The 57671-nt window shown below is 64.3% G+C and carries 48 protein-coding genes and 1 tRNA gene (2 of these 49 running past the window's edge); 26 read left to right on the top strand and 23 right to left on the bottom strand.

All coding sequences use genetic code 11. The features are described from left to right. Together GGD61_RS23610 and GGD61_RS23605 are read right to left on the bottom strand one after the other, a co-directional pair. Nucleotides 1–425, bottom strand: the 5' end (the start) of a protein-coding gene (locus GGD61_RS23610; protein WP_092254192.1) for a lysozyme inhibitor LprI family protein. It extends 688 nt beyond the left edge of the window; only the first 425 of its 1113 coding nucleotides appear in the window; its start codon is at nucleotides 423–425; its stop codon lies beyond the left edge, outside the window. Between the two features lie 168 nt (nucleotides 426–593). Continuing rightward, nucleotides 594–1325, bottom strand: coding sequence for a transglutaminase-like cysteine peptidase (locus GGD61_RS23605; RefSeq protein ID WP_183231205.1), 732 nt, complete (start codon nucleotides 1323–1325; stop codon nucleotides 594–596). 622 nt (nucleotides 1326–1947) lie between these two features. Between GGD61_RS23605 and GGD61_RS23600 the strand changes: the two genes are divergently transcribed. Both GGD61_RS23600 and GGD61_RS23595 read left to right on the top strand, forming a co-directional pair. Further along, nucleotides 1948–7269 carry a VCBS domain-containing protein gene (locus GGD61_RS23600; RefSeq protein WP_183231204.1) on the top strand — a complete coding sequence of 1774 codons (5322 nt, stop codon included), beginning with the start codon at nucleotides 1948–1950 and terminating at the stop codon, nucleotides 7267–7269. A 77-nt stretch (nucleotides 7270–7346) separates the two neighbouring features. Beyond that, nucleotides 7347–9578: a CHASE2 domain-containing protein gene (locus GGD61_RS23595; protein WP_092254197.1), complete on the top strand. Its 2232-nt coding sequence runs from the start codon at nucleotides 7347–7349 to the stop codon at nucleotides 9576–9578. Nucleotides 9579–9892: 314 nt separating this feature from the next. Here GGD61_RS23595 and GGD61_RS23590 read toward each other — a convergent pair whose 3' ends face one another. After that, nucleotides 9893–11488, bottom strand: a complete 1596-nt coding sequence (locus GGD61_RS23590; RefSeq protein ID WP_183231203.1) for an ABC transporter substrate-binding protein — start codon at nucleotides 11486–11488, stop codon at nucleotides 9893–9895. A gap of 199 nt (nucleotides 11489–11687) precedes the next feature. Here GGD61_RS23590 and GGD61_RS23585 point away from each other — a divergent pair, with 199 nt between their 5' ends. The 13 genes from GGD61_RS23585 to GGD61_RS23525 all read left to right on the top strand — a co-directional run bounded on the left by GGD61_RS23585 (nucleotide 11688) and on the right by GGD61_RS23525 (nucleotide 26011). Continuing rightward, complete coding sequence (locus GGD61_RS23585; RefSeq protein ID WP_183231202.1) at nucleotides 11688–13346, top strand: ABC transporter substrate-binding protein; 1659 nt, start codon at nucleotides 11688–11690, stop codon at nucleotides 13344–13346. A 247-nt stretch (nucleotides 13347–13593) separates the two neighbouring features. Further along, nucleotides 13594–14547 (top strand): ABC transporter permease, encoded by a 954-nt coding sequence (locus GGD61_RS23580; RefSeq protein ID WP_092254203.1) that lies wholly within the window; start codon nucleotides 13594–13596, stop codon nucleotides 14545–14547. A 229-nt stretch (nucleotides 14548–14776) separates the two neighbouring features. Beyond that, nucleotides 14777–15679, top strand: a complete 903-nt coding sequence (locus GGD61_RS23575; RefSeq protein ID WP_092254205.1) for an ABC transporter permease — start codon at nucleotides 14777–14779, stop codon at nucleotides 15677–15679. A gap of 3 nt (nucleotides 15680–15682) precedes the next feature. Continuing rightward, complete coding sequence (locus GGD61_RS23570) at nucleotides 15683–16744, top strand: ABC transporter ATP-binding protein (protein WP_177237025.1); 1062 nt, start codon at nucleotides 15683–15685, stop codon at nucleotides 16742–16744. Then, nucleotides 16741–16938, top strand: coding sequence for a hypothetical protein (locus GGD61_RS23565; RefSeq protein ID WP_018321359.1), 198 nt, complete (start codon nucleotides 16741–16743; stop codon nucleotides 16936–16938). The genes GGD61_RS23570 and GGD61_RS23565 overlap by 4 nt, the downstream gene beginning before the upstream one ends. Beyond that, entirely contained in the window at nucleotides 16935–18350 is a 1416-nt protein-coding gene (locus GGD61_RS23560; protein ID WP_092254207.1) for an amidase, read from the top strand. Before GGD61_RS23565 ends, GGD61_RS23560 begins: the two co-directional genes overlap by 4 nt. After that, on the top strand, nucleotides 18347–19324 hold the full coding sequence (locus tag GGD61_RS23555) for an ABC transporter ATP-binding protein (RefSeq protein WP_018321361.1): 978 nt from the start codon (nucleotides 18347–18349) through the stop codon (nucleotides 19322–19324). The genes GGD61_RS23560 and GGD61_RS23555 overlap by 4 nt, the downstream gene beginning before the upstream one ends. 216 nt (nucleotides 19325–19540) lie before the next feature. Continuing rightward, nucleotides 19541–19810, top strand: coding sequence for a GlsB/YeaQ/YmgE family stress response membrane protein (locus GGD61_RS23550; RefSeq protein WP_018321362.1), 270 nt, complete (start codon nucleotides 19541–19543; stop codon nucleotides 19808–19810). Between the two features lie 262 nt (nucleotides 19811–20072). Then, a complete protein-coding gene (locus GGD61_RS23545; RefSeq protein WP_092254209.1) occupies nucleotides 20073–21821 on the top strand; it encodes a type I secretion system permease/ATPase in 1749 nt (582 codons plus the stop codon). Next, the gene (locus tag GGD61_RS23540) at nucleotides 21818–23152 is read left to right on the top strand and encodes an HlyD family type I secretion periplasmic adaptor subunit (protein WP_018321364.1); all 1335 of its coding nucleotides are present in this window, start codon (nucleotides 21818–21820) and stop codon (nucleotides 23150–23152) included. Before GGD61_RS23545 ends, GGD61_RS23540 begins: the two co-directional genes overlap by 4 nt. Before the next feature lie 247 nt (nucleotides 23153–23399). Next, nucleotides 23400–24869, top strand: a complete 1470-nt coding sequence (locus GGD61_RS23535) for an AMP nucleosidase (protein ID WP_092254211.1) — start codon at nucleotides 23400–23402, stop codon at nucleotides 24867–24869. A gap of 118 nt (nucleotides 24870–24987) precedes the next feature. Then, nucleotides 24988–25602 (top strand): lipopolysaccharide assembly protein LapB, encoded by a 615-nt coding sequence (locus tag GGD61_RS23530; RefSeq protein WP_092254213.1) that lies wholly within the window; start codon nucleotides 24988–24990, stop codon nucleotides 25600–25602. Between the two features lie 133 nt (nucleotides 25603–25735). Further along, complete coding sequence (locus GGD61_RS23525) at nucleotides 25736–26011, top strand: DUF1488 family protein (RefSeq protein WP_020508771.1); 276 nt, start codon at nucleotides 25736–25738, stop codon at nucleotides 26009–26011. A 161-nt stretch (nucleotides 26012–26172) separates the two neighbouring features. Here the strand turns inward: GGD61_RS23525 and GGD61_RS23520 are convergent, their stop codons facing one another. Further along, nucleotides 26173–26655: a CinA family protein gene (locus GGD61_RS23520; protein WP_092254217.1), complete on the bottom strand. Its 483-nt coding sequence runs from the start codon at nucleotides 26653–26655 to the stop codon at nucleotides 26173–26175. 145 nt (nucleotides 26656–26800) lie between these two features. On the opposite strand from GGD61_RS23520, the gene GGD61_RS23515 reads away from it, so the two are divergent. Genes GGD61_RS23515 through GGD61_RS23505 form a run of 3 tightly spaced genes read left to right on the top strand, consistent with a single transcriptional unit; the run spans nucleotide 26801 to nucleotide 29407 of the window. Next, the gene (locus GGD61_RS23515) at nucleotides 26801–27859 is read left to right on the top strand and encodes an amidohydrolase family protein (protein ID WP_092254219.1); all 1059 of its coding nucleotides are present in this window, start codon (nucleotides 26801–26803) and stop codon (nucleotides 27857–27859) included. 25 nt (nucleotides 27860–27884) lie between these two features. After that, nucleotides 27885–28994 carry an amidohydrolase family protein gene (locus tag GGD61_RS23510; RefSeq protein ID WP_092254221.1) on the top strand — a complete coding sequence of 370 codons (1110 nt, stop codon included), beginning with the start codon at nucleotides 27885–27887 and terminating at the stop codon, nucleotides 28992–28994. Further along, a complete protein-coding gene (locus GGD61_RS23505; protein ID WP_018321371.1) occupies nucleotides 28994–29407 on the top strand; it encodes a Rieske (2Fe-2S) protein in 414 nt (137 codons plus the stop codon). Before GGD61_RS23510 ends, GGD61_RS23505 begins: the two co-directional genes overlap by 1 nt. Before the next feature lie 199 nt (nucleotides 29408–29606). Here the strand turns inward: GGD61_RS23505 and GGD61_RS23500 are convergent, their stop codons facing one another. Together GGD61_RS23500 and GGD61_RS23495 are read right to left on the bottom strand one after the other, a co-directional pair. Then, complete coding sequence (locus GGD61_RS23500; protein ID WP_018321372.1) at nucleotides 29607–30938, bottom strand: MFS transporter; 1332 nt, start codon at nucleotides 30936–30938, stop codon at nucleotides 29607–29609. A 142-nt stretch (nucleotides 30939–31080) separates the two neighbouring features. Beyond that, complete coding sequence (locus GGD61_RS23495; protein ID WP_183231201.1) at nucleotides 31081–31980, bottom strand: transcriptional regulator GcvA; 900 nt, start codon at nucleotides 31978–31980, stop codon at nucleotides 31081–31083. A 110-nt stretch (nucleotides 31981–32090) separates the two neighbouring features. Between GGD61_RS23495 and GGD61_RS23490 the strand changes: the two genes are divergently transcribed. Together GGD61_RS23490 and GGD61_RS23485 are read left to right on the top strand one after the other, a co-directional pair. Further along, nucleotides 32091–32294, top strand: a complete 204-nt coding sequence (locus GGD61_RS23490; RefSeq protein WP_092254223.1) for a DUF1127 domain-containing protein — start codon at nucleotides 32091–32093, stop codon at nucleotides 32292–32294. 68 nt (nucleotides 32295–32362) lie between these two features. After that, entirely contained in the window at nucleotides 32363–32986 is a 624-nt protein-coding gene (locus GGD61_RS23485) for a GNAT family N-acetyltransferase (protein WP_092254225.1), read from the top strand. A gap of 238 nt (nucleotides 32987–33224) precedes the next feature. Here GGD61_RS23485 and GGD61_RS23480 read toward each other — a convergent pair whose 3' ends face one another. The 3 genes from GGD61_RS23480 to GGD61_RS23470 form a co-directional block, all read right to left on the bottom strand. Next, the gene (locus GGD61_RS23480; RefSeq protein WP_018321376.1) at nucleotides 33225–34055 is read right to left on the bottom strand and encodes an enoyl-CoA hydratase; all 831 of its coding nucleotides are present in this window, start codon (nucleotides 34053–34055) and stop codon (nucleotides 33225–33227) included. Nucleotides 34056–34170: 115 nt separating this feature from the next. Continuing rightward, nucleotides 34171–34872, bottom strand: a complete 702-nt coding sequence (locus tag GGD61_RS23475; RefSeq protein WP_092254227.1) for an SDR family NAD(P)-dependent oxidoreductase — start codon at nucleotides 34870–34872, stop codon at nucleotides 34171–34173. Nucleotides 34873–34941: 69 nt separating this feature from the next. After that, nucleotides 34942–35112 (bottom strand): hypothetical protein, encoded by a 171-nt coding sequence (locus tag GGD61_RS23470; protein WP_177237026.1) that lies wholly within the window; start codon nucleotides 35110–35112, stop codon nucleotides 34942–34944. Between GGD61_RS23470 and GGD61_RS23465 the strand changes: the two genes are divergently transcribed. Continuing rightward, the gene (locus tag GGD61_RS23465) at nucleotides 35105–36889 is read left to right on the top strand and encodes an acyl-CoA dehydrogenase family protein (protein WP_092254229.1); all 1785 of its coding nucleotides are present in this window, start codon (nucleotides 35105–35107) and stop codon (nucleotides 36887–36889) included. The two genes, GGD61_RS23470 and GGD61_RS23465, sit on opposite strands and share 8 nt — an antisense overlap. Before the next feature lie 45 nt (nucleotides 36890–36934). Then, nucleotides 36935–38023: a Zn-dependent alcohol dehydrogenase gene (locus GGD61_RS23460; protein WP_028140641.1), complete on the top strand. Its 1089-nt coding sequence runs from the start codon at nucleotides 36935–36937 to the stop codon at nucleotides 38021–38023. A gap of 33 nt (nucleotides 38024–38056) precedes the next feature. On the opposite strand, the gene GGD61_RS23455 is transcribed toward GGD61_RS23460, so the two are convergent. The 9 genes from GGD61_RS23455 to GGD61_RS23415 all read right to left on the bottom strand — a co-directional run bounded on the left by GGD61_RS23455 (nucleotide 38057) and on the right by GGD61_RS23415 (nucleotide 47790). Next, complete coding sequence (locus tag GGD61_RS23455; RefSeq protein WP_244550634.1) at nucleotides 38057–39307, bottom strand: hypothetical protein; 1251 nt, start codon at nucleotides 39305–39307, stop codon at nucleotides 38057–38059. A 347-nt stretch (nucleotides 39308–39654) separates the two neighbouring features. Then, complete coding sequence (locus tag GGD61_RS23450; RefSeq protein WP_092254233.1) at nucleotides 39655–40008, bottom strand: nuclear transport factor 2 family protein; 354 nt, start codon at nucleotides 40006–40008, stop codon at nucleotides 39655–39657. A 190-nt stretch (nucleotides 40009–40198) separates the two neighbouring features. Continuing rightward, nucleotides 40199–41671, bottom strand: coding sequence for an amidase (locus GGD61_RS23445; protein ID WP_092254235.1), 1473 nt, complete (start codon nucleotides 41669–41671; stop codon nucleotides 40199–40201). Between the two features lie 118 nt (nucleotides 41672–41789). After that, the gene (gene mbfA, locus GGD61_RS23440; protein ID WP_092254237.1) at nucleotides 41790–42761 is read right to left on the bottom strand and encodes an iron exporter MbfA; all 972 of its coding nucleotides are present in this window, start codon (nucleotides 42759–42761) and stop codon (nucleotides 41790–41792) included. Nucleotides 42762–42828: 67 nt separating this feature from the next. After that, entirely contained in the window at nucleotides 42829–43977 is a 1149-nt protein-coding gene (locus GGD61_RS23435; protein WP_183231200.1) for an alpha/beta fold hydrolase, read from the bottom strand. A 115-nt stretch (nucleotides 43978–44092) separates the two neighbouring features. Further along, nucleotides 44093–44962, bottom strand: coding sequence for an MBL fold metallo-hydrolase (locus GGD61_RS23430; RefSeq protein WP_183231199.1), 870 nt, complete (start codon nucleotides 44960–44962; stop codon nucleotides 44093–44095). Nucleotides 44963–45066: 104 nt separating this feature from the next. Further along, nucleotides 45067–45678, bottom strand: a complete 612-nt coding sequence (locus GGD61_RS23425) for a glutathione S-transferase family protein (RefSeq protein WP_092254243.1) — start codon at nucleotides 45676–45678, stop codon at nucleotides 45067–45069. 184 nt (nucleotides 45679–45862) lie between these two features. Next, nucleotides 45863–46705, bottom strand: coding sequence for a fumarylacetoacetate hydrolase family protein (locus GGD61_RS23420; protein ID WP_018321387.1), 843 nt, complete (start codon nucleotides 46703–46705; stop codon nucleotides 45863–45865). A 233-nt stretch (nucleotides 46706–46938) separates the two neighbouring features. Then, the gene (locus GGD61_RS23415) at nucleotides 46939–47790 is read right to left on the bottom strand and encodes an MBL fold metallo-hydrolase (RefSeq protein ID WP_177237027.1); all 852 of its coding nucleotides are present in this window, start codon (nucleotides 47788–47790) and stop codon (nucleotides 46939–46941) included. A 127-nt stretch (nucleotides 47791–47917) separates the two neighbouring features. Between GGD61_RS23415 and GGD61_RS23410 the strand changes: the two genes are divergently transcribed. After that, entirely contained in the window at nucleotides 47918–48394 is a 477-nt protein-coding gene (locus GGD61_RS23410; protein WP_026202540.1) for a DUF3775 domain-containing protein, read from the top strand. 151 nt (nucleotides 48395–48545) lie between these two features. Here GGD61_RS23410 and GGD61_RS23405 read toward each other — a convergent pair whose 3' ends face one another. After that, on the bottom strand, nucleotides 48546–49328 hold the full coding sequence (locus GGD61_RS23405; protein ID WP_018321389.1) for an SDR family oxidoreductase: 783 nt from the start codon (nucleotides 49326–49328) through the stop codon (nucleotides 48546–48548). 202 nt (nucleotides 49329–49530) lie between these two features. After that, nucleotides 49531–50043: a CvpA family protein gene (locus GGD61_RS23400; RefSeq protein WP_092254887.1), complete on the bottom strand. Its 513-nt coding sequence runs from the start codon at nucleotides 50041–50043 to the stop codon at nucleotides 49531–49533. A gap of 107 nt (nucleotides 50044–50150) precedes the next feature. Between GGD61_RS23400 and GGD61_RS23395 the strand changes: the two genes are divergently transcribed. Beyond that, nucleotides 50151–50912 carry an SDR family oxidoreductase gene (locus GGD61_RS23395; protein ID WP_028140629.1) on the top strand — a complete coding sequence of 254 codons (762 nt, stop codon included), beginning with the start codon at nucleotides 50151–50153 and terminating at the stop codon, nucleotides 50910–50912. Nucleotides 50913–50983: 71 nt separating this feature from the next. Here the strand turns inward: GGD61_RS23395 and GGD61_RS23390 are convergent, their stop codons facing one another. Together GGD61_RS23390 and GGD61_RS23385 are read right to left on the bottom strand one after the other, a co-directional pair. Continuing rightward, on the bottom strand, nucleotides 50984–52570 hold the full coding sequence (locus GGD61_RS23390; protein ID WP_092254247.1) for a GMC family oxidoreductase: 1587 nt from the start codon (nucleotides 52568–52570) through the stop codon (nucleotides 50984–50986). A gap of 56 nt (nucleotides 52571–52626) precedes the next feature. After that, the gene (locus tag GGD61_RS23385) at nucleotides 52627–54003 is read right to left on the bottom strand and encodes a coniferyl aldehyde dehydrogenase (protein ID WP_246785988.1); all 1377 of its coding nucleotides are present in this window, start codon (nucleotides 54001–54003) and stop codon (nucleotides 52627–52629) included. A gap of 367 nt (nucleotides 54004–54370) precedes the next feature. On the opposite strand from GGD61_RS23385, the gene GGD61_RS23380 reads away from it, so the two are divergent. Continuing rightward, nucleotides 54371–54447: transfer RNA gene (locus GGD61_RS23380), tRNA-Met, on the top strand. A 130-nt stretch (nucleotides 54448–54577) separates the two neighbouring features. Here GGD61_RS23380 and GGD61_RS23375 read toward each other — a convergent pair. After that, complete coding sequence (locus tag GGD61_RS23375; RefSeq protein ID WP_177237028.1) at nucleotides 54578–55534, bottom strand: AraC family transcriptional regulator; 957 nt, start codon at nucleotides 55532–55534, stop codon at nucleotides 54578–54580. A gap of 475 nt (nucleotides 55535–56009) precedes the next feature. On the opposite strand from GGD61_RS23375, the gene GGD61_RS41270 reads away from it, so the two are divergent. After that, on the top strand, nucleotides 56010–57671 hold the 5' portion of the coding sequence (locus tag GGD61_RS41270) for an autotransporter outer membrane beta-barrel domain-containing protein (protein ID WP_143109034.1). 1443 nt of this gene lie beyond the right edge of the window; only the first 1662 of its 3105 coding nucleotides appear in the window; its start codon is at nucleotides 56010–56012; the stop codon falls past the right edge of the window.

The following is a 57671-nucleotide window of genomic DNA, read 5'->3' as shown; positions in this document are numbered from 1 at the left end:
ACCGCGCCCGCCGCGGTGTTGGCGGCAAGGCAGTCGAAATCCGGATCGCGCAGGATCGCGGCGCGCTCCTCTGTCACCTTGAGCAGGCACGCCTTTACCCGCTCGAAATCGTCGGGGCGGATCGCGGTCTGGCCGACGATGCCGCAGCCGAGATTGCGCTGGCGGATCCAGATCGCATTCTCCTCGATCGCGGGAAGGCGATCGGGCAGGCGGGCGAGCCGCGCCTCGATCGCGGTGTTCAGCTTCTCGGCGGCGGCGGCAAGCGTGGCATCACCGCAGAACAATTGATTGCCGGGGTCGCGAATCTGCTGGCAGTTGTTCTTGGCGAACAGCGGCAGCCGATCGGCGATGGAGCGGTCGGACTGCGCTGACGCGGGTGAGGCGAGCGCCAGCAACGCAATCACAGTCAGCACGATGAACCGCATTCCCGTCGCCCCCGCAAAGCCGTGGCTATGCTAGCCGTCCGGATCGCGTGGTGGAATGGGTTTTTGGTGAACCGAGATTCGTAGCCCGGCTGAAGCGTAATCCGGGATTCGAGCGATAAGCGACCGCGCCCCGGATTTCGCTGCGCTCCATCCGGACTACAAGATGGCTCAGCGCGCCTCGACGGCCATCATCGAGACCTGCATCGGTTCGTCGACATATTTCATCACGGCCGACCGATGAAGCGCGAACAGCGGCTGGTAGCTCCGCGCAGCGTCGTCCTCGACCATCGCCATGCGGCGGTTGTCGAGCATCAGCCAGCGGCCATCGAGGCGCGCGGCGACAACCGCATGCTCCTCGCCGGCCCTGACGTCGCGCACCACGACGATGCGGAGATCCTCGGCGGCCACGCCCGCCAGCCGCAGCGCGGCCAGCTTGGCGATGGCATAGTCCTCGCAATCTCCGGCGCCGCGCGCGAAGGTCGCCAGCGGCGAGCTCCAGACGTCGTCGATGCCGTCATTGGCGGGCCGGATGGCAAGGTTGATGGCGCGGTTGGTCTCACCAAGCCGGGCGCGGCCATCGCGGGCGCGGGCCTGGTCGACGATGGCAAGCAGCTTCAGGACCGCGGGCGAAGCGCAATTGTCGCGGTCACCGTCGCATAGCGCGAGCTGCACCATGTCGCCGTCGAGCTTGTCCTTCAGCAGGAGCCATTTCTGTTGCAGGCTGCCGGCGGAGATGGCGAAGGCGAACACGCCGAACGGCTCGGCGGATTTGCGCACGAGTAGGCCTGCGCCCGGCGACAGCAGCGTGCCGGCGCGAAGCTCGGCGGCCGACCCACACAGGACCAATCCGCACAGGACAAGGATTGCGCGCCAGGCGCGCGAGCGAGCAGCGGTCTCCATCTGACATCCCCTTCCGGCTTCGGTCCAAGTCCCCCTCGACCTGAACGCGCCGGGCTTTGTTGCTTTCGCGGAGATAGTGCGAGACAGGCTGTTTTGTTCTGCTTAACGCGCCCGGCTGGGGTTCCAAATCCGGGGAACAGGCTGAAACAGGCCCGTCCAAATTGCGTAAAATTTTACGATTCGCCGGCTAGGAGGTGTCAGTCTGCCGCGAAATCGAGCCAATTGCAGACACAGGTTGTGGCAGTGCCGAATCTGGGTCCTATGGCTAACGACCCCCCTATTTCATGGGGTTCTGTTAGTTAGGTCACAGATTTAAGTGCGTATTTGCCGCAGGATGCTGCGGGACCTCGCGAAGGTAAGATGACGCAAGTATCTGCTCTTTGACTATACGGCAGGTTACTTTGGATGACTGGAAATGCGCGGAAACAGGCCGAATTCGACTTCCGAATATTTAAAAGGTTACTTTCGCTTCTCTGGAGCGACGCCAAGACGTGGGGTTTCCTGGGGCCAAGTGATGCGAAATCACACAAGCAATAGATGGTATCGCTAAGGACTTGCTAATGCTATGCAAGCTTAGGCGGTCGATACTTACTTAAATTTTAACCCTTTTTACGGTGCCCGGTTGAACTACGCTGGCCAATTTGACGCCGCGATTGCTTTGGATGGCCAGGGTTCCCGCTCGCCCGGCGGTGCCCATGTCGATTCCTTTACGGCGAAGGCGCACGGTTACGTGCCTGAGGGCGCGTTCGTTGTTCCCGACCCCAACCTGATCTTCAACGGCGAATTCAAGCGTGCCGGTCTCGATCTCGTGCTGTCCCACGAGGGGCACGAATTCGTCGTTCACGATTATTTCAGGGGCGAAAAGCGTGCCGCGCTCGCCTCGCCCGACGGCGCCCATCTCACTGGCGAAATCGTCAACGCGCTTACGGGTCATGTCCAGGTTGCTCAGGCCGCGCCCGGCGGCGCGGCCGCAGCCCAGGTCATCGGCCACGTCACCAAGCTCGTGGGCAGCGCGACCGCGATCCGCAACGGCGTCTCGGTCATCCTGAACAACGGCGACAACGTCGAGCAGGGTGACGTGGTCTCGACCGGCGCGGATTCCACGCTCGGCATCACCTTCATCGACGGCACCGTGTTCGGCCTGTCCTCGAATGCGCGGATGGTGTTGAACGAGATGGTCTACGACCCCAACGGGTCGAGCAATTCCTCGCTGCTGAGCCTCGTCGCCGGCACCATCACCTTCGTCGCCGGCGAGACCGCCAAGCACGGTGACATGAAGATCGACACGCCGGTTGCCACCATGGGCATCCGCGGCACCGCCGTGCTGACCCAGATCAACTTCGTCGTTCCCGCCGGTGGCGGCGATCCGCAGCCGCAGGCGAGCTTCCAGGTGCTGGTCGAACCGAACGGCACGACGGGCTCCTACATCCTGTTCGACAAGGTCACGCTGCTGCCGATCGCGACGGTCAACCAGGCCGGCCAGATGATCCAGATCAGCGGCGGCAACGTCTCGATCTCCAATGCGCTGATGTCGCCGGATGTTCAGAAGCTGATCACGGACGTGTTCACGCTGAAGTTCACCGACAACAACACCAACACCAAGCTGACCACGAACTTCACCGACACGCTCACGCCGATGAGCCTGGACGTGGTGTTCAAGTCGGGGGGCGGCGCCGTCGCGACCGCGACATTCGTCAATCTCAATCCGCAGGGATCGGAGGCGCCCAGCACGTCCACGCCGCCCATCGTGCGTATCCCCGGCCAGCCGATTGTGCAGAGCTTCGACGCCGGCGGCAATGTGAAGTCGGCGTTCGCGCTGACCGAGCGTGCTGACACCACCGGCGACACGCATTCCGATACGATTTCCGGCCTGATCAGATTCGTCGATCAAAACCTCGGCGACCGGCCGACGGTGAGCATCAGCCTCGCCGAAGCGCCGAACTATGTCTACAAGGACGTCGGCCAGCACGACGTCACCGGCTCGCTCTCGGCGCTCCAGAAGCAGGACATCGCGGCGACCCAGATCCAGATCAACGTCGCCCCCGACGCCGGCAACAATAACAACGGCTCGGCGGTCTGGACGTACACGATCCCGGACAAAGTCTTCGACTTCCTCGCGGCCGGCGAAACGCTGACGCTGACCTATATGGTCCGCGTCGACACTAATTTCGCAGTCAATCCCGAGTCCAAGTTCATCCCGATCACCATCACGGTCACGGGAACGAACGACAAGCCCACCGTCGCGACGTTGGGCGGAACCGTCATCGAGAAGGTCGGGACCGGCAACGAGACTCTGGATACCATCACGGGCACTGTCACCTTCACCGACGTCGATCTGACCGACCGCCCGATCGTGAGCGCGGCGCTCTCGTCGACCCAGCCGTTCAAATATCTCGATGCGCAAGGCCACGACATCACGTCGACGCTGACGCCGCAGCAGCTCGCGGCGATCGCCGCCGTCGAGGTGCCGCTGACCGTGGTACAGGGCGCGGGAAACAGCAATAACGGTTCGGCCACCTGGACCTACAGCGTTCCCGACCATCTGTTCGATTTCCTCGCCAAAGGCGAGAAGCTGACCCTCAACTACGTGGTGCAAGTCGATGACGGGCACGGCGGTGTCGTCAGCACGCCGGTTACCGTGTCCATCGACGGTGCGGACGTCAATGTCGAGGGCACCAACGACGTGCCGACGATCGTCGAAGATCTGACCACGCCGACCGGTGCGGTGACCGAGGATACGGCGGCCACGCTCGCCGCCAACGGCACCATCACATTCAACGACCCTGATCTCACGGACACCCACACCGCGAGTTTTTCGCTGAAGTCGACGATTTCGAGCGCGCATCTGCCGGGCTTCAGCGACGGCACCTCGCATATCGGCACGTTCAGCCTCGGCTCAGTGAATGAAAGCCCGGGCGCCAGCTCCCGCGGGTCAGTGGGCTGGACCTTCACGCTCGACGACAACGACCCGGTGCTGCAGTCGCTGGCGGAAGGGCAGACCATCACGCAGGTCTATACTCTCAGGATCGACGACCATCACGGTGGGACCGTCACGCGGGACGTCACGGTCGTCATCACCGGCAAGAACGACGCGCCGACCGTGACCAGCGGTGCCGCGGCGGCGACAGGTCATGTCGTCGAGGACGCGGGCCTGACGCTGTCGATCGACGGCACGCTGGCGATTCAAGACCTCGATCTGATCGACACCCATGCGGCGCAGGCGGTGTTCAAGTCGTCGTCCATCAGCTCGGCTCTGCCGGGCTTCGATGCCGACAGCACGCACATCGGCACGTTCACGATCGATCAGTCGGTGCTGGAGTACAATACCGACACGAGCAATGGCGCGACGCTGGGTTGGCATTTCAGCCTCGACAACAGCAATGCAATGCTGCAGTCGCTGGCGCAGGGCCAGACCATCACGCAGGTCTATACCGTTACGTTCGACGATCATCATGGCGGTATCGTCAGCCAAGACGTCACCGTCACGATCACGGGCGTCAATGATGCACCGACGATCACGAGCGATGCCGCCGCAGCGACGGGCGCGGTGACCGAGGATGAGTGCGCCTCGCTCACGGCGGACGGCACGCTGGCGATCCAGGATCTGGACCTGACCGACACCCACACGGCGGCATGGTCGTTCAAATCTTCGTCCGTCAGCTCGGACCTGCCGGGCTTCGGAGCCAGCTCGCATATCGGCACCTTCACGATCGATGCGGTGTCCGAATCCGGCAGCGACAACGACGACGGCGCGACACTGGGCTGGCATTTCACGCTCGACAACAGCGACCCCGTGCTGCAGTCGCTGGCGGAAGGGCAGACCATCACCCAGGTCTACACCGTTACGCTCGACGACCAGCATGGCGGCAAGATCAGCCAGGACGTGACCGTCACCATCACCGGCACCAACGATGCGCCGGCGGTGTCCTATGTCACGTCGGACTACATGAACTTCGACGGCCAGACCATCGCGGTCGGCGAGGTGCCGACCGTCGCGTCCGATGGGGTTACGCTGGATGGCTGGGTAAACTGGAACGGAGGCGCTGCGCCCGACGGCCAGGTCCTGTTCTACAACGGCAATACCTCGACAGCCGGCTTCGGTCTTATCGGTACCGTCGTCAGCGGCAATCTGGAGATCGAAATTCTCGAGGGAGGCGTCGATATCCTGGATACCGGCTTCGCGCTCACTGCAGGGCAATGGCATAACCTCGCCTTGACGCGCGATCAGGGTACCTTCACGCTTTTTGTCGATGGGAACGCCGTCTACTCCCACAGTGGAGGCGTGAACGCGGTCGGCAGCGGCCAGGATCCGTCCTACATGATGATCGGGGCCGCAAGCGACAGGTACGCCCCCGGCTTCGGGGCGCAGGGCTTCACCGGCTCGATCGCCGATGTCAGCGTCTGGACCACCGCGCTGACGCAAGCTCAGATCCAGTCGATCGACTTCACCGCGCTCACCGGCAACGAGGCCAATCTGGCCGCGTATTACCAGCTCGCCGACGGCGGTGGGACCACGGCCTCCAATGCGGTCAACCCCGCCAAGAGCCTCGCCATCGCGGGCGATGCAGACTGGGCAAGCAGCACCTCCGGGCCGGGCGGCGCCGTTGCCGATTTGGTGGAAACCAATGCCGGCCAGCTTGCGCATGGCGTGCTGGTGGTCTCCGACGTCGATGCGACCGATCACGTCACGGTGGCGGTCAGCGAGGTACAGGTTACGCTCGACGGCGTGCTGCAAACGGGCAGCGTCGGCGGGTTGTCGAATGCCGACCTCCTCGCGGATCTCACTGTCCCCTCGGGTGATATCCTCGACGGCACCGCGACTCATACGCAGTTCACCTGGACCTTCAATTCGCACGGGCAGGCGTTCGATTTCCTCGCCGCCGGCCAGACGCTGTCGCTGCAATACACGATCGTTCCGTCGGATGCCGAGGGCGCTGGCACGAGCGCAGTCGTTACCGTCAACATCGCCGGCAGCAACGACGCGCCGACGCTGGCCGATCGCCACATCGGACCGCTCGAGGATACGACGGCCGACGACACCTTCTGCGATCTGACCGGGACGTTGGCGGGCAACGATGTCGATGCCGGCGAGACGGCGACGCTGACCTATGCCGTCATCAACGCGGATCACCACGCGGCGACGACAGCTGGCGGACTCTACGGGACGCTGACGGTCAATCCCGATGGCAGCTACAGCTACGTTCCGAACGCCGCCGTGATCAACGCGCTGGCCGACGGCTCCTACGCGGATATTTTCACGGTCCAGACCACAGATGCGCACGGTGCAACCGGCACGGCCACGCTCACCGTGGACGTGACCGGCGCGGACGAAAGCGACGCTCCGGTGATCGACGTCGACCAGATTTACGTCACGCAGGAAGGCGACATGGTGTTCGTCCATGGCATCACCGTCGCCGACGCCGACGCTGCTCCCGATGAAACCTTCACACTCACTGCGGCGGCGGATTCGGGCGCATATGTGGAGCCAGCATCGACGTCCGATACCTTGGCGAGCGTCAATTCGGCCCTTCAATATCTGACATACGCCGAGCCGAGCCCAGGTGGGACTGCGACGGATAAGCTGGCGATCACCGTCACCGACAGCCACGGTGCGAGCGATACGGTCAACCTGATCTTCAATCTGGCCGAACAAGGCCCGGTGACCCTCGCCAGCACAGATGGCAAGGATGTGTTGTTCGGGACGGGCTATCAGGATCAATTCGTGTTCGCGGCCAATTCGAATCGCGACATCATTCTGGATTTCACGCACAATCAGGACCACATCGACCTGTCGGCCGTCGTGACCACCGCCAGCGTGTCCGACTGGATGGCTCAGCACGTGGCTGCGTCTGGAACGGATACTTTGATCACGCTCGATGCGGCGAACACCATCCTCGTCAAGGGTGTCAGTCTTCAGGCGAGCGACTTCATAGTGCATTCCTGACACCCCTGGGCGAAGCCGATCGTTGGCACACCAGGTCGGAGCTGCCGCTCGTCGTCAAAGCGTGATATTCCACCAGCATGAAACGTCTCAAGATCCTGCGACGGTGGTTTGCGCGAAAGTTCGGCTTTGCGCGGCTGATGTGCCTTGCGCTGCTGGTCGTGTTCGCCGGCGCGCGGCTGTGGGACCCGCCGCCGATCCAGGAATTGCGGCTGCGCACCTTCGACATGTTCCAGCTGATCGATCCTCGCCATAAGACGGCGCGGCCGGTTACCATCGTCGACATCGACGACAAGAGCCTCGCCAGGCTCGGACAATGGCCGTGGCCGCGCACGCGCATCGCCGACCTGATCCAGAACCTCACCAACAATGGCGCGGTGGCGATCGGCTTCGACGTCGTGTTCTCGGAACCCGACCGGCTCAACCCGGACCTGGTCGCGAGCCACATGCGCTATCTGGACGATGCCACCCGCGCCAAGCTGCGCGAGCTACCGAGCAACGACCAGATTCTCTCCGATGCGATCAAGCGCTCGCGCGTGGTGCTGGGCGAGACGGGGCTTCCCGAGGTTTTGACCGAGCTTGATAAATCACTTCCGCTCACGGGGGTGGCGACCGTCGGCGAGGAGGGCGCCGAACGCTTCCTGTTCGAATTTCCAGGCTTGCTGCGCAACGTGCCGATCATCGAGAGGGTTGCTGCCGGCCGCGGCCTGTTTTCGATCAGGAAAGAGCGGGACGGGTTCATCCGCCGCGTGCCGATGATCATGCGCGCCCAGGGCAACATCATGCCCTCGCTCAGCCTCGAGATCCTGCGGGTCGTCACGGGCACGCCGACGCTGCTGGTCAGGACCGACAAGACCGGCGTGCGGGCCGTGCGCCTCAAGGGCGTCGAGATCCCCACTGACAAGAACGGCCAGTTCTGGGTGCACTACGCCCGCCGGGATCCCTCGATCTACGTCTCCGCGGCCGACGTGCTCGACAACAGCGCGTCGCCGAGCAAATTCGCCGGCAAGCTGGTACTAGTCGGGACCTCCGCGGCCGGGCTCAACGACATCAAGACCACGCCGGTATCCTCGACCATGCCGGGCGTGGAGATCCACGCCCAGGTGCTGGAGAGCGTGCTGAGCGGCGCGGCGATCTCGCAGCCAAATTACGCACTCGGCGTCGAGCTGCTCGCCGCGCTCATCATCGGCCTGCTGGTGATCATATTCACGCCGAATCTCGGACCGGTGCGCCTGGTGCTTGCGGGTGGGGCCTTCGCCGCGATCCTGGTCGGCGTATCCTGGTTCTTCTACGCACAATACCGCTATCTCATCGACTTCACCTACCCGTTGCTGTCGACCACCGCAGTCTACCTGACGCTGATCTTTGCGAGCTTCGTGCGCGAACAGCGGCAGCGCGTGCAGATTCGCGGGCAATTTGCGCAATACATGTCGCCGGTGCTGGTCGAGCAACTCGTGCAATCGCCGGAGAAGCTCGTGCTCGGCGGCGAGGAGCGCGAGATGACGATCATGTTCTCCGATGTGCGCGGCTTCACGACGATCTCGGAGAGCTACAAGCACGATCCACAAGGGCTCATCGAGCTGATGAACCGCTTCCTGACGCCGCTGACCGACGTCATCATCGAGCGGAAGGGCTACATCGACAAATATATGGGCGACGCCATCATGGCGTTCTGGAACGCGCCACTCGACGATGCCGAGCACCAGATCAACGCCTGTGAGGCCGCGATCCAGATGCTGGAGCAGATCGACACGGTCAACAAGGAGCGCGAGCAGGAAGCCGCCGAGGGCGGCCGCGTCTACATCCCGCTCAATGTCGGCATCGGCCTCAACACCGGCATCGGCGTGGTCGGCAACATGGGCTCCGACCTGAAGAAGAACTACTCGGTGCTCGGCGACAGCGTGAACCTGGCATCGCGCCTCGAAGGGCAAACCAAGGAATACGGCTTTCCCATCATCGTCGGCTCTCGCACCGCGCTCGCCGCCAAGGACAGGTTCGCGATCCTCGAGCTCGACTTCATCATGGTCAAGGGCAAGACCGAGCCGGAGGTGATCTACGCCATCGCCGGGCGCGAGGACGTCATGCATTCCGGCGCCTTCCAGCGCCTGCGCAACATCACCATCGAGATGCTCGGCTGCTACCGCGGCCGCGACTGGCAGGGCGCACTCGATGCGATCGAACGCGGCCGTCACAGCGAAGACGCCGATACGCTGGAGAAGCTGTTCAGGCTCTACGAGGCGAGGATCAAGGATTTCCAGCTCAACCCGCCGCCGGAAGGCTGGACCGGGGCCTATGCGCTGCTGACGAAGTAGTGGGTGCGGGGCTCCGCTGGGGCCTCAACGATGGTGTCGTCCCTGCGAACGCAGGGACCCATAGCCACGGGGAGCGGTTACGGCGCGAACCGGCAACTCCGAGTCGTCGACAAACTACTCCCTGTGGTTATGGGTCCCGAGTCTGCGCTGCGCTTGCCCGGGACGACAGCCGTGTTGGACGCGGCGGTGTGCCCGAAGCAAAAACTCTCGTAGGGTGGACAAAGGCGCGCAGCGCCGTGCCTAGGATCTTGCTGGCAAATGGAGAAATGGTGGGCACGCTACGCTTTGCCCACCCTGCGACACCTGTGTTCCCCTCACTCCATCCCGATGGTCGTCAGATCCTGAAACCAGTGCTGGGCCTGCACGAACTGCTTGATCTTCGGCGACAGCGCGTGCGGGTTGGTATCGTGCACGACCCAGACCAGCGCGGCGTCGTCCACGATCAGCGCGTGCGCCTGCGCCAGCAGCTCGTCCTGCTTGGCGCTGTCGAACGTCTGCTTGGCCTCGTCGATCAGAGCATCCACCTTCGGGTTCTTGTAGCCGCCCCAGTTGACGCCGACCGGCGCGATCTGGCCCGAATGGAAGAAGCGAACGATAGCGTAAAGCGGGTCTGACGTGACGTAGGCGATGTTGTTGGCGGTGATGCCGGCATTGATCTCGTCGGCCGCGCCCTTGCGCCAGTGCGTGTAGAGCGTCTCGAGCTCGACCACCTTGAAGTCGATGTCGATGCCGATCTCTTTAAAACTCTGCTGCAGGAATTCGTTCATCGGCAGCGACAGCATCTGGCCGGTGCCTCCTTGCGCGATGATGAAGGTGGCCTTCAGTGGCTTGGCCTTGGAGTAGCCGGCCTCCTCGACCAGCTTCTTCGCTGCAGCCAGATCGTATTTCAGCTCGAAGCCCGGCTTGCCGAACCACGGGCTCGACGGGTCGACCTGGCCCTTGGCAGGCTTGGCAAGGCCATTCATCAGCCCGACCACGGCGTCACGGTCGATCGCGAGGTTCAGCGCCTTGCGCAGGCGGATGTCGGTCCAGGGCGAGCCCGGCAGCACGCTGAGATGATAATTCCAGACATGCGGTGTGACGTTGTCGACGAGCTTCATGCCGGCCGCTTTCAGTTGCGGCACGGCATCCGGCGCCGGCGTCTCGATCAGATCGACCTGTCCCGCAAGCAGCGCGTTGGTGCGGGTCAGTGCTTCCGGCATCGGCACCAGCACGATCTTGTCGGCCTTCGGGATGCGCTTCTTATTCCAGTAGTCCGGGTTCTTGCTGAGTTCTGCGAGCTCGCGCGGCACCAGCTTGGTCAGCTTGAACGGGCCGGTGCCGGAGGGCTGGCTGGCGAACTTGTCCCAATCCTTGCCGAGCTTGTCGTACTGCGCAGGGCTCGACACCAGAAACCACAGCATCTGATAGGGGAAGAAGGAGTCGACCGTCTTCGTGGTGATCTCCACGGTGAAATCGTCGACCTTGGCGTAGCTTGCAACGGAGGGAAGGCGGGTCTTCACCTGCGCGCTCTGCCGTTTGTCGAATTGCGGCGCCTTGTCGTTGAGCACCTTGTCCAGATTCCAGATCACGGCGTCGGCGTTGAACTCGCTGCCGTCGTGAAACTTGACGCCCTTGCGAAGCGTGAAGCGCCATTTGGTCTTGTCTGCATCATCCACCTTCCACTCGGTGGCGAGCCCCGGCACCAGCTTGCCAGGCCGGTCGGCGACATCCATCTCCCAGGCGACCAAGGGATCGTAGATCGTGTAAGCCGTGAACTGATAGGCGCCGGCGCCGCGATCGGGCTGACCCGTGGTGAGCGGAATGTCGGCCATCGAGATGCCGTAGCGCACCACCGTTTCGGCGCGCGCCGAGATTGCGGACAACGCCAGCGCAAGCACGGCGAGACAAATCGATAGACGAACACGCATGGCCCAAAGCTCCCAGGGGATTTCGGGACCGAACTTGCAATCTTGATGCCAGAATAGGCAGCGCGGCGCGTGCACCCGCCTGCGGCCTACAAGGACTTGTCGTCGCAGGGCCAAATCGCAGAATAAGTTTCTCTTTGGCATAGCCATTGCATACGATTGCATCAAAAATAGTCATCGAAGCCGGAAAAGGATTGAGGCGATGCTTACTAAGAAGAAGAACATGCGCGCGGCATTGATCGCGGTGCTCGCTCTAACGACGGCGGCCGCATGGCCGCGTGAGGCCAGTGCCGAAACCGTGCTGCGCATCGGCATGACCGCTGCCGATATTCCGCGCACGTTGGGCCAGCCGGATCAGGGTTTCGAAGGCAACCGCTTCACCGGCCTCACCATGTACGACGCGCTGACCGGCTGGGACCTGTCCTCCGCGGAGAAGGCGAGCGTGGTGATTCCCGGCCTTGCCACCGAGTGGAAGGTCGACGATGCCGACAAGACCAAGTGGGTTTTCAAGCTGCGCCCTGGCGTGACCTTCCATGATGGCTCCCCGTTCAATGCGGATGCGGTGGTGTGGAACGTCGAGAAGGTGCTGAAGCAGGACGCGCCGCAATTCGACGCCAGCCAGGTCGGCGTCACGGCCTCGCGCATGCCGACGCTGGCCTCTGCGAAGAAGATCGACGACATGACCGTCGAGCTCACCACCAAGGAGCCCGACAGCTTCCTGCCGATCAACCTGACCAATCTCTTCATGGCGAGCCCGGCGAAGTGGCAGCATTTCTACGACAAGGCCGAAGGCGCCGACGCCAAGGCCAAATCGCAGGCGGCGTGGACAGCCTTCGCCAAGGACGCCGCAGGCACCGGCCCGTGGAAAATGGCGAGCTTCACGCCGCGCGAGCGGCTCGAGCTCGTGAAGAACGCGAGCTATTGGGACAAGGCGCGCGTGCCCAAGGTCGACAAGATGGTGCTGCTGCCGATGCCGGAGGCCAACGCACGCACCGCGGCGCTGCTCTCCGGGCAGGTCGACTGGGTCGAGGCGCCGGCTCCGGACGCGCTGCCCGAGCTGAAGCAGCGCGGCTTCAAGCTCTACGCCAACGAGCAGCCGCATGTCTGGCCGTGGCAGTTCTCCCGCGTCGAGGGGTCGCCCTGGAACGACATCCGCGTGCGCAAGGCCGCCAACCTTTGCGTCGATCGCGAAGGCCTCAAGGACGGCCTGCTCGCCGGCCTGATGGTGCCGGCGACCGGCACCTTCGAGCCCGGCCATCCCTGGCGCGGCAAGCCGAGCTTCGAGATCAAGTATGACAAGGCGGCTGCACAAAAGCTGATGCAGGAGGCCGGCTTCGGCCCCAACAAGAAGCTGACGGTGAAGACGCAGACCTCCGCCTCGGGTTCGGGCCAGATGCAGCCCTTGCCGATGAACGAGTATCTCCAGCAGGCCCTTGCCGAATGCTATTTCGATGTGCAGCTCGACGTCATCGAATGGAATACGCTGTTCACCAACTGGCGCCGCGGCGCCAAGGATCCGTCGGCCAACGGTTCGCACGCGACCAACGTGACCTATGCGGCGATGGATCCGTTCTTCGCGCTGGTGCGCTTCCTGCAATCGGGCATGGCGCCGCCGGTCTCGAACAATTGGGGTTTCATCAACAATCCCAAGTTCGACGAGCTGGTGAAGAAGGCCCGCCAGACCTTCGATCCCGCCGCGCGTGACGCCGCGCTCGCCGAGCTGCACGCGGCCTCCGTCGACGATGCCGCCTTCCTGTACGTCGCCCACGACGTCGGCCCCCGCGCGATGAGCCCGAAGGTGACCGGCGTCGTGCAGCCGAAGAGCTGGTTCATCGACTTCTCGCTGGTGTCGATGAAGTAGTTCGCACCACACGAACAGTGCACCCTCTCCCCTTGTGGGAAAGGGTGGCTTCGCGACAGCGAAGCCGGGTGAGGGATCTCTCTCCGCGAGTGGCCCTTTCCCTCATCCGATAACGCTGTATCCGCGGGTAGAACCCCTCATCCGGCGCCGTAGCCGAAGCTTCGCTTCGGCGTCGACTTAAAAACGGCCGCCGGAGGCGGCCTATGCCACCTTCTCCCACAAGGGGAGAAGGAAGAAAGAACCAAACGTGCTCGCCTATATCGCCAGACGCATCGTCTACGTCGTTCCGATCGTCATCAGCGTCGCGCTGGTGTGTTTTCTGCTCGTGCACATCACGCCGGGTGATCCGCTGGTCGCGGTGCTGCCGGCCGATGCCTCGCAGGAGCTCGCCGCGCAGCTCCGTTCCGCCTATGGTTTTGATCGCCCGCTGCCGGTGCAGTTCGGCTTGTGGCTGATGCGCGCGCTGCACGGCGATCTCGGCAATTCCATCGCGACGGGGCGCCCCGTGCTCGCCGAAGTCATGCGCGCCGTCAGCAATACCGTCACGCTGGCGATTGCCGCCGCCATCATCGGCTTCACCATGGGCATCCTGCTCGGCCTGATCGCCGGCTACTTCCGCGAGACCTGGATCGACAAGGTCGCGACGTCCTTTGCCATTGCGGGCGTCTCCGTGCCGCACTACTGGCTCGGCATGGTGATGGTCATCATCTTCTCGGTGCAGCTGAACTGGCTGCCCGCGGTCGGCGCCGGGCCCGGCGGCTCCGCCACCTGGGCCTGGGACTGGGCACACCTGCAATACCTCGTGCTGCCCGCGATCACGACATCGGTAATTCCCATGGGCATCGTCACCCGCACCGTGCGCGCGCTGACCGGCGACATCCTGAGCCAGGATTTCGTCGAGGCCTTGCGCGCCAAAGGTCTGCACGAGCGCGGCGTGTTCCGCCACGTCATCAAGAACGCCGCGCCCACCGCGCTCGCGGTAATGGGGCTGCAATTGGGTTACATGCTCGGCGGCTCGATTCTGATCGAGACCGTGTTCTCCTGGCCGGGCTCGGGCTTCCTGCTCAACTCGGCGATCTTCCAGCGCGATCTGCCGCTGCTGCAGGGCACGATCCTGATCCTGGCGCTGTTCTTCGTCTTCCTCAATCTCATGGTCGACATCGCGCAAGCCGCGATCGATCCGCGCATCAAGCGGGGCTGATAATGAGTTCAGCTGTCGCCACGCAAAAGGTGCTCCTCCTCTCCCGCTTGCGGGGGAGGGGCGGGGTGGGGGTGTCTCCGCAATCGAGGACCCCCAAGAGGAGAGAACCCTCACCCGGCGCGCGGGACGATGCTTCGCATCGCCCGGAGCGCCGACCTCTCCCGCAAGCGGGAGAGGTGCACCACCTCCTTGGCTCGCATCGATCGTACCAACGACTGGGAGCCAGCCAATGAGCGAGCTTCCGTTGTCCGCCACCGCCGATGCCGCGCTGCAGGCCGCGCCCGCGACCAAGGCGCGGGGTTATTGGGCGACCGTCGGCCGCCGCATCCGGCGCGACAAGGTCAGCATGGCCTGCGCGCTGGTGTTGCTGCTGATCTTCCTGTCGGCGATCCTCGCGCCCTGGCTGGGTCTGGAAGATCCCTACAAGGGCTCCATGATCCGCCGCCTGCGCCACATCGGCACCGTTAGCTACCCGCTCGGCACCGACGAGCTCGGCCGCGACATGCTGGCGCGGCTGATCTATGGCGGGCGGCTGTCGCTGGTCATCGGCATTCTGCCCGTGATCCTTGCCTTCTGCATCGGCACCTCGCTCGGCCTCGTCGCCGGCTATGTCGGCGGCAGGCTCAACACCGCGATCATGCGCACGATCGACGTGTTCTACGCCTTTCCTTCGGTGCTGCTGGCGATTGCGATCTCCGGCGCGCTGGGGGCCGGCATCCTCAATTCCATCGTGTCGTTGACCGTCGTGTTCGTGCCGCAGATCACCCGCGTCGCCGAAAGCGTCACCACAGGCGTGCGCAACATGGACTTCGTCGAGGCCGCGCGTGCCTCGGGCGCCGGACCCATCACCATCATGCGCGTGCACATCCTCGGCAACGTGCTTGGCGCGATCTTCGTCTATGCCACCAGCCTGATCTCGGTCTCGATGATCCTCGCCGCCGGTCTCTCCTTCCTCGGTCTCGGCACAAAACCGCCGGAGCCGGAATGGGGCCTGATGCTCAACACATTACGCACCGCGATCTACGTCAATCCCTGGGTCGCCGCATTGCCGGGCGCTATGATCTTCGCGGTCTCGATCTGCTTCAACCTGCTCTCGGACGGCCTGCGCAGCGCCATGGACATCAGGAACTAGGCCATGAGCGAAACCAACACATCCGTCGAAATGTTGGAGCCGGTCGAAGACCGCGGCGGCGTCGCGCAGCCGCTGCTGCAGGTCAACGGGCTGACCAAGCACTTCCCTGTACGCGGCGGCCTGTTCGCCGCCAAACGCACCGTGCGCGCCGTTGACAACGTCTCCTTCGCCGTTGCCAAGGGCGAGACCGTCGGCATCGTCGGTGAATCCGGCTGCGGCAAGTCCACCACCGCGCGCCTGCTGATGCATCTGATGCCGCGCGACACCGGCGACATCATCTATGACGGCATGACCGTCGGTCAGTCGCTGTCGCTGCGTGAATTGCGCCGCGGCATGCAGATGGTGTTCCAGGACTCCTACGCTTCTCTCAACCCGCGCCTGACGATCGAGGAATCGATCACCTTCGGCCCGAAGGTGCACGGCATGGCCGATGGCGCGGCACGCGCATTGGCGCGCGAGCTGCTCGGCAAGGTGGGCTTGCGCCCGGAGAACTTCGCCAACCGCTATCCGCACGAGATCTCCGGCGGCCAGCGCCAGCGCGTGAATATCGCACGCGCGCTGGCGCTGTCGCCGCGACTTGTGATTTTGGACGAAGCGGTCTCCGCGCTCGACAAATCGGTCGAGGCGCAGGTGCTCAACCTGCTTGCCGATCTCAAGCACGAGTTCGGCCTCACCTATCTGTTCATCAGCCACGACCTCAACGTCGTGCGCTACATCTCGGATCGCGTGCTGGTGATGTATCTCGGCGAAGTCGTCGAGCTCGGCCCGGTCGACCAGGTCTGGGACAGTCCTGCGCATCCCTACACGCGCGCGCTCCTTGCGGCGATGCCGTCGTCCGACCCCGACCGGCGCACCGAGCAGCCGCCGATCACCGGCGATCCGCCCAATCCGATCGACCCGCCCCCGGGCTGCCGCTTCCACACCCGTTGCCCGTTTGCGGAGCCGCTCTGCGCAAATGCGACACCAAAGCTCACCGCGCTCGATAATATGGGCCACGAGACCGCGTGCTACATGGCGATTCCGGGTTCAGGCCATAGCCGCGCGCCCAGGGAGAAGACCGCATGACGAGACCGACACCGAAAGAGATCAAGCCCATCGCGCAAATCGCCGGCGTCCCCGTGGACGACGAGATCGCGACGCGTATCTCCAATTCCATCGGGCCTGCCTTCGAAGGCTTCGCAGCCATTGCCGGCACGCTGCCGTTCGACCTCGAGCCCGCGCTCTATCCGATTGCGCAGACGCAGAAGGTGTCGAAATGAGCGCTGAGCCCGCATTGATGACGCTCACCGAGGTCGCGCGCGCGATCGCGATGAAGCAGCTGTCCTCGCAAGAGGTGACGCGCGCGCTGCTGCAGCGCGTCGCGCAGTGGCAGCCGCATCTCAACGCCTTCATGTCGATCGAGGCCGAGGCTGCATTGAAAGCGGCGGAGGCCGCCGATTCCGAGCTCGCCAAGGGCAATGTCCGTGGTCCCCTGCATGGCGTGCCGCTCGCGCACAAGGACATGTATTACGATGCCGGCCACGTCGCGACCTGCGGCTCGCTGATCCGCCGCGATTTCGTACCGACCGTGACCTCCACGGCGTTGCAGCGGTTGAAGGACGCCGGCCAGGTCCGCCTCGGCACGCTGCATCTGGCCGAATTCGCCTATGGCCCGACCGGGCATAACGCCCATTACGGTCCGGTGCGCAATCCCTGGAACGTCGCGCACATCACCGGCGGCTCGTCGTCGGGCTCCGGCTCGGCGGTGGCCGCGCGGCTGACCTATGCGGCGCTCGGCTCCGACACCGGCGGCTCGATCCGCATGCCCGCGCATTTCTGCGGCGTCACGGGATTGAAGACCACGGTCGGTCGCGTCAGCCGGGCCGGCGCGATGCCGCTATCGCAGTCGCTCGACACCGTCGGCCCTCTCGCCCGCACCGCCGAGGATTGTGCGCTGCTGCTGGCGCTGATGGCCGGCGCGGACCCTGCGGACTCCACCTGCAGCCACGAGCCGCTGTCGGACTATGTCGGCGCGACCAAGGGCTCGCTGAAGGGCCTGAAGATCGGCGTGCCCAGCTCGTTCTATGTCGACGATCTCGATAGCGAGGTCGCGCGCGTGCTGGACGAGACTATCGCCGTGCTCAAGCGCGAGGGCGCCGACATCGTCACGGTTGAGCTGCCGGACCAGCGCCAATTGTCCTCGGCGAGCCAGCTCGTGCTCGCCGCAGAAGCTGCGGCATTCCACAAGCGCTGGATGATCGAGCGTCCGCAGGATTATGGCCCGCAGGTCCTGATGCGGCTGCAGAACGGTCTCGCCGTTCCCGCCATCACCTATCTCGAGGCGATGCGTTGGCGCGGCCCCGCGCTCGCTGCGCACCATGCGGCCACTGCAGGCGTCGATGCGGTGGTCGCACCGGCGTCGCCCGTGCCGGCGCCGACGATCGAAGAGAGCGATGTCGGCGGCGGGCCGAACGCACCGGCCATGGTGCAGCGGCTGACGCTGTTCACCCGCCCGGTCAACTTCCTCGGCCTGCCGTCGCTTACCGTGCCCTCAGGCTTCACGAAGAGCGGCCTGCCGGTCGGCATGCAGCTGATCGGCCGCTCCTTCGACGAAGCGACCCTGCTCACCATCGGCGCCGCCTTCCAGCGCGTCACCGACTATCACGATCGATTGCCGAAACTGCCGTCATGACAAAGCTCGTCGAGATTTCAGGCCTCAACATCCGCTTCACCGGGGAGCGCACGGTCTATGCCGTGAACGATCTCAGTCTCTCGCTGGGTAACAGCGAGGTGTTGGGCCTGCTCGGCGAGTCCGGTTCGGGCAAGAGCGTGACCCTGCGTGCGCTGATGCGGCTGTTGCCGAAGAAGCGCACGCAGATTTCCGGCGCCGTCAACGTCATGGGCCGCGACGTGCTCGCCATGAACGACGAGGAGCTGTCGTCCTTCCGCGGCCAGACCGTGTCGATGATCTTCCAGGAGCCGGCATTGGCGCTGGATCCGGTCTACACCATCGGTGCGCAGATCGCCGAAAGCGTCGTGCGCCACGAGGGCAAAAGCTACGCTGAGGGCAGGGCACGCGCACTCGAAATGCTCGAGGTTGTGCGCATTCCCTCCGCAAAACGCCGGCTCGACGCCTATCCGCACGAGATGTCCGGCGGCATGCGTCAGCGTGCCATGATCGCGCTGGCGCTCGCCTGCCGGCCAAAAATCCTGCTCGCGGACGAGCCGACCACCGCGCTCGATGCCACCGTGCAGATCCAGATCCTGCTCTTGCTGCGCGAGCTGCAGCGCGAGTTCGGCATGTCCGTCATCTTCGTCACCCACGATATCGGCGTCGCCATCGAGATCTGCGACCGTGTCGCGGTGATGTATGCCGGCCAGATCGTGGAGCAGGGCACGCTTCGCGACATCGTCCGCAGCCCGGTGCATCCCTATGCCAAGGGCCTGCTCGCCTCGACGATTCACGGCGCCAAGCGTGGCGCCCGGCTCGAAACCATCCCCGGCACGCCGCCCTCGCTGGCCGAGAAACCCCACAACTGCTCCTTCGCCCCGCGCTGCGCCGTGGCGCAGCCCCGTTGCCTGGAGCAATTGCCTGCCAATGTGCCGGTCGGGCCGGGCCGGGCGGCGCGATGTGTGCTGGCGGAGCAGGCGGCGGCGCTGTCATAATATTCGAGCGGCGCTGCAGCAGCGCTCCTTCCTTTGAAATTCCTCCATGGCAACACCTAGTTGTCACAGTTCACCGGGGACCGCAGGCAAGAGCCGTTCTACTTTGCATGGGGTTGTTTTCGACTTTTTGCCGGAGCGGGTGAAGCGGCTAGCATTCACACCCCATTCATCCCGGTTCCCGTTCCATGCGGCCGTTCATGGAGAGGGACCAGACTTATGTACATTTCCAACGAAGGCCTGCTCGTCATCCTGTTCGTCGGCCTGGTGGCCGGCTGGCTCGCCGGCAAGGTGGTGCGCGGAACGGGGTTCGGGATCATCGGCGACATCGTGGTCGGCATCGCCGGCGCGCTGGTGGCGAGCTTCCTGTTTCCGAAGCTCGGCATTCGCCTCGGCACAGGCCTGGTCTCGGAGATCGTCTATTCCGCCATCGGCGCGGTCATCCTGCTGCTGGTGGTGCGGCTGGTGCGGGGCGGCGGCCGGTTCTAGTAACCGCCCGGTTCGATCGATCGGAACTAGCCGCCTCTCCAGGACTGGGGAGGCGGCGGCGGCCACTGCACCAAAAAGCCGCAAAGACTGTGAATTACCGGACTTGCGTGCGGGGCCATCAGGGGTAGATGTGGGCTATCAGGATTTTGGATGAACCCGGCTGCGTTGGACGCAGCGCGAACATGATGTTAATCCGGGGCGAGTACCCTGAATTGCCCGTGAAATCAGGGGCCTTGGCCCCCACCTGAAAGAGATCAGACTGATGGCAGCCGGTCCTGGCGTCCGCCGTTCAGAACTCGGTGACGCCTTGCGCGCTTGTCGCACGGCGTTCATCGGCGTCGGCTTGATGAGCTGCATGATCAACCTGCTCTATCTGACCGGGTCGATCTTCATGCTGGAGGTGTACGACCGGGTGCTGCCGAGCCGCAGCGTCCCGACCCTGGTCGGCCTGATCATCCTCGCCAGCTTCCTCTACATGGCGCAGGGTGTGCTCGACATGATCCGCAACCGGATCCTGGGGCGGATCGGCACCGCGCTCGATGAAGCCCTCAACAAGCGCGTGTTCGACACCATCGTGCGCCTGCCGCTGCTGGTCGGCAGCCGCAACGAGGGCCTGCAGCCGCTGCGCGATCTCGACAACGTCCGCTCCTTCCTCGGCGGCATGGGCCCGAGCGCGTTCTTCGACCTGCCCTGGCTGCCGCTCTATCTCGCCATCTGCTTCGCCTTCCACGTCATGATCGGCGTCACCGCCCTGGCCGGCGCCATTATCCTGGTCGGGCTGACGCTGGTCACCGAGTTCATGTCCCGCCAGCCGGCGCGCGAGGCGATGGGGCTTGCCGCCCAGCGCAACGATCTCGCCCAGGCCAGCCGCCGCAACGCCGAAGTCATGGTGGCGATGGGCATGGCCGGCCGGATGAACGAGCGCTGGAGCGAGGCCAACGAAAAATACCTCGCCGGCAATCAGCGCGCGAGCGACGTCGCCGGCGGTCTCGGCGCGGTCGCAAAGGTGCTGCGCATGATGCTGCAATCGGCCGTGCTGGCGGTCGGCGCCTATCTCGTCATCCACCAGGAGGCGACCGCCGGCATCATCATTGCCGGCTCGATTCTGTCCGCCCGCGCGCTCGCGCCGGTCGATCTCGCCATTGCGCACTGGAAATCCTTCGTCGCGGCGCGCCAGAGCTGGCACCGCCTCACGCGCCTGCTGGAGCAGATGCCGGCGCAGACGATGCCGACCCAGCTGCAGGCGCCCACGAGCCGGCTCTCGGTCGAAGGCGTCGCCATGGTGCCCCCCGGCGACCAGCGCCTCATCGTGCAGGACATCACCTTCGCGCTCGCCGCGGGCAACGGCCTCGGCGTGATCGGCCCGAGCGGCTCCGGCAAATCGTCGCTGATCCGCGCGCTGGTCGGGGTCTGGCAGCCGGTACGCGGCAAGGTGAGGCTCGACGGCGCGGCGCTCGATCAATGGTCGTCCGACATGCTCGGCCGGCACATCGGCTATCTGCCGCAGGACGTCGAATTGTTCGGCGGCACCATCGCCCAGAACATCAGCCGGTTCGATCCCGAGGCGACGTCCGAGGGCATCATCGCGGCGGCGAAAGAGGCCGGCGTGCACGAGATGATCATCAAGATGCGCGAGGGCTACAACACGCAAGTCGGCGAGCAGGGCACGGCGCTTTCCGCCGGCCAGGCGCAGCGCGTGGCGCTGGCGCGCGCACTCTATGGCAACCCCTTCCTGATCGTGCTCGACGAGCCCAACTCCAACCTCGACACCGAAGGCGACGAGGCGTTGACCCGCGCCGTCCGCGCCGCCCGCGAGCGCGGCGCTATCGTCGTCGTGGTCGCGCACCGCCCGATCGGCGTCGAGGCGGTCGACCAGGTCCTGGTGCTGCGCGACGGCCGCATGCAGGCGTTCGGACCCAAGGAGCAGGTGCTCGCCCAGGTTCTGCAGCCGCGTGTGACGCCGCCGGCCCCGATCAAGATCGTCAGCGAAGGCGGAGTTGCCAAGCCATGAGCACGATGGCCATCGGCGGCCCGAAGCCGGCCGCGAACAAGACCGTACGCGAATCCATCAAGTTTCACCTGATCCTCGGCTTCGTGATCGTGCTGGTCCTTGTCGTCGGTCTCGGCGGCTGGGCCTCGACCGTGCTGATCTCGGGTGCGCTGATCGCGCCGGGCCAGATCGTGGTCGAATCCAACGTCAAGAAGGTGCAGCATCCGACCGGCGGCGTGGTCGGCGAGGTGCGCGCCCGCGACGGCGACCTGGTCAAGGCCGGCGACATCGTGGTGCGGCTCGACGACACCGTCACCAAGGCCAACCTTGCCATCGTCACCAAGAATCTCGACGCCGCGCAGGCACGTGCCGCGCGCTTGCAGGCGGAGCAGCGCGGGGTCGACAGGATCGAATTTCCGCCATCCCTGCTCGAGCGTGCCAGCGATCCCGACGTCAAGCTGCTGCTCTCCGCCGAAACCAAGCTTTTCGACGTCCGCGTCAACGGCCGCACCGGACAGAAGGCCCAGCTTCGCGAGCGCATTACGCAGCTCAACGAGGAGATCGCGGGCCTCAGCGCCCAGGAGAAGGCCAAGGATCAGGAGATCGCGCTGGTGCAGAACGAGCTCACCGGCGTGCGCGAGCTCTACGACAAGCGTCTGGTGCAGATATCGCGCCTGACCCAGCTCGAACGCGACTCGGCCCGTCTCAACGGCGAACGCGCGCAATACATCGCTTCGCGCGCCCAGGCCAAGGGCAAGATCACCGAGACCGAGCTGCAGATCATCCAGGTCGACAAGGACGTTGTGAGCGAGGTCTCCAAGGATCTGCGCGAGACCAACGACAAGATCGGCGAGCTGATCGAGCGCAAGGTCGCCGCCGAAGACCAGCTTCGCCGCATCGACATCCGCGCGCCGCAGGACGGCATGGTGCTGCAATCCACGGTGCACACGGTCGGCGGCGTCATCACCGCCGGCGACGCGCTCATGCTGATCGTGCCGCAAGCCGACGATCTCCAGGTCGAGGCCAAGGTCAATCCGGTCGACATCGACAAGCTCCAGATCGGCCAGAAGACGCTGCTGCGCCTCTCCGCCTTCAATCAACGCACCACGCCGGAGCTCAACGGCCTCGTCAGCCGTGTCTCACCCGACGTCACCACCGACCAGCGCACCGGACAGAGCTACTACACCATCCGCGTCTCGATGCCGGCCGAGGAGATCGCCCGTCTCGGCGAGGTCAAGATGATCCCGGGCATGCCGGTGGAAGCCTTCGTCCAGACCGGCGACCGCACCATGCTGTCCTATCTGATGAAGCCGCTGCACGACCAGCTGATGCGGGCGTTCCGGGAAAAGTGACACGCGAAAGCGCGTCATCCCGGAGCGCGCTTAGCGCGCATCCGGGATCTCGTGCGGCACACGCGGTCTCGTAGGGTGGGCAAAGGCGCAACGCGCCGTGCCCACCATCTTTCCCACGAACAAGTTGGTGGGCACGCTTCCGCCTTCGCTCTTCGAGCTACGGCGGACAAGTCGCTTTGCCCACCCTACGGCACCGCCTTCTTTGCTATAGTTCGACTCAAAGCCCCAGCAACCCGGCGGTCGAACAATGCAATCCCCATCCTCCATCGCCACCGAATCCTTCTCCGACGCCTCCCTCGCCGTCGCGCGGCTCGAAGAGATCTATGAGCGCAACACCAAGTTCCTGCGCGACCGGTTCGAGGCCTATGTCGGCGGCGAAGCGATCACGACGCGGGTGCGCGCCTATTATCCCTTCGTCCGCCTCACCACCGCGACGCATGCGCGGCTGGATTCGCGTCTCGCCTACGGCTTCGTCGCCGGGCCCGGCGTGCATGAAACCAGCGTGACGCGGCCGGATTTGTTCCGGAGCTACCTTATCGAGCAGATCGGCCTCCTGATCCAGAATCACGGCGTGCCCGTCGAGATCGGCGAGTCCGCCGAGCCGATCCCGATCCACTTCGCCTATCGCCGCGACATCAACATCGAAGCTGCGATCACCACGAGCGAGAATTCCCCTGTCGCGCGATCGCTGCGCGACGCCTTCGACGTGCCCGATCTCGCCACCATGGACGATTCGATTGCCGACGGCACCTTCGAGCTTCGGCCCGGCGCGCCCGAGCCGCTGTCGCTGTTCCGTGCTGCCCGCGTCGATTACTCGCTGCGCCGGCTCTATCACTACACCGGCACTGACCCCGAACATTTCCAGAATTTTGTTATTTTCACCAACTATCAGTTCTATGTCGACGCCTTCGCGCAGCTCTGTCAGCAGCGGCTCCAGTCCGGCGAGGCCGGCCTTGAAGCCTTTGTCGCGCCGGGCAATGTCATCACGCGCAGCGGCGGCGCAACCGGTGGCGTTGCGCCCGCGCGCATGCCGCAGATGCCGGCCTTCCACCTGGTCATGCCGGACTACCGCGGCATCACGCTGATCAACATCGGCACTGGTCCGTCCAACGCACGCAACGTCACCGACCATGTCGCGGTGCTGCGCCCGCATGCCTGGCTGATGCTCGGCCATTGCGCGGGCCTGCGCAACACGCAGCGGCTTGGCGATTACGTGCTCGCGCACGGCTATGTGCGCGAGGACCATGTGCTCGATCGCGAATTGCCGCTATGGGTCCCGATCCCGGCGCTGGCCGAGATGCAGGTCGCGCTGGAAGAGGCGGTTGAGGACGTTACCGGCCTCGAAGGTTTCGAGCTCAAGCGCCTGATGCGCACGGGGACGGTGGCGAGCGTCGACAACCGCAATTGGGAGATCTCCGGGCCTGAGGTGATCCGACGCATGTCGCAGTCGCGCGCGGTCGCGCTCGACATGGAATCGGCCGCGATCGCCGCCAACGGCTATCGCTTCCGCGTTCCCTACGGCACGCTGCTCTGCGTCTCCGACAAGCCGCTGCACGGCGAGATCAAGCTCGCGGGCATGGCCAGCGAATTCTACCGCCGCCGCGTCGGCCAGCATCTCGAGATCGGCCTGAAGGCGCTGGAACGGCTCAAGCAGCAGGAATCGGAGCGGCTGCATTCGCGAAAGCTGCGCAGCTTTGCCGAGGTGGCCTTCCAGTAAAGGACACTGGAACTGTCGTACGCATGCTGACGCCTCCGTGAGCGCAGCGTCCCGGAATATTGCCGCCGAGGCAGGGTTATCAATTGGTCCGGGGCCGCTTGAAACACAGGAGGCAGACATGAGCGCAGCGATGATCAGGCGCGTCGTGTTGGGTACGTTCGCGGCAGCCCTATTGTGCTCGCCGGCATTTGCCGCGGGCGGAGGCGGCGGTGGCGGAGGCGGGGGCGGCGCCAGTTCCACGGATCCGTACGCCGGCGCTTATTCGGATCAGAAGTCGCAGCCGACCTATCCGAAGCGCCCGGGCGCCAAGGCAACCCAGAAAGGCAAGAAGCCGAACAATCAGTCCAGCATCGGCGATCCCGCATTCGCGGCCGGCTACCGCGTGGCCTATGACACGATCTACGGGCGCAACGACTACGCGGCCGCGATCGCGCAATTGAAGTCGCTCGGGCATGACGATCATCCGAATGTCGCCAACCTCATCGGCTACTCCTATCGCAAGCTCGGCGACTACGAGCAATCGCAGGTCTGGTATGAGCGCGCATTGAAGGCCGATCCGAACCACGTGCTGACGTGGCAATATTACGGGCTGTGGCAGCTCGAGCGGGGCAATCGCGAGCAGGCGCTTTATCATTTGAGCCGGATTGCCTCCATCTGCGGGACCGGTTGCGAGGAGTATCGGTCGCTGGCCGCGGCGCTCGACAGGCCGACCGGCACGGCGCTCGTCTACTGAAGCTGGAGAGCAGCCGGTTCGTCGAGCCGCTGCTGATGGGCGTCGGATGACCGCCACGTCCTTCGGCGCGGATAGTGACAAGGCGTCAGATTTTCAGCATTGTCCCGTTCGGGGGCGCGAACGGGACAATTGGATGCCGCTGACGCGCGACAAGATCATCGGCCATGACCTCGAACGGCTGGCCTTTCGCTTCACCATGCTGAGCGGCGACGAGGTCGTGCAGTGCCAGATCAGCGACGCCGCGATGGACGAGCTCGCGGGCATGCAGGGCACCGAAAGCAGCGCGCGGCAGGCGCAGTTCTTGTCGTTGCGCGAGACCATCGAGCGGATCGCGTCAGATCTCTACGACGAAGCACCGCGATTCCAGGGATATGTGGTGCGGATCTTCATGAGGCATTTGGGGCGGTGATGCCACATACTCCGGTGTCATCGCCCGCGCAGGCGGGCGATCCAGTACTCCGAGACAGTTGTGATTAAATCGATGGGCCGCGGCGTACTGGATGCCCCGCTTCCGCGGGGCATGACAGCGGTATTTGCGGCGAGACTATTCTTACTCATTCGAGAAGCAGCTCACCGCTCCAATTTCCTCAACAACAGCCTCAGCGCCGTCGCCGCGAACATTTGCATGTTGCCGAGCCGGTCGTTGTTGCCGGTCTCCAGCGTCATGACCTCCGCCACAGGTCCGCTCACCGCCATGCAGCTATGGCCGGCGGCGTCGCCGTAGCGGTTGCCGGTGGGGCCGGCTGCACCGGTCTCGGACAGGCCCCAGTCGCTGCCAAAGCGCGTTCGCATCTGCTTCGCCAGCAGTTGCGCGTAGGGCTCCGACGAGGAGCGAAAGCCCTTCATGCCCTCGTCCGAAATATCCATCAGCACGCGCCGGGCATCGCGGGTGTAGACGACCGCGCCGCCGAGGAAATAGGCGGACGCGCCGGGCACCGCGAGCAGGCTGGCCGCGATTAGGCCGCCGGTCGAAGATTCCGCGACAGCAATGGTCTGTTTGCGCACGATCAGTTTGGCTGCGACCTGTTCCGCAATGCCGACGAGCTCTTTCATTCCGCAACCCCTCATTCCTTCGCAACCGAGCTCAGCCTTCCTAGCATATGACAGGACGCTTGGCTGAGTTGCGGGCGACGGGCAGGCCTGCTTGAATGGCGGGTACAAGAAGAGACATGCGAGGGAACGTGAGAAGGGAGACGTCATGGCGTCCCTGATCGCCGGCGGGGTGGATTGCGACGTGCATCCGGCCGTGCCGCATCTGACCAGCCTGCTGCCGTACCTGAACGACTATTGGCGCGATCAGGTGACGACGCGCGGCATGGTCGACCTTATCTCGCAATCCTATCCTCAGAGTTCACCGATTACGGCGCGGCCAGACTGGCGCCCCGAAAGCGGAAAACCCGGCGAAAGCCTGGAGGACATGCAGCGCCATGTGTTCGATGCTTTTAAGCTCGAACATGCCATCTGCAATCCGCTCTACGGCGTGCAGATGGTGTTTTCGGAAGATTTGCAGGCCGCCTTCTGCCGTGCGCTGAACGACTGGTTGGCGCACGAGTGGCTCGATCGCGACAAGAGGCTGCGCGGCTCGATCGTGATCCCGACGCAAAGCGTCGAGAAGGCCGTGGCAGAAATCGAGCGCTGCGCGCAGGACAAGCGCTTCGTCCAGGTGCTGATGCTGGTGATGGGCGACACGCCGCTCGGCAAGCGCGCGCTGTGGCCGATCTATGAAGCCGCGGAACGGCTGGAACTACCCGTCGGCATTCACGCGGGTTCCGCCTATCACAATCCGCCGACCGCCGTGGGATGGGGTTCCTACCACATCGAGGATTATGTGGGGCAGGCCCAGGCGTTCCAGACCCAGCTCACCAGTCTGATCGTCGAGGGCGTGTTCGCCAAATATCCGCGCCTGAAAATGGTGATGCTGGAATCCGGCGTCTCCTGGATCTCTCCCTATCTCTGGCGCCTGCACAAGTTCTGGCGCGGCGTGCGGATGGAGACGCCTTGGGTCGACCGCGCGCCGCTGGATATTGTGCGCAGCAACATCCGTTTCTCCTTACAGCCATTTGATGCGCCGCCGGACGAGGCGACATTAATTCGCCTGTTTGATCATATGCAGTCCGACGAATTGGTCCTATTCTCCACGGACTATCCGCACTGGCAGTTCGACGGCCAGGACGCGCTGCCCGAAGGTCTCACCCCCGATCTCGTGCGCAAGATCATGATCGAAAATCCACATGCGACCTATCCCCGCCTGAAATGAGCCCGCTGCCAAAGGAGGCAAGGCGATGAATATCCAATTCCGCGAGAGCCAAGAAGCCGCTTCCCCACTGACCGTCAAAACCGCGATCGCGGACTGCGACATCCATCCGGCACGCGCCACCCGCACCGAGCTTTATCCCTATCTCGCCAAACGTTGGCAGCATCATCTCGAAGTCTACGGCGTCCATGCCTATCAGGGCATGATGGAAGGCCCGCCCTATCCGAAGGCCCAGCCCAACGCCTCGCGCCGCGATGCCTATCCGCCCGAAGGCGGCCCGCAGGGCTCCTCGCTGTCCTTCATGCAGAAGCAGCTGCTCGATCCCAACAACGTGCAGCTGGGCGTGCTCAATCCGCTCAACACCGGGCAGGGCATCCGCAATCACGAACTCTCAGCCGCTTTGTGTTCGGCGATCAACGACTGGCAGATCGACAAATGGACCAGCAAGGACAAGCGGCTCAAGGCCTCGATCGTCGTCGGCAATGAGGACGGGCTGTCGGCCGCCGCCGAAATCCGCGAGCGCGCCGGCGACAAGAACTTCGTGCAGGTGCTGCTGCTCAGCCGCAATGTCGAGCCGCTCGGCCAGCGCCGTTACTGGCCGATCTACCAGGCCGCGGAGGAAGCCGGCCTTCCCGTCGGCGTCCACGCCTTCGGCTTCGGCGGCAATCCGATTACGCCGTCCGGCTGGCCGTCCTATTACATCGAGGAGATGGTGGGGCACTCGCAATGCCAGCAATCGGCGCTGGCGAGTCTCGTGCTGGAGGGGGTGTTCGAGCGCTTCCCGAAACTGAAGATGGTGATGATCGAGGCTGGCTTCGGCTGGGCGCCGTCGCTGGCCTGGCGGCTCGACAAGACCTGGCAGCGCCTGCGCAGCGAGGTGCCGCATGTAAAGCGGCCGCCGTCGGAATATATCCGCGAGCAGGTATGGTGGACGACGCAGCCGATGGAGGATCCTGAAAGCCGCGAGGATCTGTTCGATGTCATCAACTGGATCGGCTGGGATCGCCTGTTGTTCGCCACCGACTATCCGCATTGGGACTATGACGAGCCCTCCCGCGTCTTGCCTCCAGGCGTCAGCGAGGCCAATCGCGAGGCGTTCTATCTCGGCAATGCGTGCGCGCTGTACGGGATTGGTTGATGGCGCGGCATGTGATCGCGCCGGTCGATGAACTGCCGCCGGGGACGCGAAAATTTCTGGAGATCGACGGGCGGCCGATTGCGGTCTTCAACATCAAGGGTGAATATTTCGGCCTGATGAACCGTTGCCCGCATCAGGGCGCGGCGCTGTGCGAGGGCCCGCTGATCGGTCTTGCGCAGTCGAAGGAGCCCGGCGAGATCGAATACACCAGGCTCGGGGAGATCATCCGCTGCCCCTGGCACGGCTGGGAGTTCGACATCCGCACCGGCCAGTCCTATTGCGATCCCCGCCGCTTCCGCGTGAAGGCCTATCCGGCCCATGTCGAGCCGGGCGCGAGCGTGGTGAAGGGGCCATATGTGGCCGAGACGATCCCGGTGAAAGTCGAGAGCGATTACGTGGTGGTGGAGCTGTAGCCCCATCTCTTTACCCTCCCCTGGAGGGGGAGGGTCGATCGCGCGGAGCGCGAGCGGGGTGGGGTGATCTCTCCCCAGGGGCAGCGTTCGATGCGGAGGGACCTTCACCCCACCCCGTCTCACATTATCGCTGCGCTCAATGTGAGCCGACCCTCCCCCTCCAGGGGAGGGTAAGAGGCGGCGATGATCGAAGCGACCATCAACGCCCCGCCACAGGCTCGGCCACCGCATCATATGTCGGCACCGCCTTGCCGCCGCCGCGGTACACCGTCGAGGCCGCGATGATGCCGAGCAGTGCAGCGAGCATCAGCCAGAAGCCGGGCGAGGCCTTGTCGCCGGTATGCTCGATCAGCAAGGTCGAGGCGAACGGCGTGAAGGTGCCGAACAGGGCGGCGGCGAGCGCGAAGGCGAGCGAGAAGCAGGTGGTGCGCACATGCGCCGGCACGATCTCGACCAGCGCGCCGAGCATGGTGCCACTGTAGACGCCGAAATAGAACGAGAACATCATCTCGACCGCGAGCAGCTTGCCGAAGCTCGGGGCCGTCACCAGCCAGTGCAGCGCCGGGTAGGCGGTGACGAGCGACATGCAGGCGATCGCGATCAGCACCGGCTTGCGGCCGATCCGGTCGGACAGCGCGCCGCCGACCGGGTTCCAGAAGAAGTTGGTCACGGCGACGAGCAACGTGACCAGCAACGCGTCCTGCGTCGACAGCTTCAGCACGGTCTTGCCGAAGGTCGGCGTGTAGACGGTGACGAAGTAGAACGTCGTCGTGGTCAGGATCGCGATCATCATGCCGAGGATGACGATGCGCCAGTTGGCGAGCGCGGAGGCGAACACCTCGCTGGCCGTCGGATGCTTTTTCATGGCGAGGAAGGCCGGCGTCTCCTCCAGCGTCCGCCGCAGGACAAAGATCAGGGGGATGATCAGGCAGCCCACGAAGAAGGGAATGCGCCAGCCCCAGGCGGCGACGGTGTCGGCCGGCATCACCTCCGAAAGGATGTAGCCGAGGATCGAGGCGACGAAGATCGCGACCTGCTGGCTCGACGACTGGAAGGAGGTGTAGAAACCGCGATTGCCCGGGGTGGAGATCTCCGAGAGATAGACCGACACGCCGCCGAGCTCGACGCCGGCGGAGAAGCCCTGCAGCAGACGTCCGACCAGCACGATGATGGGCGCGGCGATGCCGATGGTCGCATAGCTCGGGCAGAATGCGATGACGACGGTGCCGAAGGCCATGATGGCGAGCGTGACGATCAGGCCCTGGCGGCGGCCGATGCGGTCGATGTAAGCGCCGAGCACGATCGCGCCGACCGGCCGCATCAACGCGCCGAGCCAGAACACGCCGAAGGTGTTGAGCAGCGATGCGGTCTCATCAGAGGAGGGGAAGAACGCCTTGCCGATCGCGGCGGCATAGAAGCCGAACAGGAAGAAGTCGAACTGCTCGAGAAAATTGCCTGACGTGGCGCGCAGGATGGCGCCGATGCGCGATTTGATCGCGGGTGGATTGGTCGATGCGGCTGGTCCAGCCATGGCGTTGCTCCCCTTGGAAAGGTCTGGCCGGACCGGGAAATCATCCCACGGCAAGGCGACAGAGGCTGCGACAATCTGCCACGCCTCTTCCCGCGCGAGGCGGGGGGAGTCAATCCGTTTTGCGGAGGAAGCTGCTGATTTTTCAGGCCTTATTTTGCGTTGCAGCAATCAGCCATTGGCGGAATGCGGTCAGCTTCGGTGCTTCGCGGCGCCTCTCGGGCGCGACCAGGTAGAAGCCGGCGTCGGCCGGCAGCGCGATCTTGAAGGGCACCACGAGGCGGCCCTTGGCGATGTCGTCCTGGACGTAGGAGGTCCGTCCCATCGCGACGCCAATGCCGTCGATCGCGGCCTGGATGGTCATGAAGATCATGTCGAAGGTGATACCGGGGTGCCTCGCGATGTCGGCCGGCAGGCCTGCCGCGGTCAGCCAAAGCCGCCAATCGTCGCTGTTGGCGCTTGAGGTGTGCAGCAGCGGATGGTTTCCCAGATCTTCGGGCCGGCGCAGTGGCTTGTCGCCACGCAATAGCGACGGACTGCACACCGGAAACAGCTCATCCGCCATCAGCCAGTCGGCGCGCAGGCCCGGCCATTGGCCGCGGCCGTAGCGGATCGCGGCATCGACATTGTCGCGTTGGAAGTCGACGAAGCTGGTCGAGGTGGTGATACGAACGTCGATGCCGGGATGCTGCTCCTGGAAATCCGTCAGCCGCGGCAACAGCCATTTTGCGGCGAGCGAGGCCAGCGTTGAGGCCGTCAGCACCTTGTCGTCGTCCTTGCGCAGCAACCGGTCGGTCGCAAGCCGGAGGTCGTTGAAGGCAGCGCGGACGCCGGGGAGGTAGTCGCGCGCCTCCGGGGTCAGGGCCAGCGCACGGTTCTGCCGGATGAACAGGCGGATGCCGAGCTCCTCCTCGAGCCTTCGGATCTGATGGCTGATCGCGGTCTGCGTCACGTTCAGCTCGGCCGCCGCCAGCGTGAAGCTGAGATGGCGCGCGGCGGCCTCAAACGCCCGCAATCCGTTCAGGGACGGCAATCTGGCAGTCATTTGGCAGCAGGATACATGACGTTATTTCATGCGAAAAGGTACAAATTGTCGTTTGTCGCAGTGCACCAGGAAGCAGATATTAGCGGACAACTTAGCTCCAGGAGCTGAAAATGTCTACTTTGACTGACAATTGGATGACAAATCATCATGCACCGGGCCTGATCGAGCAGATCGGCGAGACGCTTCACGTCTGGCACGAGCGCTACCGGACCAGGCGCGAACTCACGCACTGGACCGCGCGTGATCTCCACGATGTCGGGCTGTCCTGGTCCGACATCGCCTACGAGGCCGACAAACCCTTCTGGCGGGCCTGATTGGCCGCCAGGCCGGCGCCGCCTCATCAGAGGGGCGCCGGCGGTCCTTTTTGTCTCGAGCATGTGTCATGACCGTTCTTCGCCTGGAAGATCTGAAGCAATATTCGGACACGCTGCGCACCCGGCAGGGTGAGGCGCTCAATGTCCGCTTCGTCGAGCCGCGCGATACCGACGAGCTTCAGCACTATTTCCGCTCGCTCTCGACCCGCTCCCGCTACAACCGTTTCTTCGGCGCGATCAGCGAGCTGCCGAACGGACTGCTGCACGACTTCCTTCAGATCGGCGAGCGCGAACGTTTCACCGTGGTCGCGACCATGATGGTCGACGGCTTCGAGACCATCGTCGCCGAGGCGCGCTATGCGCTGCAGGCCGAAACCGCGACGCTTGAATTCGGCCTGTCGGTTCATGATCGCTGGCAGGGCCACGGCATCGCCACAGCGCTTTTGAAGAATCTCGAATGCCGCGCGGCCGCGCTTGGCGCCGAGCACATCTTTGGCGACACGCTACGCTCCAACGAGGCCATGGTCTCGCTCGCCCGCAAATCCGGTTTCGCCTTCGTCAATCACCCTGATGATTGGAAGCTGGTGCGCTTCGACAAGGAGATCAGCGTCGCGGCAAAGGATATCCCCTGCGCGAGCTGGCGCCTCGCCGCCCTTTCCCGTCAGGCCGAAAGCCCCTCAGCCTCGGTTTGACATCACTGCAAGCCCGGCCTGGTCATCCAGCGCCGGGCGTTTTTTTTGCTTGCAGATCCGTCATCCTGAGGTGCGAGACGCGCGGCGCAACGCGACGCGCGGGGAGCCTCGAAGGATGAGCGGCCCCTTCTGCATCCCCGGTGTCGGACTTCGCGCAGCAACAGTCGGGCCGTCGCCCTTCGAGGGCCGCTGAAGAAGCGGCCACCTCAGGGTGACGGTCATAGATCTTCGAACGCTGCTACTTCCCCGTGAACACCGCTTTCCGCTTCTCGATGAAGGCCTGCACCGCCTCCTTGTGATCGGCGGTCGTGGTAAGGCGGATCAGCCGTTCGGCTTCGTGGTCGCGCGCGGTTTCGAAGTCGAACAGCACGGCTTCGTCGAGATTATCCTTCATGTAGCGCAGCGCGAGGCGCGGGCCTTCGGCGAGCGATTTGGCCAGCGCGAAGGCCTCGGCTTGCAATTTGTCATCGGGCACGACTCGGTTGACGAGGCCGATGGCCTCGGCGCGCGCGGCATCGACACGGTCGCCGGTGAACATCAGCTCGCGCGCCCGCGCGGTGCCGACGAGGCGGGTGAGCAGCCAGGCGATGCCGTAATCACCACTCAGCGCGATACGGGCATAGCCGGTGGCGACGAAGGCCGATTGCGCGGCGATGCGGATATCACAGGCCATGGCGATGGCGAGTCCGGCGCCAACCGCGGGCCCGGGCAGGGCGGCGATGGTCGGCTTGCGCACCGACACCAGCGCGCCGGTGAGCAGCCGTTGCCGTTCCTGCAGATCGGCGATGCGATCTTCCAGCGGCATCTCGAGCTTTGCCTTGTCGCGATGGGCGCCCATGCCCTTGACGTTGCCGCCGGCGCAGAACGCTTCGCCCGCGCCGGTGATCAGCAGCGCGCCGACGCCGGGGTTCTCGCCGCAGCTGCGGATCATCGTGCGCAGCGCCGGTGTCAGCGTATCCGACAGCGAATTGCGCGCGTCCGGCCGGTTAAGTGTGATGACAGCGACGCGGTCGCGGATGACGCAGAGGAGCTCGTTGGTGCCGGTGTCGATGGTGGTTTCACTGCTCATTATTCCTCCCCACTCTCGTAGGGTGGGCAAAGCGAAGCGTGCCCACCATTGCTTTTCGCGTCCGAGATGGTGGGCACGGCGCGTTGCGCCTTTGCCCTCCCTACGGCATCTCGCCTCAGAACTTCTCCACCCAGGGCCGCAGCTCGAGCTCCCAGCTCCAGGCGCTGCGCGGCTGCTGCAACACGTTCCAATAGCTCTGCGCGATCGCGTCGGGATCGAGCATCGAATCCGGCTTGTCTTCGGCTTCCGTCCGCGCCGCGCTACGGATGCCGCCGTCGATCACGAAATGCGCGACATGAATGCCTTGCGGCGACAATTCGCGCGCCAGGCTCTGCGCGAGGCCGCGTAGCGCAAACTTGCCCATCGCGAACGAGGCCGACTGCGCGTAGCCCTTGACGCTGGCGGAGGCGCCGGTGAACAGGATCGCGCCGTGCTTGTTCGGCAGCATGCGTTTTGCAGCCTGTTGCGCAACCAGAAAACCGCCATAGGCGCTGACCGCGATCGCGTTGGCGACGTCGGCAGGGACGAGGTCGACGAACGGCCCGCGCGTGCGGCCGCTGGCATTGTAGACCACGAGGTCGGGCGTGCCGATCTCGCGCTCGACCAGGCCAAACAGCCGCTCGACCTCCTCCGGATCCGCCGCGTTGCAGGCATAGGCCTTCGCGCCGGTCTCGCTACAGAGCGCGCCCAGCTTCTCGATCTTGCGCGCCGCCAGCGCGACGCGAATGCCTTGCGCAGCCAGCAAGCGCGCCAGCGAAGCGCTCAGGCCTTCGCCGGCACCGACGATGAGGGCGATCTTGTATTTCGGATGTTCCATGGCGTGATCTCTCGCAGACGGGAAGCCGTTGATCTATGCATGGTCCGCACGGACAACCAGCCGGGACGTTCACAATTCCGCAGGGCGAGTTTGCTCCCTCGCGGCGATCATGCCGCCCTGACGATTTGCGGCTTTATCCGCATCCGCCGCTGGAGCATGATCGACATCATTCCAAGCGGCAAGCGCCAAATCAGCGCAAAATGTCCGCACGACGGAAACCAAGAGGACGATCATGCCCAAGCCGGCCCCAGCGCAGCCGAAGAATGTCGTGGCCGCATCATCCGGACTGCTGGCGCCCGACACCACGGGGATGAACTTCTACCGCGCCGATCCCGCGCTGACCGACCTGCTCCGCATCCATCTCCCGGAAAATCTGTTCCGCCATATCGAGCCGCATCTCGATCGTCTCGGCGAACTCGCCGGCGGCCGGCTCGACGACTGCGCGCGGCTCGCCGACCGTCATACACCGGTGCTGCACCAGCGCGACAAGTTCGGCCGCGACGTGCAGTGGATCGAATATCACCCGGCCTATCGCGAATTGGAGAACGCGGCGTTCGGCGAGTTCGGCATCCACGCGCTCTCGATCCGCAAGGGCATCATGGGCTGGCCGGACAAATATCCCGTGGTGGCCAAGCACGCCTTCACCTTCCTGTTCAACCAGACCGAATTCGGCATGGGCTGTCCGATCAACGTCACCGACGGCTGCGCAAAGCTGCTGGCGAATTTCGGCAGCGAGGCGCTGAAGGCGAAATATCTGGACGGCCTGACCCAGACCGACATGAGCAAGCTAACGCAAGGCGGCCAGTTCATGACCGAGAAGGAGGGCGGCTCCGATGTCGGCACGCTGACCACGCGCGCGGTGCAGGAGGGCGACCATTGGCGCCTCACTGGCGAGAAATGGTTCTGCTCGAATGCGGATGCGAAAGTGGTAATGCTGCTGGCGCGCCCCGAAGGCGCCGGCCCCGGCACGCGCGGCGTCGGCCTGTTCCTGATGCCGCGCTTCCTCGACGACGGCTCGCAGAACCACTACCGGATCGTGCGTCTGAAGGACAAGCTCGGCACACGCTCGATGGCCTCGGGCGAGATCAAGCTGGAAGGCGCGATCGCCTATGCGGTCGGCAAGCTCGACCGCGGTTTCGTGCAGATGGCCGAGATGGTGAATTCGTCGCGGCTCTCCAACGGCGTCAAATCCACCGCGCTGATGCGCCGCGCCTATCACGACGCGATGACGGTGGCGACAAATCGCGTGGTATTCGGCAGCCGCATCATCGACCTTCCCCTCGGCCGGCGGCAGATGCTGAAGATCATGCTGCCGGTCGAGCAGGCGCTGTCGATGAGCTTCCTCACTGCGGACGCGCTCGACCGCGCCGAGGCCGGCAGCCAGGATGCCGCGGCGCTGCTGCGCATCCTCACCCCGACGCTGAAGTTCCGCGCCACGCGCGATGCGCGCAAGGTCTGCGGCGATGCGCTCGAGATGCGCGGCGGCATCGGCTATATCGAGGAATTCGCGACGCCGCGCCTGCTGCGCGATGCGCATCTCGGCTCGGTCTGGGAAGGCACCGGCAACATCGTCGCGATTGATGCGCTCCGGCGCGCAGTCGGTCGCCATGGCGCGGAATCCGCGCTGTCAGCCGATCTGCATGCGCGGCTCGATGACAGTGCATCCGTGCCGCAGGCCTGGCGCGACAATCTACGTGGCCTCGTCGATCGTGCGGTGGGTTTTGCGCGAGAGGTCGCGGGGAAATCCGAGAACGAGGCCGATGCGCGTCGTGCAACGAGTCTGCTCTATCATGTCGCCAGCGCCGTCGCGTTCGCCTGGGAGGCACATCGCATCCACGAGATGCGCGGCGATGCGCGCCGGTTGCTGTTGTCGCGGCTCGTCATCGATCATCGGGTGGCGCCAAGCGATCCGTTCCGGCTGACGGAAAATGCGACGCAAGCCAGGATCGCCGCGCTGCTGCTCGGCGACAGCTCAGCCGGCATGAGCGAGGTTGGCGAACTGGTTCTGGCAGCGTAGGCTGCACGCCACGATCGAACCAAGAAACGCGACAGGGAGAGCTCGATGAAGGCCGCCGTCCTCTATGAAGTCAACCAGCCGCTCGTCATCGAGGACGTCAGCCTGCCGAAGCCGGGACCGCGCGAAGTCTTGATCCGCACCACGGTCGCCGGGCTCTGTCACTCCGACCTGCATTTCATGGAAGGGCTCTATCCGCATCCGCTGCCCGCGGTGCTCGGCCACGAGTCCGCTGGTGTCGTCGAGCAGGTCGGCTCCGATGTCACTTACGTCAAGCCGGGTGACCACGTCGTCACTTGCCTGTCGGTGTTCTGCGGCACCTGCGACAACTGCACCACGGGCCGCACCGTCCTCTGCACCGACACCACCGTGAAGTTGCTGCCGGGCGCCTCAAACCGGATGCAGTGGTCCAAGCCTGAGAAGCTGCACCAGTTCCTCAATCTCTCGTCCTTTGCCGAACAGATGCTGGTGCACGAGAACGCCATCGTCAAAATCCGCAAGGAGATGCCGCTCGATCTCGCCGCGCTGATCGGCTGCGGCGTCATCACCGGCTATGGCGCGGTGGTGAATACCGCGAAGGTGACGGCCGGCGAGACCGTGGCGGTGATCGGTTGCGGCGGCGTCGGCATGGCCGCGATCAACGGCGCGCAGATCGCCGGCGCCGGCCGCATCATCGCCATCGACACCAATCCGGCCAAGCTCCAGCTGGCGACCAAGCTGGGTGCGACCGACATCATCAACCCCGCCGACGGCGACGTCGTGAAGCAGGTGCGCGATCTCACCAATGGCGGCGTGCATCATTCCTTCGAGGTGCTCGGCCGCAAGGAGACAGCCGAGCAGGCGTTCGGCATGCTCGCCTCCGGCGGCACCGCCACCATCGTCGGCATGATCCCGTTCGGCCAGAAGATCGAACTGCACGGTTTCGATTTCCTGCGCGAGCGCCGGATTCAGGGCTCCTCGATGGGTTCGAACCATTTTCGCGTCGACATGCCGCGCTTGGTCGACTTCTACCTGCGTGGACGGCTGCATCTGGAGGACTGGATCTCGGCGAAATTGAAGCTGTCCGAGATCAACGAGGGTTTTGCCAACATGAAAGCCGGCAAGACGCTGCGCAGCGTGATCGTGTTCGACAGCTAGCGCCACGGACGCCGTCGTCGCTCGAAAATCAAGTCAACGCGACGCGGCCGGACCGTCGGCCGAGGCGCAACGTGTCTCCTTCACGAGCAACAGCGTCATGGCCGTGGCGAGACCCGCGACGAGCATATACGCGACGGATACGTTCAAGCCGGGACCCGCGAACAGCAGATAGGAGAACAATCCCGCAGTCGACGCGGTGAAGCCAAGCCAGGCAAACCTCGGAAGGCGAAATCCACGTTCGCCGTGGCGGAGATCGAGCACGAGGTAGAACACGAGAAGGGTGTTGCAGAGCGCCGCCGGCAACAGGCCCATGACGATCTCGCTCTCGAATGCGAGGTAGGATAGCACGCCATCGACTTGGGCAATCACCGCGAACGGCAGATAGCGCAAATTGAGGCAGGCCAGGGCGATCGCCGCAAGCTCGAACCCGTAGAAATAGCGCTCGTGCATCTTCGGAAGCAAATACGGCATGAGGATGAGCGATACGCACGCGACGAGCAGAATGAACTCCGGCCCCGTCCGCCTGGACTGTGCGATGAAGATCGATAGGGCAAGCCCGCTCGCCGCCGCGAGCACGAGGCCGGCGGCGACGCCGACCGTGTACGGCGTTCCTCCCGCGAACACCCAGATATTCGCTGCATTCATGGTCAGGTGATGAAATGTGTTGGCCTGGCCGAGATAGATCCCGAATACGGAGACCAGGGACCTGCCGGCGACGAGAACCGGAATGGCGAGGATCGCATAGGCTCCCGGAATAGCGGCAAGCCATGCCAGGTGGATCCTGCGGCGCAGGATCATGCCCAGCACGAACGGCCCCAGGAAGACGCCTTGGGCTTTCACCGAGCAGGCCACTGCGAACGGCACAACGCCGTTTCGGTCCCGCATGAACATCGCCACGGAAATCAGCGCGAAGAAGGTCCAGATCGAATCGGCCTGTCCCCACATTGCGCCATTGAAGAGCACCGTCGGCGCAAGCCACACCGCGCAGAAGGCCAGGGAGGCGCGCAACGGCACACTTGTCACGCGCCAGACCATCTGGGCCACGACGATCGCGCAGCCGAACTCGAATATGGCCGAGATCATCTTCACGAGGGAGAGCGGCTGGCCCAGCCAGTCAAATCGGGCGGCGATCAGCAGCAGGTAGCTGTAGAACGGCGTGTAGTTGGTGAAAGCCTCGGCCAGCCCGCCAATGCCGTGATCTCGAGCAAAGCTATACCAGGTGATGTACTCGGCGGCGTCAGCGGTCGCGTGTTCCCGCGCGAGGTAACGGAGCACAAGGCCCACGAGCCCGCACCCGATCGCTATGGCGATCGGAATCCGCCATCTCTCGGGCAGCGTCTCGTCTGGATTGACGCGATGATAGGGGTCGCGAAGCGCACCTATCTCAATTGTATCGTTTGTCACGCAATCACTCTCGCCGGATTCGCAGCGTGTCCTCCCGACATGCTCGAGATCGATGCCCTGAGGGGACCTCTCGTCGCCTGCAATTTTGACGGGCGAACGATTGCCAGCTGGATAAATCTCAGATGAGCGGTTTGCCCATTGCTCGGGAAAAGATTGTTTGGTTAGCGATTGCTTTATGGCAGTCGTCGAATCCCGCGGTGCGAGGGGGGAACGGCAGCGTCCCCTCCTCACCGCGACACGTGTGCCGACACCGCGAGCCACTTGCCATTTTGCTTCGCCCAGCAATCGGTGTAGCGCCCCGTCGCCTGCTGGCCATCCGCCGTGGTGTAGCTCGTCGCGGCGTGGATGACGGCGAAGTCGCCCATGATGCGGATGATGACGTCGCGCTCTTTCAAGTTCCGGATAGCGATCGGCCGCGCTGTCTGCTCCAGGAAAGCGGCACGGTCGACCAGCGTCTTGTCGGGATTGGAGCAATAAAACTCCGCCGCCAGGATTTCGTCGAAACGCTTGACGTCGCAGTTCTGCACGGAGGCAACGTAGTCACGGTTGAGGGCGGTCAGTTGGTCGAGGTCCTGGCTCATGCTGCTTCCTTTCCGTCATTCCGGGGCGCCCGACGCGCGAGCCCAGAAATCGCGACGTTGTCGTCCTCCGTCATCGCGAGGAGCCCGCGACAAGATTGCGAAGCAATTTTGCGCCGGCGACGAAGCAATCCGGACTGTCGCCTCGGAAAAATTCTGAATTGCTTCGCTTCGCTCGCAATGACGGGAAGAACTAGTCATTAAATAGTGGCGGCGGCGTGAACCCGCCGAACTCACGCTCGATCAGTTCAGCGAGCTTGAGCGGCGTGCGGTCTTCGAGGAAGGGGCCGATGATCTGGACGCCGACCGGCAGACCATCCTTCGACAGGCCGAGCGGAACGGCCGTGGCCGGCAAGCCCGTCAGCGTGGCGATGCCGGGCCAGGCAAGCTGGTCCGGATAGACATGGTCCTTGCCGTCGATATTGATCCGGCGCTTCTCCTGCTCCGGCGAATGATCATGCGGATAGGCGGGGGTCGGCATGATCGGGCAGATCACCGCATCGAATGACCTGAACAATTGCCGCCACTGCGCACGCAGCCCGGCGCGCGCGCCTTCGTCGAACACCCAGGCCTGATGGCTCGAGGTCATGCCGCGCAGGCGCTCGGCCGCAAGACTCTTGTCGTCGGGCGAGAGTTGCGCCGCGCCGGCCCGCGCGCCGGCGAGAATGTCCGGCGGAAGGAAGGCGCCCAGGAAGCTCATCAGCATGCGCATATAGAGACGCGAGGCCTCCCGGAAGTCCGGAAACAGCGGGCTTTCGCGCGCGACGTTCGCGCCGGCGCCCGTCAATCGCCCGGCCAGCGTGTCGATCGCGCCGCGAATGTCGGAATTCGCAGGCAGCAGCGGATGGCTGTCGATCACAAGCAGGCGGAAATCCTTCAGCCTGTCGTGGCGTGCGTCCGGCAGCGCCAGCTTGTATCCGATGCCGAGGTCGACCGGATCGGGACCGGCCATCACGTCCAGCAACAGCGTCAGATCGGCTGCACTGCGGGCCATCGGGCCGATCACCGCCATATCGCGTTCCATCGGGACCGCAGGAAATGGCGGCGGCGTATGGCCGCGCGTGGGACAGAGATTGTAGGTCGGCTTGTGCGCATAGACGCCGCAATGGAATGCCGGCACGCGCAGCGAGCCGCCGATGTCGGATCCGAGCGAGAGCGGTCCGTAGCCGGCCGCAAGCGCTGCCGACGAGCCGCCTGATGAGCCGCCGGGTGTGCGGCCGAGATCGTATGGATTGTTCGTCGTGCCGTAGATGTCGTTATAGCTCTGCCAGTCCCCCAGGCCCACGGGAACATTGGTCTTGCCGAGAATGACGCCGCCGGCGTTCTTCACCCGGGAGATCGACAGCGCGTCCTCCGTTGGCTTGAAATCCTTTTGCGGCGTCCAGCCCCAAGTTGTGGGCAGGCCCGCGATGTTGAAGGATTCTTTCACCGTCACCGGAATTCCGAGCAGCGGTTTTTTCTCGCCGCGCGCCAGCGCCACATCCGCCTCGCGTGCCGCACTGCGGGCGCGATCAAAATCCCGCACGCAGATCGCATTGACCTTGCCGTCGTGACGCTCGATGCGGTCGATGGCATCCTGTGTAAGCTCGACCGCGGAGACCTTCTTTGCGGTCAATGCGGCCGACAGCTCGACCGCGCTCTTGAAACTCCATTCCGATCTGGCCACGGCGCTTCCCCTGCTCTTGTTGTCGGAGGATGATGCGCAGTTTGCCCGAATGCTGCAACCGCCGTTTGATCGCGATTGATGCCCGGTCGAGCCGGGGCATGACAGCGAGGGTGGGGGCTTACGCCGCCCCGATCAACACGCCGACCGCGAGCACGATCGCGCCGCCGAGCACGATCTGGAACACGGCCTGGAGGAACGGCGTGTCCATATAGCGGGAGCGAATGAAGGCGATCGCCCACAATTCGAAGAACACGACGACGCAGGCGATCGCCGTTGCGATCCAGAACGCATTGGCCCAATGATCCGGCACCAGATAGGGCGCGGTATGGCCGAGCCCGCCGAGCGTCGTCATCGCGCCGCAGGTGATGCCGCGCAGCCAGGGCGAGCCGCGCCCCGTAAGCGATCCGTCGTCGGACAGCGCCTCGGCAAAGCCCATGCTGATGCCGGCGCCGATCGAGGCGGCGAGGCCGACCAGAAACGTTTGCCAGTTCTGGTGGGTGGCGAAGGCCGCCGCGAACAGCGGCGCCAGCGTCGAGACCGAGCCGTCCATCAATCCGGCGAGGCCCGGCTGCACATATTGCAGCACGAACATGCGGCGGTTGGTGCGATCCTCCTCGGCGCGGACGTCGGAATTCAGGATCTCGCCCGTCAGCTTTGCGGCGGTCTCCTCGTGACCTTTCTCGGCTTCGGCGAGATCGCCGAGCAGGCGGCGCACGCCGACGTCCTGGGCCTGTTCGGCGGCCTTCACGTAGAAGCGCTCCGCCTGCATCTCCATGGTCTCGACTTCCCTGCGGATGGCGTCGAGCGACAGGTTCTTGGTGAGCCAGACCGGGCGGCGGCGCAGGAATCCCTTGACGTCCTCGCGCCGGATCGGCGGCAGATGCTTGCCGAAGCGCTGCTCGTACAATTCCAGCAACATGTGCCGGTGGCCGCGCTCCTCCTCGGCCATCTCCTCGAAGATCTTAGCCGTGTCCGGGTAACGCTCGCGGAGGTCCTCGGCGAAGGTCATGTAGATGCGGCTGTCCTCCTCCTCGGAGGAGATCGCGACCGCAAGCACCTCGCGCTCGGTCAGATCGGCAAAATTCTTCACGGCGGCCCTGTATCAGTAGTTTAGAATTATTCTAAACTATATAAGGGGCCGGAGTTCCCGGGTCAAATCACGCGGTGCGGGTTCTGGCGAGGAAGTCCAGCAGCAGCCGGTTCACCTCGGCGGGCTGCTCCTGCTGCACCCAATGTCCGGCGCCGTCGACGAGATGGCAGCCGAGCATCCTTGTGCAGCCGCGCCCCTGCATCGCCTCGAACACGCCCGGACGCTGGTAAGTGCCCCAATCCTGCTTGCCTGAGATGAAGCATGAGGGCACGTCGATGCTGCGTCCTGCAAACAGCTGCATCTCGCTGTTGAGCATGCCCCACGTGCCGTAGCGATACCATTGCAGCCCGCCCTGGAATCCGGTGCGGCCATATTCGGCGCTGTAATAGGCGAGGTCGCTGTCCGGCAGCCATTGGTTGGCGGCGATCGCGGCGGGCGAGGGCATTTCCTTCGCCACCGTCTCGGCCATGGTCTGGTTCAGGTCCATCACATAGTAGGTCGGCAGTTTCGCGAGTTCATCCGCCGACCAGGACTTCAGCGGATACGGCTTGTTGTCGGTCCAGTCCGCGCTCTTGTGATGATAATAGGCGCGCAGGAAATCATGGACGCCCTGCGGCGCGTGCTGCATGTCGGCGTTCGCCTCGCGTGTCGAATAGTACCATTGATAGTGCTTGCGCGGCCGCGGCAGCGCGGCGAGCTCGCGATGCACGGAGTCTTCGGCGGGCGGCTTTGCTGGTGTGTCGACGGTATTGAAGGGCAGGGGCGGCGGCCCGCCGAACGGCGCGCTCATCATCGTCACCGAACGAAACACATCAGGCCTTATCAGCGCGCACCAGGATGCGACCGGGCTGCCGAAATCGTGCCCGACCAGATCGACCTGCTTGTAACCGAACGCCGACACCAGTCCGAGCGCATCGCGCACCAGGTTGAAGTGCGAGAAGGGCGCGAGATCGCCGTCGTACTCCGCGCGCCATCCCGTCGTGCGGCCATAGCCGCGCTGGTCCGGCGCGATCACGTGATAGCCGGCCGCAGCCAGCGTCGGCATCACCTTGCGCCAGGAGAAGGCGAGCTCGGGAAAACCGTGCAGCAAGAGGACGCATGGCCGCCCCTTGGTCTCGAACCCGGCCTCCAGCACATGCATGCGCAAGCCGTTGATGCCGTCGACATAACGCGAGCGGATTCCGGCGGGCAGGGGGATGTCGGGGAGTGCGGGCATCGTGTCTCTCCACTCGGGTGGAATCGCAGGGTGGGCAAAGCGGAGCGGGCCCACCATAAAGAGTGGTGGGCACGGCGCGCGAAGCGCGCGCCTTTGCCCACCCTACGGCATCTCGCTAAACAGCCGCGCACACGAATGCACTGCCCTTGCGCCGGATCTTCCCCACCGAGGGCGAGGGGAAATGCGCGGTACAGCACAGCGTGTCGGTGTCGCAATAGCGTTCCAGGAAGCTGCGGCGCGTTTTCCCTGCCGCGACCGGATCGACGTCGAACTTGATCGACAGCTCCGGATAAAGCGTCTGCAGCGGCGAGTGCATGAGATCGCCGGAGAACACGGCATCGTCCTTGCCGCGGCCCATCGTGATGGCGATGTGGCCCGGCGTGTGACCAGGCGTCGGCAGGATGCGGACGTGATCACCGATCTGATGATCGTTGCCGACGAGCTCGTGCCTGTTGGCCTCGACCACCGGCAGCACGCTGTCGGCGAAGGGCGGAATCTCCGTCTTCGCATTCTCCGCGAACCAGTGGTCGTATTCCTGCCTGGCGAAGACGTAGCGTGCCTTGGGGAAGGTCGGCACCCAGCGGCCGTTCTCCAGCCGCGTGTTCCAGCCGACGTGATCGACGTGCAGATGCGTGCACATCACGAAGTCGATGTCCTCGACCGCAAATCCGGCGGCGCCCAGCCCGCGCAGATAGGTGTCGTCGGCTTTCATGTTCCATTTCGGCCGATTGGGGCGCGGCTTGTCGTTGCCGATGCAGCTGTCGATCAAAATGGTGTGGTGCGGCGTCTTCACCACATAGGACTGAAAGCACAGCAGCAGCACGTCCTGGTCATCCAGCGCCTTGCTCTCGCGCATCCAGGCCCGATTCTCGGCCAGCACCTCCGCCGTCAATCCCGGCAGCATCTCCAGCGCCGGGACGAACGAGGTTTCCTGCTCGATGACGCGATGGATGGTGAGATCGCCGACCGAGAACTTCAGGCTCATGAGAACTCCGGTTGTACAGCATGATTCCGGAAAAGTGTGCAGCGGTTTTCCGACAGGATCATGCTCAGACAATCAAGCTAAAGCGCGATGACGATCATCGCGCTTTAGCTGGCCGGCGGCACCGAGATCTTCACGGAGGGCCGCTCCAGCATCTTCTGATGGAAGGCGTCGAGCTTCGGATAGGCCTTGCGCCAGCCGCAATCGGCGAAGCGGAAATCGGCATAGCCGAGCACGCAAACGAGGCCGATCTGCGAGATGTCGAAGGGACCATTGAGGACTTCGGGCATGTTCTCGAAGCGCGCCATGCCGGTCCAGGCGCGGTTCCAATGGTCGTCCGACCACGCCTGCCATTGCAGGCCCTGCGGCCGCACCATCTTCTCGTAGCGGCACAGCAGCATGGAATCGAGCATGCCGTTGATCAGCGAGTGATTGGTCTTGGCCTTCCAGCGCCGCGGGCCATAATCCGGGATCAGGCTGCCGCCGGCGATCTCGTTGAGATATTCGACGATGACGTAGGAATCCAGGATGACGTCGCCATCATTGGTGATCAGCACCGGCAGCTTCTTCAGCGGCGTGATCTTCGAATAGTCCTCATTGGCCGTGCCCGGTGCGACGCTTGCGGGCACGAGCTCGATCTTGTCGATCAACCCGAGCTCGATCGCGGCGATGCGCACCTTGCGGGCGAAGGGCGAGGCGGGGGAGAAGGTGAGTTTCATTGGAAATAACCTCTATCCAGGCACACAGTCCTCATCCTGAGGAGCGCGCCTCTTGGCGCGCGTCCCGAAGGATGGACAACGAGGGACGCTCTCTCGTTGCCCGGCGCGAACGCCGGGCAACCGTGCTTGTGGCGCATCCTTCGAGACGCGCGCGTTGCGCGCTCCTCAGGATGAGGGCGGCGGCTTACGCCGCGATAATCTCCTGCCTCTGCTCGCCGAGACCCTCGATGCCGAGGCTGACGACGTCGCCGACATTGAGGAAGGTCGGCGGCTTCATGCCGAGGCCGACGCCGGGCGGGGTGCCGGTCGTGATGACGTCGCCGGGCAGCAACGTCATGAACTGCGAGACATAGGAGATGCACTTGGCCATGGAGAAGATCATGGTCTTGGTCGAGCCGGTCTGGCGGCGCTGGCCGTTGACATCCAGCCACATCGACAGGTTCTGCACGTCCTTGATCTCGTCCTTGGTTGCGAGCCACGGTCCGAGCGGGCCGAACGTGTCGTGCGACTTGCCCTTGGTCCACTGTCCGAGGCGCTCGATCTGGAAGGCGCGCTCGGAGACGTCGTTGCAGACGCAGTAGCCGGCGACGTGGTTCAGCGCGTCGGCTTCCGAGACATATTTCGCACGGGTGCCGATGATCGCGGCGATCTCGACCTCCCAGTCGAGCTTGGTCGAGCCGCGCGGCTTTTCGACCGCATCGTTCGGGCCGGACAGCGATGTGTTTGCCTTCATGAAGATGATCGGCTCGCTCGGGATATCGGCGCCGGTCTCCTTGGCATGGTCGGAGTAGTTGAGGCCGATCGCGACGAATTTCGAGATGCCGGTGACGGGCGCGCCGAACCGCGGCTTGCCGGAGACCGCCGGGAGTGAGGCGGGGTCGAGGCCTGCCAGCTTCTTCAGGCTCTCGGGCGAATAGGCCTCGCCGGTGAGGTCCTTCAGATGCGCCGACAGGTCGCGTAACTGGCCGGATTTGTCGATCAGGCCGGGCTTTTCCGCGCCCTTCTCGCCATAACGAACAAGCTTCATTCTCGTTTCTCCCTAGGAATGGACCGATCGGTTAAACAGCTTCATGGAACAGGGCGGCGGGAAATTCAACCGCCCAGAGCGGGGCGCATTGCAGCCCTTCCCTCGTGGCGTAGGCGGAGGTGGGTTAGCCGAAGGCGTAACCCACCACGTCTGCCTCCGCGAGGACGGAAGAGGTGGATTACGCCGAGCAGATGCGCTTCGCGCATCTGCAGGGCTAATCCACCCTACGAATTCTACGATTGCAGCGCCACAAACCTGAATGCCTCTCCATCCCGCCTGATATGCCCGGCCGAGAAATGGCCGCCGATCACCAGCGTCGGCGTGTCGGCAAAGCGGCCGAACAATTCGCGTCGTGTTTCGGCCGACTGCGTCTGGTCGGAATCGGCGGTCGAGGACCAGTCGAGATGTGCCATCTGGCAAGGGTGATGGGCGACGTCACCCGTGAGCAGACCCTGTTCGCCATCCGATCGGATGAGAATGCTCATATGGCCGGGACTGTGGCCGGGGGTCGGGATCATGCTGATCTCCTCGCACAGCTGGTGATCGCTCGGGATCAGATCGGCCCGGCCGGCATCGACGATCGGCTTCACGGAATCCTCGAACACGGCCCGCTTGTCCGGCTCGGTCGAATGTTCCAGCCAATGCTCGTATTCGGTCTTGCCGAAGACGTAGCGTGCCTTGGCAAATGTCGGCACCCATCGGCCGTCGACCAGCCGCGTATTCCATCCGACATGATCGACATGAAGATGCGTGCATAGCACCGTGTCGATGCTGTCGGGCGCAAAGCCCGCCGCCATCATCGTCGCCAGGAACGGTGTGGTGCGGTTGTTCCAGGTCGGAACATTGCGGCCCTGCTTGTCGTTGCCGAGGCCCGTATCGACAACGATGCGGCGCGAAGGCGTCTCCACCACCAGCGAATGGATCGACATTTTCAGCCGGCCCTCTTCGGTGGCAAAATGCGGGATCAGCCAGGGCAGCTTCTGAACCTCTGCGTTGCTCGCGAGCGGCAGGATGAAGCGGGTCGAGCCGACCGTCTCCAGCTCCACAATCTTGGTGATTTTGACTTGGCCGACCTTCCACTGCATCCGGCGCCTTCCCATGTTCTTGCCTTGATGCCGAAAGATGCGCCGTTTCCGCCATCAAGCGCAATGGATCATCTGACGCGGTGCGGCGTTATCGCGGGAACCCCAGGAAAAAGCCGAAGAGGAAGCCATGCCAGAGCTTGCGATTTCCGCGGAGAAGGTCGCCTTCATCATCGAGAAGGCGCGTGAATTCGACGTCAAGGAGGGCGATTCCGATCCGGATTCCGGCTCGAACGCGAGCGATGACGACGCGCTCGATGTTCTCGAGGACGACGGCTCCGATCCTGTCGTCCAAGAACTCGGAAGCTTCATGATCGCCCTGAACGAGGACGAGCAGCTCGATCTCGTCGCGCTGACATGGCTCGGTCGCGGTGACGGCACGATCGACGAGTGGGACGATTTGCGCGCCCGCGCGGTGGAGGCGCGCACCGAATATCGCAGCCCGCGCCGCGAAACCGTGCATTATCTGCTTGGCGAGCCGATGCTGGGCGATCTGCTCGCCGATGGTCTCGACGAATTCGGCATCGACTGGACCGACGAGCGCACGACGGCCGACTCGTCTGGTCCGAGCCAGCAGGACGAAGACGAGCCGACGAAGCAGCGGTGATGATCGGGGCTCTGACGCCTCCACATCGTTATGGCCGGGCTTGACCCGGCCATCCACGTCTTACTTTGCCGAACAAAGAACGTGGATGCCCGGGACAAGCCCGGGCATGACGATCTTTCGTGGAATGCGCCGCTGCGGATGCGATGATGGGTTACAACGTCCCCGGGAACGCGCCGCCATCCAGGAGGATGTTCTGCCCCGTAATGAAGCCGGCCTTGGCGCCGCACAGGAAGGCGCAGGCATAGCCGAATTCGTCGGGCTGGCCGAAGCGGCCGGCGGGGTTGAGCTTGGCGCGCTCGGTCAGGATCTGCTCGGCCGAGACGCCGCGCTTGTCGGCCTCGGCCTTTGCGGTGCCGGTCAGGCGATCCGTCTCGAACGGGCCGGGCAGCAGGCCGTTGATGGTGACGTTGTTGATCACGGTCTTGCGCGACAGGCCGGCGATGAAGCCGGTGAGGCCGGCGCGCGCGCCGTTGGAGAGGCCGAGGATATCGATCGGCGCCTTCACCGCGGCCGAGGTGATGTTGACGATGCGGCCGAACTTGCGCGCCATCATGCCGTCCACGGTCGCCTTGATCAGCTCGATCGGCGTCAGCATGTTGGCGTCGATCGCCTTGATCCAGTCGTCGCGGGTCCAGTTGCGGAAATCGCCGGGCGGTGGACCGCCGGCATTGTTGATCAGGATGTCGGGCTCGGGGCAGGCCTTCAGCACGGCTTCGCGCCCGGCCGGCGTCGTGATGTCGCCGACGATCTCGGTGACCTTCACATCAGGATAGGCCTTCCGGATCTCGTCCGCCGTTTTCTTCAAAGCTTCCGCGCCGCGCGCGGTCAGCGTGACGTCAACGCCGGCATCAGCCAGCGAGATGGCGCAGGCGCGCCCGAGACCCTTGCTGGATGCGCAGACGATGGCGCGGCGACCTTTGATCCCAAGATCCACTGTTTCACTCCCGTAATGTCAGGCAGGTTTTGGATGCCGCTATTCTAGCCAACATCGGTGCCGCTGATAAGGCATGGGCTCGCATCAAAATGCATGGCGCGTCCGCGCGGCGATGCAAATGCGCAGGCATGATCCGGAAAAGTGCGTAGCGGTTTTCCGAAAAGTTCATGCCCAAACAACAAAGGCGCGATCTTCTCGCGCGTCAGATGCGCCGCTCCTGCTTGAGGCGGTCGATCGCGGAGCTCGCTTCCGGGGGCAGCGATTTGAAGCCCATCTGACCCGCCGTCGAGAACAGCGGCCGCAGATGCGAGCCGGCGAGAAACGGCGGCTGTTTGTTGGCCGGCACGATCTGGTCGAACACCAGGACCAGCGTGGTGGCGACGAGACCGACCCTGACGGCGCCGAGCGCGGCGCCGCCGAGCCGGTCGCCGATACCGGCGTCGCGGATGGTGTCGTTCAGCACCAGGCGGCCGATATAGCCGAACAGCATGCCGACCACCACGAAGATGCCGAACAGCCAGATCCAGTTCTGCAGCAGAGGCGCATTCGGATTGCCGGCGATTTGCGGCGCGATCAGCGGCATCAGCGCGACCGCGATCGGCGCAGCGAGGAGATAGGCGAGGATGGTCATGGCGCTGCGGAGCAGGCCGGTCCTGAAGCCGAAGCCGGCCGCGATGGCGAGCGCGGCATAGACGGCGAGATCGAAATTGTTCATGAGCAAGCCTGCCTCAATGGAACGAATGAACGCCGGACCGATCATTCCGGTTTCAGATCGCTAAAATCGTCTGTATTGATGGCTCCAAAAGCTCGAGGGTTACGCCAATGTCAGGCCTATTCGACGTCAGTAAAGAAACCATCCTCGTCACGGGCGCGAGCCAGGGGCTGGGGCGGCAATTTGCCCGGGTGCTCGCCGCCCACGGGGCGGCCGTCGCGCTCGCGGCGCGTCAGGCCGACAAGCTGAAGAGCCTGGAGGAGGAAATCCGCGGCAAAGGCGGCCGCGCCGCCGCGGTCGCGCTCGACGTCACCGACACGGCCTCGATCGCGCGGGCCGTCGATGCGGCAGAGGCTGCGCTCGGTCCCGTCACGGTGCTGATCAACAATGCCGGCATCGCCATCGAGAAGCTCGCCACCGAGCAGACCGAAGCGGATTGGGACGCGGTGATTGGCGCAAATCTCAAGGGCGCCTATTTCCTCGCGACGGAAGTCGCGCGGCGCATGATCGCGCGCAAGCAGTCAGGCAACATCGTCAACATCGCCTCCGTGCTCGGCACCGGCGTCCTGAAGGCGGTGTCGCCTTACGCGATCTCCAAGGCCGGCATCATCCAGGCCACCAAGGCGATGGCGCTGGAGCTCGCCGGTCAGAACATCCGCATCAACGCGCTCGCGCCCGGCTATATCGACACCGAGATGAACCACGCCTTCTGGTCGACCCCCGCAGGCGAGCGCCTGGCCAAGCGCATCCCGCAGCGCCGTGTCGGCGCCGAGTCCGATCTCGACGGCGCGATTCTGCTGCTGGCGTCACAGGCGTCGCGGTACATGACGGGGAGTGTGATTACCGTCGACGGTGGTTTCCTGTTGAACTAAGTCTCACTGGCGTCCCGGACAAGCGCGCCTCAAGCGCGCGCAGATCCGGGATACATAACCGCAGCGGCCGACTAACCCGCCCGGATCAGATCCGCCGCCTTCTCCCCGATCATGATGGTCGGCGCATTGGTGTTGCCGCCGATCAGCGTCGGCATGATCGAGGCGTCGACGACGCGCAAGGCCTCGACGCCGTGTACCTTCAGTGCCGGATCGACCACGGCCATCGCATCCGTCCCCATCTTGCAGGTGCCGACGGGGTGATAGACCGTGTCGACGCGATTGCGCAAAATGTTGCGGATGTCGTCGTCGGTTCTCACGTCGGACGTGAACATGTCCTTCTTCTGCAGCGCGCGCAGCGCCGGCGTCTCCATCAGCCGTCGCGTGGTCTTGAAGCCCGCGACCATCGTCTCGAGATCCTCCGCTTCGCCCAAAAAGTTCGGATCGATCATGGGCGCTGCGAGCGGATCGGCGCTCTTCAGCGACACGCTGCCGCGGCTCTTCGGCCGCAGCAGGCAGACGTGACACGAGAAGCCCGCCTCCTTGTGCTTCTTGCGGCCGTGGTCGTCGAGCATCGCGATGACGAAGTGGAGCTGGATGTCAGGTACGTCGAGGTCAGGCCGGGTTTTCAAAAAGCCGCCGCACTCGGCGAAATTGGTGGTCATCAGGCCGCGCCGTTCACGGCGATAGCGCTGGATGGCACGGAGCAGGGACGGCAACCGGCCGAGCGAGGCATGAACGAAGTGCGGATAGTCGGAGGCGTAGACGAACACGAAATCCGGGTGGTCCTGCAGATTGCGCCCGACGCCGGGCAGATGATGGAGCACGCCAATGCCGTGCGTTCGAAGCGCATCGCCATCGCCGATGCCCGACAGCATCAGCAATTGCGGTGACTGGAAGGCGCCGCCGGCAAGTATCACCTCGCGGCGCGCGCGCAGCTGCTTCGTCTGCTTGCCCTGCACATATTCGATGCCGACGGCGCGCGCCCCTTCGAACAGGATTTTCGTGGCGTGTGCCCCCGTCTCGACGCGCAGATTTGCGCGCTTGTCGATGTGGGGGTGCACATAGGCGCGCGCCGCGCTCCAGCGTTCGCCATTGTGCTGCGTCACCTGATAGCTGCCGAGCCCTTCGTGATCCTCACCATTGAAGTCCTCGCGAATGCGGAACTGCGCCTCGCGTGCGGCCTGATGGAAGACATCATGGATCGGATTGTCCGCGCGGAGCCGGTTGACATGCAGTGGGCCGCCCTTGCCGTGATACTCGCCGTCGAAATCGGAATTGTTCTCCGAGCGCTTGAAATAGGGCAGCACGTCCGCATACGACCAGCCGGCATTGCCGAGCGAAGCCCAGTGGTCGTAGTCCCATTTGTGGCCGCGAATGTAGACCATGGCGTTGATCGCCGAGGAGCCGCCAAGACCCTTGCCGCGCGGCTGATAGCCAATGCGGCCGTTCAATCCCTTCTGCGGCACCGTGTCGAAGGCCCAGTTGGCCGTTTTGTAGGGCAGGGCGAGCCCAAACGGTGTGGTGATGCGCCAATTGTCGTTCGTCCCGCCCGCATCGAGCAACGCCACGGACGTCGCCGCATCCTCCGACAGCCGCCCCGCAATTGTGCAGCCGCCGGAGCCCGCGCCCACGACGACGAAATCGAATGTGTCGGTCACTTGTTTCCCCCTATCGTCACTCCGGGTTCGCGCTTCGCGCCCCGGAACGACTGCCCCTACGACGTGAACCGCATCAACTTCTCCAACCGCGCGATCTTGCCGCCATAGGGCGGATAGAGATCGGCGAGGCGGTTGAACTTGGAGCGATAGAATACCGGCTTCAACTTGCTGAACGTGCGAAAGCCCCATTCGCCGTGATAGGCGCCGGTGCCGGATGCGCCGACGCCGCCCATCGGCTGGTTGATTTGCGTGAAGTGAAACAGGCAGTCGTTGATGGTGACGCCGCCGGAGATGGTGCGGGCCAGCACCTCGTCGCGCGCGGTGCCGTCCTTGCCGAACCAGTACAGCGCCAGCGGCCGGTCGCGATGGTTGATGAAGGCGATGGCGTCAGTGGGATCGCGATAGCCGAGAATCGGGAGCACCGGCCCAAAAATCTCCTCCTGCATCGCCGCCATCGCGTCGGTCGCCCCGACGATCAGCGTCGGCGGGAATTTGCGGTGCGCCTTCCAGTTCGGATCGTCCGCTTTCGCCGGCTGCAGGATTTTGGCGCCGCGCTCCGCCGCGTCCGCTACGAGGCCTTCGAGCCGGGTGTAATGCTGGTCCGAGATGATCGAGGTGTAGTCCTTGTTCGCCGGATCGGTGCCGAACATCCGCCGCATCTGGGCGCGCACGTTCTCGGCGAAGGCCTGCAACGAGCGCTCCGGCACCAGCACATAGTCCGGCGCGATGCAGGTCTGCCCTGCATTGAGCAACTTGCCGTAGGCGATGCGCTCGGCCGCTTCATCGAGGTCGGCCGAGGCGTCGATGATCGCAGGCGACTTGCCGCCGAGCTCGAGGGTAACCGGCGTCAGGTTACGCCCCGCGGCCTCCGCGACCAGCCGCCCGACCCGGGTCGAGCCGGTGAACACGAGGTGATCGAACGGCAGGCGCGCAAACGCCTCTGCGATCTCGCCCTCGATGCCGGTGACGAGCAGCTCGGTCGCATCGAATCGCGCGGCGACCGTCTCCTTCAGCAGGCCTGCGAAGTGCGGCGTGAGCTCGCTCGGCTTGATCAGGACGCGGTTGCCGGCGGCTAGCGCGCCGATCGCAGGCGCGAGCGTGAGCTGGAGCGGATAATTCCAGGGCGCGATGATGCCGACGACGCCGAGCGGCTGCGGCATCAGCCGGTTGCGCGCCGGCAGGAATTGCAGCGCGGTCGCGACGCGCTGCGGCGCCATCCAGCTCTTGAGGTACTTTGTGGCGTGCCGGATCTCGGAAAACAGCAACATCGTCTCGGCGATGGTGGTCTCGACAGCCGAGCGGTGGCCGAAATCGGCCGAGATCGCCTGCCGGAAGCGCTCCTCATTGTCGGCGATCACGGCGCGCAGCCGCGCCAGCCGGTCAAGCCGCTCGGCAAGGCCGGCCGGCGGCTCGTCCCGCGACGGCACGACCATGTTGTGGAAGGCCTCCTCCAGCGCTCCGACCGGGGCGCTCGTCAGGGATTTGTCCACGGCGATCCTCCCTCACCGGCGTTTCAGCCTTAATCTTGTTGCCGCAAGCTGGCCCTTTGTGGAACTTCTGGCAAGAGCACAGGGAACGCAGCCAAAATCGGTCGCTTCCCCTGTCATAAAGTCGAAAAAAACGTTCCCGCAGCCCTTTCCAAAGGCAGCTCGCCTTGATACATACGCCCCGCACCCGACGGGCTTTGCCCCGGGTTGCCTTCCAAGGAAGCCTTTGGGACGGACGAGAAAAGCCACGCGAACAGCGCAGGCCTCAACCGACCGTCCCCGGGATCCAACTGAAGGCAAAGCAAGTGTTTAACGCGGGGTGGAGCAGCCCGGTAGCTCGTCAGGCTCATAACCTGAAGGTCATAGGTTCAAATCCTATCCCCGCAACCAAATTCGGATTTCACCGGATCCGATACGAAAATGGCCCGCGAAAAGCGGGCCATTTTTGTTTTGGGCGACGGATCGTCGAACTGTCTCGGGCCGTCAGCGCAATGACGATTCATTCCAGGCTCATCGCGCTTTAGTCCCGGCTGCGCACTCCGCTCGGACTGTCGCCGAACCGAAGCCGGAACAGGCGGTTGAAATGCGACACGCTGGAGAATCCGACTTGCGCGGCGATCTCGGCGATGGGCCGGTTCGGAAACCGTGTGAGCAGCGCGAAGGCGCGCTTCAACCGCAGCTCGTTGACGCGCGCGACGAATGATGCGCCGGACTGCTCGAGCAATTCCTGCAGGTAGCGCGGCGAAATGTCCTGTTGGCGCGCGACGCTTGCGACCGAAAGCGCAGGATCGGCGAAGTGCTTGCCGATATGCTCGATGGCCGATGCAAGTCGCGCCGCGGCAACGGCGCCCTTGCCTTGCTCGAGCGTGCCGCGGTTCGCGCCGATGGCGAGCGCGGCAAGGTCGTGGATGTGATTGACGATCACCTGCTGCAAGGCAGGATCGGTCGGCTCCATATCGGCCTGGATCATCCGGAGGTAGCGCAGAAACAGCTGCAGCGCCTGCTGGCGGCCGGACACCGGCTTCATGAAAACGCTGCTCACATCATGCAGGCGCTCGGCGAGCGGCGTTCGCGGAAAGAGCAGCGCGAGGTGAGTTGTCCCGCACAGCCGGCCGGGCTCGTCCGGACGTACGAGTACCGCGTCGCCGAGGTTCAGCGTCACCTCGGTACCACGCTGAAACGCCAGTGCCGACGTACCGAGATTGACGATCATTCCGACGGAGTCGTCACTGGCCGCCGCCTGCGCGCGCGTCCGCTCGAGCGCCGCCGCTGTGCCGTCGCACAGCGCCATTCGCACGCCCGGCAATCTCTGCAACATGGCCTCGGCGCGGAACGGGACCTCCGGCGCCAACGGCGCAATATCGACACTGACGATGGTCCTGCCGAACTCCTCCCGCCAGCGGGTCAGCCTGTCACGTTCGGGAAGCTCGTCCGTCGTAAACCGCGTCGGCTTTGGGTCAATGTCATCGACATGCATGGCGATTGGCACCGGGAAATTTCGGCAACCGTAACCATTCGGCTTAAGTACGGCAACGTGCATAGCGACGGTGTTATGCTGCTTTTTTCGGCGCTGGCGCGGGGAAGTGTTCGCAAAAAGAAAAGAGCGAGTTCGCAATAGATCAACGACCAGCCATCGCGCCGAACGCCCGACTCCTCATGCGACGCGCGTGCACAAGCGTGGACATCCTCGTCTCATGCGTTGCAATGCTGTTGAAACGGCGCCGCCCGTCCCTCGCTGACTCGCAATTTGCAAAGCCTGCCGCGCCTTAGATCAAGCGTGCGGAAAGCGTTGTTGCGCCTCGACGACAGCCCACGCGCGCCAACCATGCCAGATTGTCCCGAGCGCTCGATTCAACGCCGAGCGCGCCGCTGGTTACGGGTTTGTCGGCAGCGCAGCACGCCGCGCTGACAGCAGGGAATGGGACGCCAATGCGTTTCCCTCGGAGGGGGTCATGAATTTCAGCACGTTGTTCGAGCGCAGGCGAAACGCATTGCTGGCCGGCGCGGCTCTCGGCTTGCTCCTGGCAAGCGGTCTCACGACGGCGGCCCATGCCGATGGCGGAACCGGCGGTGCGACCGGCCTGGCCGTAGGCGGCGCCGGCGGTATCGGTGATGCTGGCGCAGCGGGAGGTGATGGTACGGCCGCTATCGATTCCGCTACCGATGCGGGCAGTGGAGGAGGTGGTGGTGCGGGCGGAGGTGGAAGCGGAGGCACAGGCGGGGGTTTTAGTGCCGGCGCGGGTGGCGCGGGCGGAACGGCCGGCTCTCTAAACGGGGCAAATGGCGGCAACGGTAGCGGCAGCGGGGGCGGCGGAGGCGGCGGTGGGTTCAGCGGCGGCGTCATCGGCGGCAACGGCGGCAACGGAGGTAATCCTATAGATTCTGTACTCAACGCCCCTGCTGGAAACTTTGCTTCCCGCGGGTCGGGAGGTGGTGGTGGCGGCGGCGGCGGCTCTGGCCTCGGCACCGGCGGTTCGGGAGGTGCGGGCGGGGCGGGCGGCGCAGGAGAAGTAAATGCGTCGTCGAATGGCGCGGGGGATTCTGTCATTGCGCGCGCCGCTGGTGGCTACGGCGGAAACGGCGGCGATGGCGGGATCGGAAACCTGCAAGCCGGGTCCTTTACCTTCAATGCCAACAGCATCGGCGGAGCCGGCGGCGCGGGCGGGACCGGCGGCGACGGGATCGCTGTCGCGGCGGCCACCGGCGCGGGAGGACATGCGGCTGCGATCGGAACTGGCGGCAACGGCGGTAGCGGCGGCAGTGGTCGCGCCGCTTTTGAAGTGACCGGGTTCAATATCACCGTGGTCAATACGGCGATTGCCACAGGCGGCGCCGGTGGCGCAGGCGGAAACGGCGGATTCGGGTCGGGATTGGAAACGACCGATGGGACAACCGGCACATATCTTGTGTTCGGAACTGGTGGAAACGGCGGGAACGGAGGAACTGGCGGGGCCGGTGCGGTCTTTACCGGTTCCGCCGTCACCTTCATCAACTCAGGCTCGGTGATTGCCGGAGCCGGTGGTGCTGGAGGACTCTTGGGGGGAGCGGGTGGTGGGGGCAACGGCGGCCTCAGCGGGACAAGTGACATTCGAGTGGGACTCCCCGGTGCCGGCGGCACAGGCGGAACGGGCGTCCTGTTTCAAGGAGCAGATTCGATATTCAAAAATACTGGATCAGTGGCCGGCGGAACCGGCGGAGCGGGCGTCGCTGTCGGAATGAGCGGCGCAGGTGGTGCCGCTGTTCAGTTTGCCGCTTCGGGCGCAACCCTGATCAACGCCGGCCAGATCGTCGGTGGCAATAGTGGCGCTCCCGACCCTTCCGGCACTGCAGGCGCGGGCGGTGCCGGCGTCATTGGCTCCGGCCTCACGATCACCAACAGCGGCACGATCAGCGGCGGTCTCGACGGCGGCGGAACGGTCAGGCAATTTGCGATCGAGCTAACCGGTGGCTCCAATGCCATCAGTCCGGGCGGCGCCATCACCGGCGGAATCCAATTGCAGGCTGGTTCGCTGATGCCGGCGCTGCCCGGCTCGACGGTTGGCGCAACGCTGAACGTCAACGGTCCGATGTTCCTGGCGCCAGGTTCGGCCTACACCATCCGCCTCAGTGGCGCG

Origin of the sequence: Bradyrhizobium sp. SBR1B (assembly GCF_014198205.1) — a bacterium.
Taxonomy (GTDB): Bacteria; Pseudomonadota; Alphaproteobacteria; order Rhizobiales; family Xanthobacteraceae; genus Bradyrhizobium.
This window is presented reverse-complemented; position numbering and strand designations above follow the sequence as displayed.

What these genes read in the sequence shown, in the direction of transcription:
- GGD61_RS23605 (WP_183231205.1), bottom strand. Translation starts at nt 1,325, where the DNA reads ATGGAGACCGCTGCTCGCTCGCGCGCCTGGCGCGCAATCCTTGTCCTG.
- GGD61_RS23595 (WP_092254197.1), top strand. Translation starts at nt 7,347, where the DNA reads ATGAAACGTCTCAAGATCCTGCGACGGTGGTTTGCGCGAAAGTTCGGC.
- GGD61_RS23590 (WP_183231203.1), bottom strand. Translation starts at nt 11,488, where the DNA reads ATGCGTGTTCGTCTATCGATTTGTCTCGCCGTGCTTGCGCTGGCGTTG.
- GGD61_RS23585 (WP_183231202.1), top strand. Translation starts at nt 11,688, where the DNA reads ATGCTTACTAAGAAGAAGAACATGCGCGCGGCATTGATCGCGGTGCTC.
- GGD61_RS23575 (WP_092254205.1), top strand. Translation starts at nt 14,777, where the DNA reads ATGAGCGAGCTTCCGTTGTCCGCCACCGCCGATGCCGCGCTGCAGGCC.
- GGD61_RS23570 (WP_177237025.1), top strand. Translation starts at nt 15,683, where the DNA reads ATGAGCGAAACCAACACATCCGTCGAAATGTTGGAGCCGGTCGAAGAC.
- GGD61_RS23565 (WP_018321359.1), top strand. Translation starts at nt 16,741, where the DNA reads ATGACGAGACCGACACCGAAAGAGATCAAGCCCATCGCGCAAATCGCC.
- GGD61_RS23560 (WP_092254207.1), top strand. Translation starts at nt 16,935, where the DNA reads ATGAGCGCTGAGCCCGCATTGATGACGCTCACCGAGGTCGCGCGCGCG.
- GGD61_RS23555 (WP_018321361.1), top strand. Translation starts at nt 18,347, where the DNA reads ATGACAAAGCTCGTCGAGATTTCAGGCCTCAACATCCGCTTCACCGGG.
- GGD61_RS23550 (WP_018321362.1), top strand. Translation starts at nt 19,541, where the DNA reads ATGTACATTTCCAACGAAGGCCTGCTCGTCATCCTGTTCGTCGGCCTG.
- GGD61_RS23545 (WP_092254209.1), top strand. Translation starts at nt 20,073, where the DNA reads ATGGCAGCCGGTCCTGGCGTCCGCCGTTCAGAACTCGGTGACGCCTTG.
- GGD61_RS23540 (WP_018321364.1), top strand. Translation starts at nt 21,818, where the DNA reads ATGAGCACGATGGCCATCGGCGGCCCGAAGCCGGCCGCGAACAAGACC.
- GGD61_RS23535 (WP_092254211.1), top strand. Translation starts at nt 23,400, where the DNA reads ATGCAATCCCCATCCTCCATCGCCACCGAATCCTTCTCCGACGCCTCC.
- GGD61_RS23530 (WP_092254213.1), top strand. Translation starts at nt 24,988, where the DNA reads ATGAGCGCAGCGATGATCAGGCGCGTCGTGTTGGGTACGTTCGCGGCA.
- GGD61_RS23525 (WP_020508771.1), top strand. Translation starts at nt 25,736, where the DNA reads ATGCCGCTGACGCGCGACAAGATCATCGGCCATGACCTCGAACGGCTG.
- GGD61_RS23520 (WP_092254217.1), bottom strand. Translation starts at nt 26,655, where the DNA reads ATGAAAGAGCTCGTCGGCATTGCGGAACAGGTCGCAGCCAAACTGATC.
- GGD61_RS23515 (WP_092254219.1), top strand. Translation starts at nt 26,801, where the DNA reads ATGGCGTCCCTGATCGCCGGCGGGGTGGATTGCGACGTGCATCCGGCC.
- GGD61_RS23510 (WP_092254221.1), top strand. Translation starts at nt 27,885, where the DNA reads ATGAATATCCAATTCCGCGAGAGCCAAGAAGCCGCTTCCCCACTGACC.
- GGD61_RS23505 (WP_018321371.1), top strand. Translation starts at nt 28,994, where the DNA reads ATGGCGCGGCATGTGATCGCGCCGGTCGATGAACTGCCGCCGGGGACG.
- GGD61_RS23500 (WP_018321372.1), bottom strand. Translation starts at nt 30,938, where the DNA reads ATGGCTGGACCAGCCGCATCGACCAATCCACCCGCGATCAAATCGCGC.
- GGD61_RS23495 (WP_183231201.1), bottom strand. Translation starts at nt 31,980, where the DNA reads ATGACTGCCAGATTGCCGTCCCTGAACGGATTGCGGGCGTTTGAGGCC.
- GGD61_RS23490 (WP_092254223.1), top strand. Translation starts at nt 32,091, where the DNA reads ATGTCTACTTTGACTGACAATTGGATGACAAATCATCATGCACCGGGC.
- GGD61_RS23485 (WP_092254225.1), top strand. Translation starts at nt 32,363, where the DNA reads ATGACCGTTCTTCGCCTGGAAGATCTGAAGCAATATTCGGACACGCTG.
- GGD61_RS23480 (WP_018321376.1), bottom strand. Translation starts at nt 34,055, where the DNA reads ATGAGCAGTGAAACCACCATCGACACCGGCACCAACGAGCTCCTCTGC.
- GGD61_RS23475 (WP_092254227.1), bottom strand. Translation starts at nt 34,872, where the DNA reads ATGGAACATCCGAAATACAAGATCGCCCTCATCGTCGGTGCCGGCGAA.
- GGD61_RS23465 (WP_092254229.1), top strand. Translation starts at nt 35,105, where the DNA reads ATGCCCAAGCCGGCCCCAGCGCAGCCGAAGAATGTCGTGGCCGCATCA.
- GGD61_RS23460 (WP_028140641.1), top strand. Translation starts at nt 36,935, where the DNA reads ATGAAGGCCGCCGTCCTCTATGAAGTCAACCAGCCGCTCGTCATCGAG.
- GGD61_RS23450 (WP_092254233.1), bottom strand. Translation starts at nt 40,008, where the DNA reads ATGAGCCAGGACCTCGACCAACTGACCGCCCTCAACCGTGACTACGTT.
- GGD61_RS23435 (WP_183231200.1), bottom strand. Translation starts at nt 43,977, where the DNA reads ATGCCCGCACTCCCCGACATCCCCCTGCCCGCCGGAATCCGCTCGCGT.
- GGD61_RS23430 (WP_183231199.1), bottom strand. Translation starts at nt 44,962, where the DNA reads ATGAGCCTGAAGTTCTCGGTCGGCGATCTCACCATCCATCGCGTCATC.
- GGD61_RS23425 (WP_092254243.1), bottom strand. Translation starts at nt 45,678, where the DNA reads ATGAAACTCACCTTCTCCCCCGCCTCGCCCTTCGCCCGCAAGGTGCGC.
- GGD61_RS23420 (WP_018321387.1), bottom strand. Translation starts at nt 46,705, where the DNA reads ATGAAGCTTGTTCGTTATGGCGAGAAGGGCGCGGAAAAGCCCGGCCTG.
- GGD61_RS23415 (WP_177237027.1), bottom strand. Translation starts at nt 47,790, where the DNA reads ATGCAGTGGAAGGTCGGCCAAGTCAAAATCACCAAGATTGTGGAGCTG.
- GGD61_RS23410 (WP_026202540.1), top strand. Translation starts at nt 47,918, where the DNA reads ATGCCAGAGCTTGCGATTTCCGCGGAGAAGGTCGCCTTCATCATCGAG.
- GGD61_RS23400 (WP_092254887.1), bottom strand. Translation starts at nt 50,043, where the DNA reads ATGAACAATTTCGATCTCGCCGTCTATGCCGCGCTCGCCATCGCGGCC.
- GGD61_RS23395 (WP_028140629.1), top strand. Translation starts at nt 50,151, where the DNA reads ATGTCAGGCCTATTCGACGTCAGTAAAGAAACCATCCTCGTCACGGGC.
- GGD61_RS23385 (WP_246785988.1), bottom strand. Translation starts at nt 54,003, where the DNA reads ATGGTCGTGCCGTCGCGGGACGAGCCGCCGGCCGGCCTTGCCGAGCGG.
- GGD61_RS23375 (WP_177237028.1), bottom strand. Translation starts at nt 55,534, where the DNA reads ATGCATGTCGATGACATTGACCCAAAGCCGACGCGGTTTACGACGGAC.